Raw genomic sequence first — 56,583 nt, 5'->3', positions numbered from 1 at the left:
TACCGCAACTTTGCAAGAACTGCCATGTGGACCTGGAGCCCAAGCCCGGCGCCACCCAGCACCAGCCCTTCCAGGCGGGTGAATGCACCGCCTGTCATCGCCCCCACGCCTCCCGCAACGAGGCCCTGCTCGACAAGCCCCAGAGCCAGATCTGCCTCACCTGCCACGGGGAGCCTGAACAACCGAAAGATGGCTGGGGCCACAAGCCGTACTTGGACAGCAACTGTCGCGAATGCCACGCGCCGCACTACACCCAGGAGAAACGCCTGTTGCGGCAGAAGCCCCTCGACCTCTGCCTCACCTGCCACACCACCATCGCCACGGCCGTCAAGTCCAAGCACGCCCACCCACCTGCCGCCTCCGGCGAGTGCCTCAGCTGCCATGCGGCCCATACCGGCAAGCTCCCCAAGGGCCTCCTCCAGCCGGTGGAAGAGCTTTGCGTCACCTGCCACGACGCCGGCGACCTGAAGAAGGCCCACAAGGGCTACCCCGTGACGGCCAAGGACTGCGCCACCTGCCACGATCCCCACGGCTCGAACCAGGCCGGCATGCTGCGTACCACCGCACACCCACCTGTCGCCGAGGGCGATTGTTCGACCTGCCACGCAGATGCCGCTTCGTCCAAGCCGTTCGCGACCAACGAGGCGATGCCTGGCCTCTGCTTCAACTGTCACGATGGCGTGGCCGCGGCTGCCAAGAAGGCCTTCCCCCATCCCCCTGTGGCCAACGGCGAGTGCACCGCCTGCCATACGCCCCACGCCTCCAGCCGGCCTTCACTCCTGGCGGGCAACCCCAAAGACCTCTGCCTCCAGTGCCATGACGGCCTCCGGGATGAAGCCAACAAGGCGGTCTCCAAGCACAAGCCCGTGATGGACGGCCTCTGCGCCACCTGCCACACAGCCCACGGCGGCGATGCCAAGGGCTTCCCCCGCGGCGAGGTCCAGACCCTCTGCCTGAGCTGCCACAAGGACAAGAAGGCCGGCCACCCCGTGGCCAACCATCCGACCTCAGGCCGCACCGTCAAGGCCACCGGCAAACCCCTCACTTGCCTCTCCTGCCACCAGCCCCACTTCTCAACGAACCCAAAGCTGCTCGCCATCACCGGCTGCGACGCCTGCCACAAGTAGGCCAGCGCCACCGGTCCGCCCAAGGAAAGCGCTCCTCCAACTCGGCCCCATCTGGTGGGGGCCGATCAGGATCGGATGAAGAAGGATCCCGACCTGCTGGGAGGCCTGATGGAGACCTTCGTCGCGGGGGAAGTGCGTAAGCTGCTTGGGTTGTCCCAGGATAGGGCCAGGCTCTCCCACTACCGGACTCTTCCGGGTCAGGAGGTGGACTTCTTGCTGGAGCGGACCGATAGGCGCGTGGTGGGCCTGGAAGTGAAGCCAGGTTTGCCAGCCGAAAGACTTCAAGGGCCTCCAGGGCCTCTCCGGGACGCTGGGGGATGCCTTGCATCGCGGGGTCGTGCTCTCCACGGGCGCAGAGATCCTAGCCTTTGGCCCCAGGATGTGGGCGGTGCCGATTCCGGGGCTGTGGAACCTGGTCGATAGCTAGGATCCGTCAGGTGGTGGAACCTTGACCGTTGAAAGCGAGTCGGGATCAGTCCTCCAGGCTCTGGTCCACCAGGACCTGGCCGCGCGCCTTGAGGTAATCCGTCCGCACCGCGTCCCGGCACTCAGCCAGAGGCAACACAGGACCGGGGCGCCGTTCCAGGACGTTGAAGATCATGTAGCCGTCGGGTCCCAGCATGGGGCCCACAGGCTGTCCCAGGGGGCCCGCCAGGAGGGGCTGCATCAGCGTGGGCGGCACCAGGGTCTTGAGCGAAGCCACCTCCACCCAGCCGGGCTCGGGGTTGCCTGTGGCCTCGGCGCTGCCGAACTGCGCCACCGCGGCCCCCCATGGCAGTCCCATGCGTACCTGGTTCAGGGCCGCATTCACACGATCTTCGGAATCGGCCACCAGCACCTGCAGGCGCAGTGAGCCGATTTGCCTGAACCGGTCTGGGAAAGCCTGGTGATGACGCTCCAGCTCGGCTTCGGGCACTTTCGCTTCCGCGAGGAAGGCTTCTGCATACCTGGCGTAGGCCCGTTCCCGCTCGTCCAGCCAGAGGGCGGCCCGCACTTCGGGACGCCGGTCCAGCCCTTGTCGCCGGGCGGCAGCGGCCAGGCGGATCTGGTCCGCCAGCCCCTCCATGAAACTGGCCTTCGTGGCGGCCCCGAGTGAGTGGCTCTGGCCCATGGTCTTGAGAATGTCGACCAGATGTCGTTTCAGGGTCCGGAGGCTGATGGCCGTGCCGGCCACCCGGCCTGCCACCTTCTTGTCATCACCGGGCAGAGTCTCAGTGGTCCGGTCTGCCCCCAGCACGTCCATATCCGGGACGAGGGGATAGCGAAGCCGAAGTGTTTCCAGGGCCGCATCCCGCTTCACCTTCAGCTGGGTGACAGCGGCAGCCTTCATGAGTCCGTCACGCTCTGCGGCGAAGTCCGCGGCCGTCTTGTGCCGGGCTTCCCAGATCTTGGCCAGGTGCCACCCGAACTCGCTCTTCACCGGGCCCACTAGCGCGCCGACCGGCACGGCAAACACTGGATCCCCGAAGGCAGCCACCAGCTGCTTCTGGCGGATCCAGCCCAGGTCGCCGTGGTTCCTGGCTGCGCTGGGATCGGTGGAGACCTCAGTCGCCACCTTCTCGAAGGCCTCCCCACCCTGGATCCGCTTCAAGGCTGCCTCGGCGTCCTCCTGCGTCTTGCACAGCACATGCGACACCCGGCGCTCCTCGCCCTGAGCCAGGAATGCGGCGCGCACCTGGTCCTCCGTCATGGCCGAATGCCCCGGCCGGGAGCCCAGGTAGGCCTTCCCCAGCACGGCCTGGCGACCCTCCTGGCGGCTCTCCTGCCATTCGGGGGCCTTCAGGAGTCCCTTCGCCCCGGCCCGGGTCCAGGCCCTCTCCAAGCGGACGATCCGGGCCTTGGCGGCTTCCGGGGAAAGCCCTGACTCCACCGCCATAATCACTTTCAGGCGCTCCGCCGCAGGTTCTGCAGCGCGGATCGGACGCTTGGCGGGCGCGGCCTGGATCGGGAAACCCAGAGCCAGAGCCCCGAGTAGGGTCACCATTCCAATCCGTGGGAAGCCGTTCCGCGAAAGGGAAGCGTCATGCATGGAAGGCTCCTGGGACAGGCGTCGGGGCAGACAGGTCAATAGCGCGTTTGCACGTGGTCGTAGCCATGGCAGCTGAGGGTGCAGGTGCCGTGGCCGAGGCCGGATCGCTGGAAAGACGGCCCGCCCACGGAGGAGGGGCTCACGACGGACCGGTCGAACTCGATCAGGGAGGATTGTCGCAAGGATCCATGGGAGTTGTGGCAGGTGGCACAGGTGGTGGGCTCGCCGTAGCCAGGCTGGAAGGCCCCACTTCGTCCTGGCCGGAAGTCCCGGGGGGAACGGATCCCCAGCGCCGCCGCCGCTTCGGAAACGGGCTGGGTGGAACCAGCGGCGGAGGGGCTTCCGCCCGTGAAACCCGCCATGTGCTGACTGTGGAAGGCAAAGGACTGATTGCCGAGGATGGACTGCTTGTCGTGGCAGAGGAAGCAGAGCTCGTTAACCCGGTCGCCCAGGCGGCCCATATCCTTCTCATGGCCGAAAGACGCTTTCAGGAGGGCTGCGTTGGTCGAGACGTGCGGCCCCCGGGCGCCGGCCGGGTCGGGGTTGTCATGGCAGGATGTGCAGTCTAGCCGCCCTTGGAATGCCGAAGTGCGCAGACTGGGGAGCTCTGGGCGACCTGCCGCGGTGGCTCCGATACGATGGGCCGAGGACACACCCTTGCCGAACAGTTGGCCCATATCCGGATTGCCGGAGGTGAGGGGAGCCGCCTCCGAACCCGCGTGGCACCCGAAGCAGACCTCGGCCACTGATTGGGGTCGGCGATCCAGAAGTTGGCCCCGGGTATCAAAGGCGGTCATGCGGAGTTTGCCGCGTTCTTTGCCGTGGGGGTCGTGGCAGCCGGAGCAATCCTGGATCAGGCGGATCACCCTGGATTGGCCGGCCGGAATCGTTCGGGCGTAAGTCTCGGCTCGGCGGGAGCTGAAGCGCCCCGCCATGTGACCCGAGCCCTGGCCACTCCATGCGGGGAGTTTGGGTGCGAAATCGGCGCTGGGCGCGCCATTCATGCCCTCGTGACAGGACAGACAGAGCCGATCCGCCGCCGCACGGGAGAGTTTCAGAATGGCGCTTGAGCTCGCGTGGTGATTCTTATGACAGATGACGCAAGTTCCGTGGGTCATCGGAATCCCGCTCTTGGTGGGCACCTTGGCCAGCACCGGGGTCGCAGGCCGGGTCTGGGCCCGTGTCGAATTCATCACCAGACCCATCGCCAGGCCCACGGCGAGGCTCTGGATCCGTTTGAACAGGAGATCCTGCCTCATCGCCAGTTCCTCACGCAGATGGTATCGAACCAACGCAGCAGATCCACGTTGATGCTGTCGTTGCGGAAGCCGCCGTCGGTGCGGGATGTCTGGTACCGGACCCGGAGAGAAACCTGGCGGAAGCTCAGGTCCGCCCAGGCGGAAAGAGTGGTGGTGGAAGGATTCATGGACGCATCGTACCGCAGGAGCAGTGCGCCGACCGGCACCCTCCAGAGCCGGGTCGTTGCACCCGCCGAGTAGTGTCGGCTCAGGCCGACTTGGTTCCCCACGAAGGGCGCGGGATTCGTGGCCGAGACTGCGGTCTGGCTTTGGTAGCCATCGCTGTAACCCAGGGAGGCAGTCAACGTGGTAGGCCCCATCCGGTAGGAACCATTCACCTGCAGGTCAGTGCTGCGCAGATCCAGACCGGGCTGGGTCAGGCCCTTGTCGTGTTTGAAATCGCCCATCAGGTAGAAAGCCAGATCACTTCGGGTCTGGACCTGGCCAGTGACGCGGGCCCAGTCCAAAGTCCCTTCGGTACTGCTGTCACTCATACGCCATAGGTCTGCGGTGAACCCGAAGCTGCCGGTCTGGCGCATGCGGCGCCGCAGCAGTTCCTGGGCCAGCTCGGTGGGCACGAAGTCTGGGGGATACTCCTCGCGCATCTTCCGGTCGAAGTTCCAATCGCTGAGGAAGAAAAGGCTATGACGGATCAACTCGGGCACATCGCCTCCCCGGGCGATGCCCAGGTTCAGAGAGCTGATGCTTTTGGAGTCGTCCTGGGTAACGAGGGACCTCTGGAAATACGACAGACCCGCGTCTCCATGGAGTCGCCATTCCGGATTCAGGGTGTAGGAGCCCCCCATCAGAAGAGAACTGGTGCGCTCGCTCCGCTCCTGGGCCGGCGTATCAGCTCCGCCGTAGCTCCCTGTGGCATGGGAGTACCATCGACCGCTTTCGTACACCAGGGATTCCGAGGTGAAGCTGGTGGCCGTGCGAACGGATCCTGTCGCGGTGGCGTCAGTGGAAACATTGGTCAGGGAGTGCCAGGCGCCGCTGATCGGCCCGTAGAGCGAAGCACTGAAATTAGACCAGCGGCTGGCCCCGGATTCCTGCGCCTGGGCTCGCGTGCGGAGTTTCCAGTCGCGGGCGAGGAAGGTGCTCGTGTCCAAGTTCAGGGTGGTGTACCGCCAGGCGGGCGTACCTAGGGGTGCGTAATCCTGACGGAGGGCCTCGAAATCAACCTGGGTCTGAGCGAAGCGATGGTGAGTCTCCAGCTTCCACTGGGCCCATTCATCCCGATAGGCATTCGGCGTGGCGCCCCCTTCCAGCCGGGCCTCCCCATGGCGGTAGGTGAGGAAGACATCCCCGAGAATTCGGTTGGCATAGCGGAGGCCGGCTCCCCATGTCTCACCCTTTAGTGAGCCGGAGCCCAGCAGATCCGGAGATTGGGTGTGCTGATAGTCCAGGTAGAGGTGGACCGGGCGGTAGGGGAACAGGCTGATGCGGGCGCCATAGCGGTTCAGGCCGATCTCAGCACCCGATTCGTTGCTGTAGGCCAGGCGGTTGTACTCCACCGCCCCATTCAGAGCCAGGGCACCGAGACGGTACGTGAAGATGGGGATGCCCGCCTCCACCTCATAGATGGCCTGGGTGGTGGAAGTGGTGGCCATCTGGCTGGATTGCCATTGGTTGTAGCGGAGCTGGAACCGTTGATTCAGTACCAACGGGCAGTCCTCAGCCTGCACGGCGGTAGCCGCGCTCACGAGGAGCAATGTGAATGTTCCAAACCTCACGGCAGACCTTCGGGAAAGGAGGCCCAAAAAAAGGCAGGGGGCGGGTGGAACCACCCCCCGCTTGTCATGCGTGTCGTGGTGCCTGGCTTACTTGATGTGGCAGGTGGTGCAGAGTGCGGAATTGGTCATGGACGCGCGCAGGAAGGGCGTGGCGATCGCGTTGCTGTGCACGTCGTGGCAGCTGGCGCACTCAACCTTGTTGGTGAAGAGGGGGAGCCCGCCGACGTTGGACGTCGTGCCACTTACGGTCGGAACCACAAGGCCTGTCTTGGTGGGGTAAGTCATGGACACGGGGTGGTCATTGGACAGATCCGTGCCAAGAGCGGGAGCCCCGCTGAGTACACCGAGGTTGCTTACATTACCGCCGGCCGTGTAGGTGAAGGTCGCCGTGTCGGAGGGCATGTTGATGAGGTTGCCCACGGAGGTCGTGCCGTCATGGCAGGTGAAGCAGGCCAAGCTGGCCCCGGTGGGCTGCGTGGGGGTGGAGGTCAGGGTCGCGCTGCTGTAGAGGGTGAAGGTCGGGGTGGTGCCCGCGAACTTCCGGTTCCACAGGGGCGCGAGCTGGGTGGCAGCCGCGTTGTGGGGGGTGTGGCAGAACACGCAGACCTGAGTCGTATTGGTGTGACCCTGGCCGGCGAGAGCGTTAGTGCTCAGGTCGTGCTTGGTGCCGATGATGCCCGCCGACAGGCTCAGGGAGCCGGCGGCCAGCAGAACGACGAGAAGGGACTTCATGGTTCACCTCGTAGGTGGGTTGGGGGGGGGGAGTGGAGAGAAAAGCAGCAGGGTGCTGCTATTGCGGGGTGGGATGGGAGGCGGGTGCCTCCTTTTCCTCTCGCAAATACTGGAACTTCTGGATGCGGTGGTTGATCTGATCCGCCACGTAGATCGCTCCGCTGGCATCGATGGCGATGCCATTGGGCACCTGGAACTGGCCTTTGCGCACCCCGCCCTGACCGACGAAGGTGAGGAGGCGGCCCTCCTGGTTGAAGATCTGGAAGTTGTTGAAAGCGCCGTCCACCACGTAGAGCTGGCCGTCGGGATCCACCGCAATGCCCTTGGGCCGGGCGAACTGGCCCGCCATGTCACCTACCTGGCCGAAGGCCCGGAGGAACCGGCCATTGAAGTCGAAGAGCTGGACACGGAAGTTGCCCGAGTCCACCACCGCGAAGCCGACACCGGCCACCATGCAGACATAGGTGGGGAAGTTGAACTGGCCCTCCTCGCTCCCACGGCTGCCGATCGTCTTGAGGAGCTTGAGGCTCCGGTTGTAGAGGCGTACGGCGTGCTCGTCTCCATTCACCACCACCAGCAGGTTTCGAGCCTCATCCACGGCCAGTCCCACCGGGCGCTTGATGCCGTCCGCCTTCCCCAGTGCGCTGAGTTGACGTCCCTCTTTGTCGAAGATCACCACTTGGCTCGTATTGGCGCTTGTCGCGAACACGAACTTGGAATCCGCCGCCAGCCCCGTGGGTGTGGTCAGCACAGAGCCACTGACGGCAGAGAACGCCCAAATTTTCTTGTTCGCGGGATCCATGGCGATGACGCCCAGGTTGTAGTCGCCAACGAAAATCACGCCCTTGTCATCGACCGCGACGCTGAGGGGGCGTTGCAGCCAGATCACATCCTCGGACTTGCCGGCCAGGCGATCGAGAAAGCTCCGTTTCTTTTTGGCGCCCACATCGAAGGCGTTGCGGTACTCGGCCACCCACTTGATGCGGGCGGGAGCTGGGGGAGCGGGCCAGGCCAGCACCTCGTCCTGTGCCACGGGAGGGGTGGCGGGCTTCTGCGCGGACAGAGGCGCCATCGCACTCGCGACACACGCGAGGGCGATCGACAGCAGGGTGGAACGTTTGAACATGGCTTTTTTGCCTCGTGGATGTCTTGCATCGGACAACGTCACAGGAACCTGTCAGCCGACCCTCGAACCATAGGGCCCATAAGCGAACTACGGGTCATCTATTTTTGTGATTTTGATCATCTGGTTTTTTTTTCTTAGGGGCCTTCAAGAAACGATTGATTTGTTGCAGTCCGCAACTGTTGCGTGTTACGCAGCATAGATCATCTGCTCATCCTTAAACCTCATTCCGCCCTATGCTCCTGGGATATCCCGGCCTTTGGCCTGGACTCCCCCCCCCGAGGTCGCCCATGAGTCACCGCTCTGTCACTCCTCGACATCTGGCCTTGGTCTGCGCAGGCCTGCTGCTGGGCGGCCTTGAGCTCCAGGCCCAGACCCCCGTCCCCGTGGTGGCTCCGGTCGCCACGCCGCTGCGGGCCTATCGGAATGGCCTACATGACCCCGCCCGTATCGCTGCGGGTGCGATCGGCCGCATCTACATCACGGATGCAGCCCTGGGGAGGCTGTATGTCCGCGACGAATCCGGCCGCCTCCTCTTCATCAAGGATGGCTTGGCCCGCCCCCTTGGGGTGGCCGTAGACAAGAGCGGGCGCGTCTTCGTCGGCGAGGCCGGAACCGGCGCCGTGTCCATCCTCCTCCAGGACGGAACCCTCGCTGGGCGGTTGGGGCAGGGCCCTGGCGAGTTCCTCCTTCCCAACCACATCACCCTCGATGCGGCGGGCCAGGTCTATGTGGCCGACAGCGCCGCCAACCTCATCAAGGTCTATGGGCCCACGGGGGCCAAGGTACGCGAGTTCGGAGGCGCCGGAGCCATCGCCGGAAAGTTCGACTTCCCCACGGGCCTGTGGGTCAGTCCCGCGGGGGAAGTCTTCGTGGCCGATCAGAACAACAACCGTATCCAGGTTTTCACCCCTGAGGGCAGCCTGCTCCGTATCCTCGGTTCCACGCCCGGTCGGATGGGCATGGGCGCCAAGTCTCCCTTCGGCCGCATCCAGGGCCTGGCCGGCGATGCTCAAGGGCGTATCTACATCGCGGATGCCTTCCACGGCATGGTCCAGGTGATGGATGCCACCACGGGGAAGATCCTCTCCACCATTGGCTCCTTCGGAGAGGGCCCTGGCGAGCTGAGCGTGCCCTCCAGCCTGGCCGTGGACAGCGACAACCGCCTGCTGGTGGTGTCCGCTGGCAGCACGCGGGTGGAGATCTTCGGCCTGGATACCTACGCCGATCCTGCCATCCGCCAGGCCGCCTTCCTCCTGGACCAGGTCACCTTCACCCGCGGGCCCATGGGCCGGGGATCCGCGTTCAGGGAGGAACCCGAGGACGGGGACGAGGACAAGGACGGACAAGAGCATCCCAAGATGGTGGTCGGCCACCTGCATGTGAACGGCGTGGCGCCCGAACAGATCATCGCCTCGACGGTGCTCGTGAACGGCGTGCCAGCCCAGCCTCTGCAGCAGGATGCCATCCAGGCTGTCGGCGACGCGCCGGCGGCAGAGCTGAAACTCCGCTTCAACATCCCGGCGCTCCTGGCCACGTTGCCCGATGGCACCAGCATCGTCTTCATCACCGGCCGGACCTCCGATGGCAACGAATTCGAAGCGGCCACGAGGGTCATCGTGAATCCGCGGCCCCAGATTCCGCGGGGAGGGGGGGGCACCTCCAAAAAATCCCACAAGCACGGGGGTTCGCGATGAACCGCATGCGCTCCACCTTCCTGGCGCTCCTCGCCGTTCTGCTGACCCCGGCGGCCCTCCGCGCCTCGGATCCGCCGCACAACGGGACCAACAACATCCAGTGCCTGTCCTGTCATAAGCTGCACAATGCCCCCGGCGGAACCCTCACCACCGCGGCCGGGAATGCCAACCTGTGCATGACCTGCCATACCACGGGCTCCCTTGGCGTCGGCACCCCCCCCAGCACCGCCGTTGGAGCTCCCTACTCCTTCACCCCGAATGACCAGGCCGTCCCCGGCCGGGGCATGCCCGCCGGTGTCGCGGCGAGCGGCACCTCCCACCGCTGGAACGCCGGCCCCTCGGGTCGCATCTCCGTGCCTTCCGGCAAAACGAACAGTTCCACGGGTTCGCTCACGCCCACAGGCAGCTTCACGGGGCCCTACGCGAAGACCTACCTCATCACGATCACCGCGCCTGGCACGGCCAGCTCTGCCACCTTCCAGTACCAGACCTCCGATCCCCTCACCGGGACCCTCGGCGGCCTCGTCACCGGCCTCCGCGCCTCCCTCACGGGCACCCTCCTCGACGCTGGCATCAGCTTGAAGTTCGCGGACGGGACCACGGGCACCTCGTTCGCCACAGGCGACCAGTGGTACCTCCATGTGCGGACCGATCTGGCCGTGCCCACCAACGCCAACCTCCGCCTCGAGAACGGCGGCCTCATGTGCTCCAGCTGCCACAACCAGCACAGCCAGGCCGCCAATGCCTTCGACCCCGCCTCCCGCCTGCTGGCCGCAGGCAGCGCTGGCCGCCACTTCCAGCGCATCGACAACAACCAGAGCCAGATGTGCGTGGACTGCCACGCGCCCCGCAATGTCACCGCTAAGGGCGGTATCAGCCATCCGGTGGGATCCTATGCCAACAAGCTTTCGAAGGACCAAATAAGCGGGGACTGGAAAGGCCCCTCCACGGCCCTGCTTGACGCAGATGGATTCGTGCGGTGCCAGTCCTGCCACGACGTCCACAAGGCGACCACCACCGCCAACGGCCTCCTGCTCCGCGCCGAAGTGAGCAGTGCCACCGCCGGCGTCAGCCCCCTCTGCAACGACTGCCACACCTACGCCACGGTCACTACCAACAAGGGCGTGCACTTCGACACCGCCAAGGGCGTGCTGTGGCCCGGCGGGAAGTACGGCAGCCCCATCACCACCTATCCGGCCTTCAGCTACGCCGCGGATGCCGGCAAGCGGGCCACCTGCGTGAACTGCCACGTTCCCCATGGTTGGCCCGATTCCCGAGACACCACCAAGCACTATGCCAAGCTCCTGGTGGACGAGCCCTCAAACCTCTGCCTGACCTGCCACAGCGACGTAAACACCACGACCCCCAACCAGCTCACTCCCACCGGAGCGGTCCAGCTCCTCATTCCTGACATCCAGAAAGAGATCACCAAGGCCACCCACCATCCCATCGAGCGCACCAGCGGCCGCACTGTCATGTGCGCCGACTGTCACAACCCCCACAAGGCCGCGGCGGGTTCGCACACCTACGGCACCACGGCCGATCAGTACCGAAACCAGATCATGAACGGCACCACCGTCCAGAGCGGGCCGCTCATGGGCGTGGATGGGGTGGATGTGGCCACCTGGCCGACTTGGCTGGCCCCCGGAACCTATAGCTATTCTCCCCAGCCCACCGCTACCAAGGAGTACCAAGTCTGCTTCAAGTGCCACACCAGCTATTCCTTTGGCACCACGGCGCCGTCCAGCGGAGGGGGAACCTCCGTCGGCGCCTTCACCATGGCCGCCAGCACCACCCCTCAAACCTGGGCCACTGGCTCGGGAACCGCCTCGTTCACGCTGAACAGCAACACTGTTGCGGGGACCACGACCAGTTGGACCAACGCCAACATGAAAGGCCGAGGCATCCGGCGATCCGGGACCACCAACAATTACATTGTCGATCCGAGCACGGCCTACAACATCACCAGCACTTCCTTGCGGTTGCTCACCAATTTCCTTCAGAACAACACCTCTGGGAACTACCAGACACGGCCCTCTGCCGCCATTACGGCAACCAACGCCGTCACCGGCTACGGTACCAGTTGGGTAAGTTCCGTGGTGGGGCAGTACATCGAACTCATAGGGTCCGGCACTTCGTCCGAGATCACCGCCTGGGGCTCGGCCACAGGCCTGACCATCGCAGCCTCCACCGTGGCAGCCACCCCTGCGGACTTCTACCTGCATCCCGGCGCCAAGTTCCTGAGCGGCAGCACGACCGTCACCGGCTCCGGCACCAACTGGACGGCGGCGATGGCGGGGCAAGCCATCCGCCCCGAGGACGGGACCGGAATCTATTACATCGTGGCGGCCTCGCCGGCACCCACCGCCACCAGCCTGACCCTCACGACGCCCTACGTGGGAACCACGCGCTACTACCGCTACTCCACTGCCACCGTGACCACCACCCCGGTCCTCAGCTACACCGACCTGGCCCAGGAGTTCAACCCGGCCAACCGGTCGGCCCACCCTGTGGTCGTCCCCATGAACGCTCAGACAGGTCAGGTGACTCCCACCGGGGGATTGACCGTTACCCTCAACCCTCCCTGGAACACCAACAAGGGCAGCCAGACCATGATGTGCTCGGACTGCCACAACACGGACGGCACCGCTGCACAGGGGCCCCATGGATCGGCCGCCCAATTCATGCTTCGCAGCTTCGGCACCGGGACCCCGCCTCCGGCCAACTGGCCGGATGTAACGCTTTCCAACGCTCGTCAGACCACGACACCCACCAACCAATCCTGGTGCAACAACTGCCACCCAATCCAATCATCGACCAACAATGTCCACTCCGCCGGCGACCACTCGTCGCGGAAATGTTACGAATGCCACATCGTCATCCCCCACGGTGGCAAGGTTTCGCGCCTGATCGCCACAGATACCAGTAATCTCCCAAAGCGCTATGCCTATCTGAACGACAATACCAAGATCCAGCTGACCCAGTTCATCAAGACCAGCAGTTCCAACTACAACAAGGATGCTACTGGGAACTGTTCGGCGAAATGTAGCAGTAGCGCTCATCCATCCACCCTGACCAACTCGGGCATCAAGGAGACCTGGTGAACCTGAGCGCATGTCGCTCCCCCTGGTTTTCTCCGAATCGGTAGCCAAGCCTTGCCCTACACAGAAGAGAAAGACGGGCACGACATATAACTCGTCCTGCAAACCACCCTGATCAGGAGCCCAGGCAGGCACTGTTGGATATGGGCTCTGGGCCGCTACCAATCAGAGGATTGACCTTGCTTCGTCTCGTCAAACGGTTCCTCAGGCATCCAGCCACCATCATTGGGGAAGTCCTAGCTGTCACAGGAATCGGCGCGTTTGGCGCCATCCTGCCCCAAGCGGGCACGGCCCCAACCATGGAAGTGGAGCGACTTCGCACCCACGGAGCCCTTATCTCAACCTTGGTGGATGCGTTGGCTCTGGATCACGTCTTCACGAGTCCAGCCTTCTTGTTGGCCCTGGGCATGGCCACAGTTTCGCTGGCCATTGTGGTGGTGGAGCAGGCCCGGCGCCTCCGGGCCCAATGGCAGCTGGTTCCCACGGAGGCCCATTTTCGGACGGCGCCCTTCCGGCGCGAGTTCACGCGGCCTGCATCCACAGGTGCGCAAGCGATCACGCACATCCGGACCCGGGGGCGCCTGGCCTTGGCGGGGTCGCCCCTGTTCCACATCGGCCTCCTTTGCGTGGTTCTCGCCGGCGCCTTGCAGGCCCTGTTCGGTGTCCAGGCCATGGTAGACCTCTACGAGGGGGAGGTGCTGCCGCCCACCGTCGAGGCCTGGGGCGCCCAGTGGCCCGGCCCGCTGGGCGAACCCTTCCGCCTGGAGTCCCCCCTGCGCCTGGTGTCCGTGGAGATCACCCGCTACGGCAGCGGCGACCTGCGGACCCTCCGCCTGGGCCTGGCAGAGGTGACCGAGAACGGGGACCAGATGCGCGAGCTGGGCATCAACCAGGAACTGTCCGTGGCCCGGGGCCGCCTCTACGCGGACAACCAGCACGGCCCCGCGGCCCTGGTGGAGTGGAGCCTCCCCGCCGGGCCGCCCCAGCGAACCGCCGCCCTACTGGAAAAGAAGGAGGCCGCCGCGTTCGGCGCCTACTCCCCGGGCCCCGGACCCCTGCGCGCCCGGATCCGCGTGCCCATGCCCGCGAACGGCAGCCGCCCTGGTCTGGCGGAGGTGCGGATCCTCGACGGCTCCGCCACCCTGGCGGAGGGCCCCCTGCGGCCCGGCGAAAGCTTGCCCCTGCCCGGGGGCGGCACCTTCAAGTTGCACGGCCTTCCCTACTGGGCACGGCTCCACGGCAACCACGACCCCGCCATCGGGCTGGCCTACCTGGGCTTCGCCCTGGCCCTGACGGGAGCGGCCCTCACCTATGGCGTGACGCGGGTGGATGAGCTGGTCTCTGTCACGCCGGAAGGTGATCAGGAACGGGTGGTCGTGGCCCTGCGACCCCACCGGTTCGCCCCGCTATTCCAGGAGCGCTTCGAGCGCCTGGTACGGGACCATGGAGGCGAGGTATGACGATGCGGACCTTCTTTGCCCTGGCCTTCATGGCCTTAACCCTCGGCTGCTCGCGGGTGTCCTCCAGCGAGGCCCGGATGCTGGTGGCCCGCTACAACCAGGTGGTGAGCGAGGCCTACCGGAAGAACGATGTCCGCCTCATCGACGAGGTGGTAGGTCCGGATGCTCCCGACGGGAGACGCCTCCTCGGCCTCATCGGCGTGCGCATGGACATGGGCCTGACCCTGGATGCCCGCCTGGAGAACCTGGAGGTGACGAAGGTCGAGCAGGCCGCCGACAGTCTCCAGGTCCACACCCGGGAGCAGTGGCGCTACCGGGATGTGCAGACCGCCACCGGCCGGCAGGTGGGCGAAGCCTCCGTGGACCACTACGAGATGCTCTACCGGTTCAGCTACCACAAGGGCACCTGGCTGGTGGAGGAGACCAAGTTCACGGCCCCACCCCAGGTGGGACGCAAGGAAGTCCCCTGGAACATCGACGCCAAGGATGCCCACGGCATGATCACCGCGCCCGCCACCCAGGGAGCAAAGCCATGAGCCCCTTCTTCCAGGAGACCCTCCTCCATTGGACCGCCGTGGGCGTCTACGCCCTGGCCGCCATCCTCTTCGCCCACGCCCTGCTCTGGGACCACCCCGCGCGGGTCCGCTGGGCTCGTGGGCTCGCGGCCCTGGGCCTCCTGCCCCACGGGGCGGCTCTCGTCATCCGCTGGATCGAAACGGGCCACGGCCCCTACATGCTGAAGTACGAAGTCCTGTCCTCCAACGCCTGGATCGCCATCCTCATGCTGCTCATCGTGCTGTGGCGGCGGCCCAGTTGGGCGGGACTGGCCCTGGTGGTCCTGCCCGCCGCGATCCTCATGGTCGGCCTGGGCCTGCTTACCAGCCCCGAGGCCCGCAACCTGCCGCCGACCTTGCGCTCCATCTGGCTCGTGTTCCACATCTTCTTCACCAAGCTGGCGGTGGGGGCCTTCCTGCTCGCCTTCGCCGCCGCGGTAATCCTCCTGCGGAAGGTCAAGGGCGCCTCCAGCCGCTTCCTGGAACGTTTCCCCTCAGCCGAGGTTCTGGACGCATCGATGATCCGCTTCATTGGCTTCGGGTTCGTGTTCTGGTCTACCACCATCGTGGCCGGCGCCATCTGGGCCCACCAGTCCTGGGGCCGCTACTGGGGCTGGGATCCCATCGAGACCTGGTCGCTCGTCACTTGGCTCTGCTTCGGTACCTTGCTGCACCTGCGGCTGTTCTACCGCCTGCGCCCACGGACCACGGCCTGGCTCACCATCGGTTGTTTCGGCGTGTCCATTCTGACGGCGTTCATCTTTCCGTTCCTGATCCCCTCGCTGCACTCCGCTTACTTCCAGTGACCCTCTCGAATCCCGAAGACATTGTGACTTTTTCCATTACCTTTGACCTCAGACTGATGTTGTGAAAGGCAATACGGGTGACTTTGTGAGCAAGGTTCTTTTCGTGGTGCCGCCCTACTCCAGTTGGGGTGTGGAGGTCATCGGCACTTGGCCGCCGCTCCAGATCGCCTACCTGGCCGGCGCCGTCGAGCAGTCGGGGCATGAGGCCCGGATCTACGACGCCATGAACCGGGAGGGTGGCAGCTTCGAAACCATCCGCGCGGAAGTGGAACAGTACCGCCCGGACATCGTCGTCGCCTACGACTACCTGCCTGTCACGGGCGCCATCAGCACGGCCGTGGTGCCGGCGGCCGTGAAGGCCCTGAGTCTGGCCAAGGCTGCGAATCCAGGCATCATCACGCTGCTAGGCGGCCCCTTCCCTACCTTCAAATACCAGGAACTGCTCGACGATCCAGCCAGCCCCGTGGATATCGTGCTGCGGGGCGAGGCGGAGGCCACCCTGCCGGAGCTGTTGGCGGCCCTGCAGGATGGCGGGCTCGACACGGTGAAGGGCATCGCCTTCCGCCGGGACGGGCTCGTGCTCGTCACGGAGATTCGCCCCCACATCCTGGATCTGGACACCATCAAGCCCGCCTGGCACCTGCTGGACTGGGACGCCTACCGCTACCGCATCGACCCGCCGGGCCGCATGGCCTCCATCCTCACCTCGCGCGGCTGCATGATGGGCTGCTCGTTCTGCAGCCACCGGGCTTTCTGGCGGGGCGACTGGCGCGCCCGGACGCCGGAGGACGTGATGGAGGAGGTGCGCCTCCTCGTCGATCGCTACGGCGTGGAATCCATCACCCTCATCGACCCCTACCCCACCAGCGACCGGACCCGCTGGGAACGGCTGCTGGATCTCTTCATCGACGCCAGGCTTGGCATCCGACTGCTGATGGAGACCCGCGCGGAGGATGTGGTGCGCGACGCGGACCTGCTGCCCAAGTACCGGGCGGCGGGCGTTGTGCACCTCTATATTGGCGCCGAGGCCGGCACGGACGAGCTGCTGGCCTCCCTCAACAAGGGCAACGATGTGAACGCCATCGCCCGGGCCATCGACCTCGCCCGCGAGCACGACATCGTCACCGAGGCCTCCTTCATGATCGGCCATCCCACGGAGACTCAGGCCTCCATCGACCGCACCATCGAGGTCGCCATCCGGATGAACCCCGACATCGCGGTGTTTCCCGTCCTGACGCCGATGCCCTTCACGCCCCTCTACGACCAGATGCAGGACCGGGTGCGCGTCCACGATTATTCCAAGTACAACCTGTCCACGCCGATCATCGAGCCCTACGACATGACGCTCGAAGAGGTCGCCATCGCCCTGGGACGGTGCTACATGACCTTCTACGCCCAGAAGATCCCCATGATCCGGGCCCTGCCGGACGGCTTCAAGCGGCGCTACCTCCTGAGCGCCTGCAAGGAGATGATGGCCGCCTACGGCAAGCACTTCGGCCACCTGGGGGCGAAGATGCCGAAGATGCACCCCCATCCGGCCGCCTGATCCTGAACGCCTCCAATCCTGTTGGCATTCCCACAGCCCTCCACCTAGGAGTTCCCCCATGCCCAGCCCCCTCACCCTCATCCTCGTCGCTTCGGTGATGGCGGGTTTCAGCTCGAACACCATGGCGACCACCCCGCCCCAGGCCGCAGCCCCTGCCCCTCATCCCACGGGAGCCCAAATGCCCAAGGGTGAGGACCTGACCGGCAAGGTGCTGGAGCGCCTCGAGGCTTCGCCCTACTGCTACCTCCGCCTGAAGACCGCGAAGGGCGAAGTATGGACCGCCGTTCCCGAAGCCAAGGCCGAGAAGGGCTCCGAGGTCACCGTCGCCAATGCTGTGCTGATGACGGACTTCGAATCCAAGACCTTGAAGCGGACCTTTGCCGAGGTGTATTTCGGCACCCTCGCCACGGCGGGTGCCGCCACTCCGGCGGCCGGGGCCAACCCCCACGCCCAGGGTACTCAGCCCGCCAAGGTTGTCAAGGTCGGGAAAGTGGCGAAGGCCCCCGGCGCGGAGGCCCGCACCGTCTCTGAAATCTGGGCCCAGAAGGACAGCCTCAAGGGGAAGAGCGTCACCCTGCGCGGCAAGGTCGTGAAATACAGCAAAGGCATCCTGGGCAAGAACTGGCTGCACCTCCAGGACGGCAGCGGCGACAAGAAGAAGGGCACGAATGACATCACCGTCACCAGCCAGGACGAGGCGGCAGCGGGCGACACGGTGACTATCCGAGGCACGGTCCAAACCAGCAGGGACTTCGGCGCCGGCTACAGCTACGCCGTGATCATCGAGGATGCGAAGGTGATCAAGAAGTAGGAGGGACGTTTCCTCCATTCCATCTTGAGTGATGGCTGAAGCTGGTCATCTGGGCCGGATGGCGGCGGTCGGGAGGGGAAGGTTCCCCACTCGACCTTGCCGCGTCTCTACTTCCGCCTGGACCTTCCTGGCGGATCGGCCGCGGATGCGGATGCGTCGGTCCTCGGGCCCCAGCGCGAATTCTGCCGCCTTCCAGAAGGCCCACCAGTCTGTCCCGGCCTCCTGCATCACGCGAATCTGGTCCCAGGGAATGGAGGCCGGCCCGAGCCAGAACAGCGGCTGGAAGGGAAAGGGCTGCTTGATGTGGAGGCAGCGCCGACCAGCCTTTACAGACATGGGCGAGTGCCCCCGCCAGACCCCGAACTCGATCTGGATCCAGCCCAGGTTGGTCTCGATGGAATCGGCCTGGTCCGCCGGGAAGTCCCGGTAGAGCTGGAACACACCCAGGAGGCGCGAGGATAGTAGGGACGCTCCGAGGAACACCAGCGGGAACAATACAAACGGAATCCAGATCGGCGCCGGGCTTCCGGTCCGGGGCGCCAACAGCAGCATCGCCATCATGGCTTTGCCTTTCGCTTGGCAGCTTGCCAGGCCGCTTCCATCTGATCGAGGTTCCGTTTCTCCCAGCCGCCGGCGGTCCGGGCGTCATCCTCCACCGAAGTGAAGCGGCCCTTGAAGCGCGTCATCTGGCGGCGCAGCGCCGTGTCAGGGTCCACGCCCATTTTCCGGGCCCACTGCATGAGGCTGAACAGCACGTCGCCGAACTCCTCCTCAACCCTGACGGGGTCGGACTCGGCCTGCAGCTCCGCGACCTCCTCCTTCACCTTGTCGAGCACGCCTTCCATATCCGGCCACTCGAAGCCCACCTTGGCGCAGCGGCGACCGATCTCCAGGGCCTCCTCCATGGGCGACAGCGAGGCCGGGATGCCTTCCAGCAGGCGCGGCTCCTCGCCGTGGAGGCCCTTCTCTTCCCGCTTGATGGCGGCCCAGTTGGTAAGCACCTCATCGGCACCCTCGACACTGACCTCTGCGAAGACATGGGGGTGCCGCCGCACCAGCTTCTCCACCACGGTGCGCTCGACCTCGTGGATGTCCCAGGCGCCACGATCCGCCGCCAGTTGGGCGTGGAAGGCGATCTGCAACCACAGGTCGCCCAGTTCCTCACAGAGGTGCGCCTCGGTGGCGGGATCGTCGGCCTGATGGGCCGCCAGGGCGTCCAGCACCTCCGCCGCCTCCTCGCGCAGGTAGCGGGCCAGCGAGGCGTGGGTCTGCTTCAGGTCCCAGGGGCAGCCCGTCTCCGGCTTGCGGAGCGCGGCCATGACAGCGCGGAGGGTCGTGGGTTCCATGCTCCGAGGGTACCGCGAGATGAAGGCTTTTGTTCTTGAACCGCAGATGTCGCAGATTTCGCAGATGAGCCCATCCGGTTTTTTCTGCGCCATCTGCGCCATCTGCGGTTAACCATTCCTTTCCCCGCTCAGAGCGCTTCCAGGATGGCCCTGGTCAGGTCCGTCAACGAGGGATCCCGTGCACCCATCACCAGGATGAGGTCGCCCGCCTTCGCCTCTGCGGCCAGCCGCTCCACAAGGCATTCTCGCGAGGGTGCCCACTCGGCGGCCACTCCGCGGGTGGCGATGTCTCCGATCACATCGGCGCTGCTGATATCCATGGCGGCCGTGCCTCCAGCGTAGAAGACGTCCAGGAACCAGAGCCGGTCCAGCGGCGCCAGCTCAGCCGCGAAGGCCTCCACGAACTCGGCCCGGAGGAACTTCAGCGGTCCGAAGCCGTGGGGCTGGAAGACCGCCAGCACGCGACCTCCCGTTGCGGCGGTCCGCAGATGCGCGGCCCGGATCGAGGCCGACACCTTGGCGGGGTTGTGCCCGAAGTCGTCCACTACGGTGACGCCTCGCCGCACGCCCAGCACCTGGAAGCGCCGGGCGACGCCCTGAAAGCCGGCCAGTGGGGCCACCATGGCCGCCATTGGGACGCCCAGGGTCGCGCAGGCCGCGATGGCTGCGAGGGCGTTCTCCACGTTATGCCGACCCGGCATGGGCAGGCGGAAGCGCACCCCACGCACCGAGAAGGTTGAGCCATCGGCCGCGAGCTTCAGGTCCTCGGCGCGGGGATCCGCTCCAGCGTTGAATCCGAACAGGGTGGCGCCCGCGGCGAACTCCGCCAAGTTTCCCGCCTCGCCCACCACGACCGCCTCGCGTGCCTGGGCTCGGAAAGTGCGGAACATCTCCGCCACGAGGTCCATCTCCTTGTGATCCTTTTGGAGATTGAGCAGCACACCCACGGCCGGGTGGTAGCGCACCACGGAACCGTCGCTTTCATCGGCTTCGATGACGAGAAAATCGGAAACCCCCGCCCAGGCATTGCCCCAGTGGCCCTCCCGCTGCAGGGCCACCAGCTCGCCGCCGGTGATGACGGAGGGATCCAGCCCCGCCCCGCGCAGAATCTCGAACACCATGGCCACGGTGGTGGACTTGCCACTGGTGCCCGTCACGGCCACCGTGCGGTACCGTGACACGAAGTGCGCCAGGAGTTCAGAGCGATGCAGCACCGGCACGCCCAGGCGCCGGGCCCCCGCCACGTCCGGCACCTCATCCTCGACAGCCGTGGACACCACCAGGGCCGCACAGTCGCCTTCCAGGCCGGAACCATCTTGAGGAAGGATCACCACCCCCAGAGCCTCCAACTGGGCGCGAGCCTCGGGCCGCTGGCCCCGGTCGAAGCTGCGGTCGCTGCCGCTGGCCCGGCTGCCCTTCATGGCCGCGAACTGGGCTAGGGCGCTCATGCCGCTGCCCGCCACACCCGCGAAATGCAGGCGGCCGAGCCCCAGACCATCGCCTGGCAGAGCTTCGGCGATGAGCACCACATCGCCCTCCGCAACGCGCTCGAAAAGGTCCGCCATATCGGCGTTGGCGAGCCGCACGCAGCCGTGAGATACGGGCTGGCCCAGCTGGTGTTCCTGGTTCGTCCCATGCAGGTAGATGAAGCGCGCCAGGGAGTCCCGGCCCGGGCCGCGGTTCCAGCCGTCCTCTAGACCATCCAGCGTGAGCACACGGGTGAGGATCAAGTCCTCCTCGCGCGGTTCACTCCGCCAGACTTCGCCTGTAGCCTCCCGGGCACGAAAGACGGTGCCGGGTTCCGAGCCCGCGCCGATGCGTGCATGGATGCGGTGCCAGCCTGTGGGCGTGCAGAGTGAGTTCTCCTCGCAGCCCAGGCCATTGGCCGCCGTGGAGATGACGGCCTCGAACGCCAGGCGGCCATCCTCCAGCAGACCCAGGCGCTGCCGGGCCGTGTCCACCACCAGGACCCTGGAGTTGCGCGCCAAAGGAGGCGTGCCTCGGCGTGCCAGGTTGGCCAGGATCAAGGCCCGGTAGCGGGCGGCGTGTACGGGGTCGAGCATCTAGGCATTCCCGGAGAAAGCGTCAGGTCCAGAGATTCCACAGATTCACACAGATTCGGTGAGAAGGGGAACGGCGGGCCCGGGGAGCTACGGTGTCACAATGCTAGCTACCACCCAAGGGCCCGCATGAAGAACCAGTCGTTTCCCAAGCGCCTTTCGTACAGCCTCCAGGGGATCCGTACCGCCTGGCGCCAGGAGGCCAGTTTCCGCTTCCAGAGCCTGATGGCGCTGGGGGTGGTCGCGGTGCTGATCGGGATGCGACCGGCGGCGATCTGGTGGGCACTGCTGCTGATGAACTGCGGACTGGTGCTCGCCGCCGAGCTCTTCAACACGGCCCTGGAGCATGCCCTCGACCACCTTCACCCCGAGATCCACCCAGCCATCAAGGTATCGAAAGACTGTGCTGCGGGCGCAGTCCTCATCTTCAGCTTGAGCGCGGCGGGAACCTTCCTCGCCTTCCTCTGGTCGATGTTCGTCAGAACGTCATGGCCACGCTGATTCCGTAGGTGCCTGGCGCCACAAGGGGTGTAAAGGATACGGACAGCTTCGAGCGCGCATGGGCCCGCAAGGCCTGATTGTGGGCCACCACGGCCTTCCCGACGAAGGTACCGATCAGCCCACCCGCCACCACGTCGGACAGGAAGTGCTGGCGCTGCTCCCCGCGGGCCACGCCCACCAGGCTGGCGAGTCCGTAGGAAAGCCCGGTAACCCAAGGACGGTCCGCGTGCTCGGAGATGACCGCAGCCAAGGCGAACGCCTGGGTGGTGTGGCCGGAGGGGAAGGATTGCCCCCGGCGCAGGGGATGGAAATCGTGCGTGCCCTGGTCCTCGATCGGCCTGGACCGGCCCACGACCGCCTTGAGCGGCAGGACGATCAAGAGCTGGGCGAGCCCCATCGTCACCATGGTGTCGATGCCCGTGGCCCGGACTTCAGGATCCTTGAAGGCGATGCCGGCGAGGTAGGTCCCTCCCGCGATCAGCACACTCGGGGTACCGCCTAGATTTTGGACGGCCTTGGCTCCGCGGTCCCAGGAGCCGTTGGCATTCCTCACCACGGCCTGATCCGTGGGGCGATCCAGCAGCAGGGCCGTGCCCAGAACCGCCGCGGCGCTCACCCCGGCCGTGAGCCAGTCCGACCGGTCCCAGCGGGCCGGGGCGGTGACGACATGACCCGCATCGTCGAAGAGCAGCTTGGGCAGGTTGGAGAAACGATCAGGGTCAGTGGGCGAACCCATCGCCAGGCCCTCTCCTGGCGTCTTCACGGAGGGCGGATTCGTGGCCGGCAGGCTTGAATCCGGGATTCCCGAGAACAACCATCCGGAGGCCAGGAGCAATGGATAAAGGCGAGTGGATGGCATGAACGGAGTCTCCGTAAGCTGGGTCGGGGTTGGCTGGCGGCCCACCCAAGCCACCTTAACGGGCTCCCCGCTGAACGTGAGCCGTGTTTCTCAGATCCCCGTGATGCGCCCAGCCAGGGCGCTGGCGGCCACAGTGGCGGGACTGGCCAGCCACATCTGGCCGGGGCCGCTGCGCCCGGGGAAATTCCGGTTGATGGCGCTGATGGTCACCTGGTCAGGGCGTGTGGAGACGCCAGGGCCGGCGTTGATGCAGGCGCCGCAGGAGCTGCCCAGCACCACGGCCCCGACGGCCTCGAAGGCCGCGATCCAGCCCTGCGCCTGGGCGAACCGGCGGACATCCTCACTGCCGCACTGCACGAAGAACTGTACGCCCTCCGGAACGCGCCTCCCTTCGGTCGCGGCAACCCGCACCACCTCGTAGGCCCGCCGCAGATCCTCGCGCTTGCCGCCCGTGCAGCTGCCCAGGTAGGCGATGTGGATGGGCACGGCTGCGCCCAGGTCCGCCAGGGCCACGCCGTTCCCTGGGTCGCCGGGGCGGGCCAGCATGGGGCCCAGCGCCGCGCAGTCCACCTCCAGGGTGTGGGCGTACTCGGCGCCCACGTCGCCCTGCATCCAGGGTTCCAGGTCCAGGTCCTCGCCGCGGCGTTCCTTCACGAAGCGCAGGGTCTCGGCATCCGGCGCAATCAGGCCCGTGAAGCCGCCGATCTCGGCCGCCATGTTGGTGAGGGTGGCGCGCTCATCGGTATCGAGCTCCACCAGAGCCTCGCCCTGATATTCGATGACGTGGCCGATGGCGCCGCCCTCGCGGATGAGGGGCTGGGCCAGCAGGTGCAGCACCAGGTCCTTGGCGGACACGCCGGAGCGCAACCGCCCGTGCAGGCGCACCCGCAGCGTGGGTGGCACGGTGACGCGCACATCGCCCGTCACCCAGGCGTTGGCGATGTCCGTGGTGCCCACCCCAAAGGCCAGGCAGCCCAGGGCCCCGGCATGGGGCGTGTGCGAATCCGTGCCCACCACCACCTGACCCGGAAGGGCATAGCGCTCGGCCATGATGGCGTGGCAGATGCCCTCGCTGCCGGATCCGTCGCTCAGTTCACCGTGCAGCCGGATGCCATGCTTCGCGCAGAAGGCCTCCTGGACTGGCTTCAGGCGCTCCGCCACCGTCAACAGGCCCATGGCCCGGTGCTCGGCCTTCATGCTGTGGTGCAGGAAGGTCAGGTGATCGCGGAAGGCCAGGATGGACGCCGGATCGCGCAACACGACGTCCGGCCCCAAGGCCTTCTCCAGGAAGCTGGCGGCCATTGGGGTCACGTACTCATGGCTGAACCGCCAGTCGGCCTTCACGAAGAGGCCGTCGCCGGACTTCACGACCGGCAAGCCCAACGTGCCCGCCGTCGCGTCCACCACCGCGTGGCGCGCCAGCAGTTTCTCGGCGTAGGTCATGGGGCGCGGCGCATGGGTGGGCAGCGGTGGCACCACGTCGCCTTGGAGACGAGCGGCGTTGTAGGCGAACAGGCCACCGCGCCGCACGATCTCGGCGGTGACTGGATCCAGGCTGGCGGTGAACTCCGCCAAGGGGATGGCCTCGCCCCGCCGGAGGCGCGGCATCAGGCCGAAGTCCGTGCTGGTGAGCAGGCCCAGGTTCTGGGCGTTCTGGCGGTAGATGCGCTCGAAGCTTTCCGCGATCACCAGGCGGATGCCCCCGCACAGCTCCGCGTAGGGACTGGCCTCGCGGCTGCTTCCCTTGCCCCGGCGCTTCCCGGCCACGCTGACCGCGAAGCCGCCTGCGCGAACGGTACCCTCCTTCACCGGGAAAGCCTCCCCGCACTTCAACCCCAAGTAGGGGAAGTCGCCAAGCTTCTCGTCGAAGTGGTAGCAGATGAAGGCGGGCGTGATCTCGTCCGTGCTGATCTGGTCCCGCAGGGGAAGCGCTTCGTCCAGCTCCAGGTCCTCACCCGCGAGCTGGCGGCGGAGCCGCTCCGGATCCTCCGTGAGGAAGAGGATTCGGCCATCGAAGAAGATCGAGTCGGGCAACATCCTTCCAGAGTACGGCAAGGGCACGCACCCCGGTTTTGAGAGAAGAATGACCCTGGTTTCAGCCAGGCACTTGATCGGACGCCCGGGGCTTCTATATTGAGGCAAGCCCAAAGGCTTAAAAGGAGTTGTGTATGAACAAGGTGGGCATGTTTGCCCTAATGATTGTTTTGGCCGGGTCCACGGCTCTTTCCGCCCAGAGCAAGGAGGACAAGAGCCGGGCGAAAGCCAAGGATACGGTGGACAGGGTCCGCCAGGCCGATCCGCCACAAGCGAAGGAACGCAAGAAGGACGACACCGCGGAAAAGCGCTCCAAAGAGGCCAATGCCCAGGAACAGGCCCACCAGAAGGAAGTCGCCAAGAAATACCCCGCAAAGGGCAGGGACGTACCTTCGCCCAAGTAGCGCCCTCTTGAGGCTTTCAAATTTCTAACGCACGAAGGCCCCCAACCGGGGGCCTTCGTGTGATTGATGGGTGTTGCGCTCAGTCCTTCTCTTCCTCGGCCTTGAGCTTGGCTTCCTGCTCGTCGAGGTGCTTCATGAGGCGTTCCGCCAGCTCCTCGTCTTCCAGGGGGGTGAACATGTCGTCCTTCACCTCGAAGATCTCCAGGCTCAGTCCCTCCTCGGGATCCGCAGTGCCCTCTTCCTGGGCCTGCAGCTCAGCCAGGGGCGCCAGGATGGCGAAGTTGCGGCCCTCGAACTCTAGCTCTTCCAGGATCGCGAATTCTTCCTTCTCGCCATTCTCGTCTTCGAGCTCAACGACTTCGATTTCGAAGGAATCGTCGTGATCGTGGTTGCAGTCTGGTCCGTGTTCGTGACCCTCATGAGCCATGGGCTCCTCCTTGCGCAAGGGACCAGAATACGGTCGGAAGCCTTTCGGGCCAAGGAAATATGCTGAACGGAGCCATCCGATGACGCACGCCGGCGACGGACGGCCCCAAAAGAAGCGGCCTCCCGAAGGAGGCCGCTTCATTTTGAACGGTATGGTTTAGATCTTGGTGACGTTAGTCGCCTGGGGGCCCTTCTGGCCCTGACCTACGTTGAAGCTGACGCGCTGATTCTCATCCAGGGTTCGGAAACCCGTGGTTTCGATGGCGGAGTGATGAACGAACAGATCCGCACCACCGTCATCGGGGGTGATGAATCCGAAACCCTTTTCGGCGTTGAACCACTTCACGGTTCCCTGAGCCATTTGACTACCTGCTTTCTTCGTCCTGGATGTAGATGCATTGTTCCTTCCAGGCGAGGCAGCAACGCTTTTTTCTGCACGCACAACCGGCGGGCGATTCCCAGTGTAAAGCCATTCCGGTTCGGATTTTCAAAAAATCGACGCCCACCCACAGAATTATTTCAGCCTTGGGCTGGAGGCCCCTGTTGTTCCTGCAGAAGGAGGTCCACGGCCCCCCGAACCCCAGCCTGCTGGGCCGGGGTCGTCACGGCAAGAAAAAGCTCCTGGAAGTTGGGATGGACCATCCCGCTCTCGATGAAGCAGTGGCGTTTCGCCCTCAGCAGGTTCCGGTGGATCTCCTGCCGCTCCGGCGCCGTGAAGGCACGGCCGAGATACCGCCCGAGGTTAGTCACATCATGGGCGACCTGCTGCTGGAGCAGCCCATCCACGGCGGCCAGCAGCCAGATCAGATCCTCGATGGCCTGATCCCGGTCGGCCTCGGTCATCTCCCTGAAGACCCGCACGGTCTCCAGGTGGTCCAGCCGGGCATGCTGGGCCTCCTCCAGCCAGTGGCACCGGAAGATCTCCTTGGTGAGCGGATCGAGTTCATCGGCGTCCTTCATCGCGCTGAGGAAGTGGTGCTGCGTGAACCACTCGATGGCGGATGTCAGGAGCAGCACCGCGCCCTGGTGCTTACCCAGAACGACTTGGGCGACCTGATCCTGCCCCTCCAGCAGCTCGAGCGGGAAACCCAACGTCCGATCCACCATCTTCCGGACTTCCCGGAAGAGCCGCATGTGCTTGATCTCTTCCGAGGCGAAGTTCGTGAGGGCCTCGAAGGCCACTCGGTTGACGGTTTCGGACGCCCGGGCCAGCTCCACCATCTCGGGTGCGATGAAGGCCTCCACGAATCCGAAGAGATGAGCGTAGGCCCCCATCTCGACCTGGGTCAGCTTCCGTTTCTCCTCCGCGTTTAGACAGAAAATACCTTTGGCACCGGAAAGGGCCGCGGGAAGCCAGGGGCGACCCCGATCGAACCCCACCGTTCCCAGCACATCCTTGATTTTCCAGTTGATCCGATAGGACCGTTCGAGGCATTCCTCATAGGCATAGGCGGCCATGAATCCCCCCTTTCTGCCAAGGTGCGGCCGGCGGCTGGCGAGAAGGCAGAGGGAATATGAGTCTCGATCCAGAAAAGGTCAATCACCCGGCCCGGTTCGTTTTCTAGAGGTAGCTCCGGGCCCCCAGGAAGGTCCTACGGTAGTACCGCTCCGCCAGGTCATCCTGGCGGATGCCCTGACCCGGGCGCGGCGCATGGATGAAATGCCCCTGCCCCAGGTACAGCCCCACATGGCTCACCCGGGTCCCACCGTTCGTGGCGAAGAAGAGGAGATCACCCGCCTTGGCCGCTTCCAGATCCACCGGGCGGCCCGCCTCGAACTGGGCCTGGGAGGAGCGCGGAAGGCGCAACCCATTCAGCCGGTACACGGCTCCCGTGAGGCCGCTGCAGTCGAAGCCGCGTTCCGTGGTGCCCCCGAAGAGGTAGGGCACGCCCAGGTAGCCCTTGGCCGAGTCCACCAGACCCGCCCTCAAGCCCCGTTCATCCGAGGGGTGGAGCCGGGGCTGGCCCGAGGCCCCCGGGGACGATCCGTCCGGCGCCACCACCCAGAACGCCTCGATCACCCCGGCGGCCTTCAGGGCCTCGCCCCGGACCCGGGCCTTCTCCTTCGTGGCGAAGTCCCCGAAACGCACCCGATAGAGGCTGTCCTCCGAACCGTAATAGGCCGCCTCCAGCCCCTGCCCTTGCAGCAACTGGGCGAAGCGCGCCGCGTTCTCCGCCTTGGCGAAGGCTCCAGCCTGCAGCGTATAGCCCAACCGTGGGAGGGCGCGCGCCACCCCCGGGCTGGAGGAAGGCCGCTCCACGTACCGGCGTGGTGCCCGTGTGCAGGCCGCGAGCGCCAGCAGCGCCACCGCCGTCGCCGGACCCGTCCATTGCCTCAGACGCCGCATGGGACTCCGCGTGAAGGGATGGAGGGATCCTAGCAGGAGCCCCCTTCAGGCGAGGAACTGGAGACCGACGCGGAATCCGTGGCGGGTGGGCTGAGTCCACTTCACCTCGGAGATGACAGGGGCGTCGTGGTGCTCCAGCTCAGCGGGGATGCGGACCCGCAGGATCTCGCCCTGCTGGAGCGGGCAACTCGTCAGGAAACTCGCGCCTGCAGGGCTGATGTCGCGCCCGACGCCCTGCGTCAGCTCAGTGTCAGCCGTGCACAGCTCCGCGGCCGTGCGCTCGAACTGGACGAGTTGGTGCAGGGCCGTCCTGGGATTGGATCGCTTTTCCTTTGGGACATTCATGATGGCTGTACGATACAAAGAATTTCCTGCTCGCCCAACGCAAATAAGACAGGTTTTCCCCTTTCACCATCCGAGAACTGCGGGCCGCCGGCTACACCGGCGACTTTCTGAAAGCCGGCATCGCCTGGTGGAATGGTGCAGAGAAAGTGAAAAGCCATCAGCCGGTGACCCAAGCGCCCGTCCGAGCTACTTGAGCTTGTCCAGCTCGCCCTGGATGCGGGTACGCTGGTCCGCCTGCTTCACCTGTTCGAGGGCCTTCCGGTAGTTCGCGGCGGCCTGGGCCTTGTCGCCCTTGAGGGCGTAGGCCTCGGCCAGGCTGTCGTAGGCGTTCCAGGAATCGGGGTGATCCTTCACGTTCCGCTGGAAGAGGGCGAGGGCCTCGTCCATCTTCTTCTGGCCCAGCAGCGTGTAGCCCAGCTGGTTGACCTCCACTTCGGTGGCCTTCGTCAGGGCCTTCGCCCGCAGGGCCTCGGCGCCCTTGGCGTCGCCTTTCTTGTCCAGCAGCGCGGCCTTGGTTCGCAGAGCCATGAAGGACTCCCGCATGGTGAGCGAGCGGTCGACCCAGGTCATGGCTTCGTCCAGGTTCACGTCATTGCGGGCGCACCAGCCCGCCGCGCCGCTCCAGGCCTCCGGGTAGAACTGGTGGAGGCCCCGCAGCTGCTCCCGCAGGCTCTGCACCACCACCGCCTTGGAATCCACGGTCACCGGAATGGGCACCCGCAGCTTCTCCCACCGCAGCGACAGGGTGACGCCCTGATCGCTGGGATCGTCGAAGGTGTAGGCGAGGCGCTCGGTGGGCTCGGCGGCCACAGGCGTCACCGGCACGCGGGCCACGTCCTCCTTGGCGTCGTAGCTGTAGCTGCCCCAGCCGTGGGACCGGCTGCTGAAGATCACGGTCCAGGCCGTGGCCGTGGGCAGCATGTGGAGGCCGTAGCGCCCCGCCGGCAGCGGCGTCCCGCCCACGCGGACGGGGCTCGAGAAGGTCACCACGGTGTTCTCGTTGGCCCCGGCCCGCCAGACCTGGCCGTAGGGCACCAGCCCGCCCCAGATCTTGCGGCCATTCACCGCCGGCCGGTGGTAGCTCACATCGATGTCCGTCAGCCCCACCGTCTGGCTGACCGTGGCCCGGGGACTGGCCTCAGGCAGCTTAAGAGGCGGCGCCTGGGCGAAGAGCACCGGCGTAGCTACGAGCAGGGTAGAAGCGATACGACGCATGGGACACCTCCGCGAGCATCCTGCCCCGAACCCCTCAGAATCGGAAGCAGGCCGGGGCGAGCGGTGCGATTCCAGGGGTGGGCAGCGATGCGAAGGATGGTTTGAGCCACGGACGGGTGCGGATCAAAAAGCAAAACAACCACGGCGTGTGTTCATATTCGCAATCGCCACCCAGCGAACGAGGTGTCACGAACAGCGAGGCTTAGCCGGCGCTGCAGCACCAATTCGAAGGCCGGCGCGGCGAAGCGCACTCACGGGCCCGGGTTCGGGTTGTTGGGCAGCGAGGGGATCGCGCTCAGGTACTCGTAGATGGCCGTCAGTTCGCGGTCAGTCTTCTTGCCGAAGACCGGCCATGGCATCACCTGAAGAATTTGGGGACGACCCGATGCCGGGGTCCAATCCGGATCGACGCCGGTGCGCATCAGGTTTATGAATTCGCTCAAGCTCAAGCCGGCCGGGCGGCCCGTGCTATCCGGCGTCAAGTTGCGCGAGGTGAACGGCCCGAACTGCCGACCTCCCGTCAAGTACTGTGCGCTGTTCACGAGCTCCGGCTGCCCGGCAAAGGGGTCGTTGCCGGGCAGGTACGAGGGATGCGTATGGCAGTCATTGCAGCCGGTCGTGTTCACGATGTAGCTGCCCAAACCGACCAGCGCGCGGTTGCGGCCCTGCAGGTTGAGCATCACGCCCTGCGGCACGATGGCGAAGCCGTGCGCAACCTCGCTCTCGTTTTGTTCGCCGCCGGCCTGGCCCGAGGCCGGCACGCAAATCCCAACGCCAACCGCCAAGGCGATGGCCAGCGCGAAGCGCCCGAGCGTGCGGCCGGTGCGCGAGGCGAAGGTGAGGCTTGGAGCCTGGTTCATGACTTTCTCCCATGAATTGGTTCACCAACTGAAAATAAGTCTCACACGCTATATGCATGCGGATTTTTTCAATATAGGCGCCAACGGTTTCAATGCAACAGGCCGACTGACTGACGAACCATGGGTCGTCAGTGCCCGGGGCCGTGACCTTCTCGGCAAGGCTTCGGGTGTTCGCCGCCCGGGTCAGCGCTCTCAATCACAAGGCACCCCGAGAATGCCAGCCTGCACGCTCAGCGAGAGCCGACCAAAGCCGAGCGGCCGGCAGAGTGACATGGGAAAGAGCCAGGCACACCGAGGCCATTCGACGCTGGAAGCCCCGGGAGCGAAGCAGCGGGCCGAAGATGGACCGTTTGGGCCACGGATCAACCCGGGTGAACGTGGATTGAAAAGCAAAAGCATTCAGCCACCGATGAACGGTGATTCCCAGTGATTGGGCCCTGGCAGCACGCAGCCTGGGCTCCACCCAGGGGCGACCCGCGAGACGATGGGCCGTTTGGGCCGCGGATGGACACGGATCCAAAAGCAAAAGCATTCAGCCACTGATGGACGGTGATTCACAGTGATTGGGCCCTGGCAGCACGTAGCCTGGGCTCCACCCAGGGGCGACCCGCGAGACGATGGGCCGTTTGGGCCGCGGATGGACACGAATCGAAAAGCAATAGCATTCAGCCACCGATGAACGGTGATTCCCAGTGATTGGGCCCTGGCAGCACGCAGCCTGGGTTCCACCCAGGGGCGACCCGCGAGACGATGGGCCGTTTGGGCCGCGGATGGACACGAATCGAAAAGCAAAAGCATTCAGCCACTGATGAACGGTGATTCACAGTGATTGGGCCCTGGCAGCACCTAGCCTGGGCTCCACCCAGGGGTACCGTCGTCGCGCCCTTTGAAAGCGCGGCGGCGGTGCCCCTGGGTGACTTCCGGCCCCGCCGGAAGCCGCCGAAGGCGGGCCCATGCGGGGGCCTGCCCTGCTTTATCACCGTCATCACTGAAATCGGTGGCGAAAAAGCATTTTCAATTACCCCACGACCACCGTTCAGGGGTCGATTCAGGCCCGTTCGCCCGGTTATGACGAGCGTCCGACCGACCTGGTGAGAGCATGAGCACGGAACTCCCAGCACCCAGCATTTTATCATCACAACCCAACCAAAGGCACTGCTTACCGCCTGGCCGCACGGTCCGCCTAATTACTGATTTGGCTTCATATTTATCCAAATCCGTCAAGGAGCTTATATGGCAGTAAAAGTTTTTTTAAGTTGGTCTGGTGATCAAAGCAAAGATCTTGGCGAAGTCGTCAGGAAGTGGCTTCCAGGTGTACTTCAGTTTGTGAAGCCCTATTCCACACCTAATGACATCGAAAAAGGAGCACGTTGGGATACAGATATCTCAAAGGAGCTTGAATCATCCAATATTGGAATGATTTTCTTAACCAAAGAAAATCTGCACCGGCCGTGGATACTTTTTGAAGCAGGTGCGTTATCTAAAAAACTCGATAAATCAAAAGTGTGCACTGCATTATTTGGTGTTGAACCTACAGATATCGAAGGCCCACTCGTCGGATTCCAACATACAAGATTTGATAAATCGGATTTTAAAAAATTACTATCTTCAATTAACAAAGAAGCAGGCGAAAGTAAACTTGAACAGGTGGTTCTTGATGAAGTATTCGAAATGTGGTGGCCAAGGCTCGAAAAGGAAATCAACGATGTTCTCACAGCCCATAAATCAAAAATTGCCCCAACATCCAGACCTGAAAGAGAAATCCTTGAAGAGATTCTCGAACTTACCAGATTGACTGCTCGGCATGGAAATGGTGAAACTTCGCATCTAAGCTCGATGGCAATTGATGATCTTTATGAACAATATAGCCTTTTAATAACGGCTATGGAGAAGCAAGATTACAACCTTAGTCATGAAATCACGAAGAAGCTAGGTAATCCAATTAACTACATATGCCGTCGAGTCCGCAGAGAAAGACCTCAGGAAAGGAATTCAAGTAGCATTGTAATGAACAGACCTTCCGGAGATGAATCGGAAAGGTACCACCAAACCCTCTGCTCAACTTGAACCCAAACTGAATGATCTGCACCCATTTTCGTACTCCATCCATCTTAACTCCGTTAAGCACTCACTCACGGGTTGGGCCGGTTATTTATATCCATTAATTACTCCGTTCTCTGTTACCAAGGTCCCCCATAAAACGCCTCCTTCTCCCCTCCGCCCTCCTGCTCTCGCTGCTCGCCTGCACGCCGAAGCCGCCGATCTATGTGGTGACGAGGGCTTCGGCGGACAGCCTTCGGCCCTTGCGGGATGCCGCCTTCCAGTCCAAACCGGTCGCCAAGATCGATCTGCATGACTTCAAGCGGGCGTTCGTCAAGAAATACGGCAGCGAGTCCGCCTTCATCGAGGGGTTCCAGAAGGATCTGGCCCAGTCACTGTCGACAGGCGTGGCGACCGGGGTGGGGTCCACCTATGTCCTGGAGCTGCCCCGGCTGGATGTGGACAGCGTGAGCCTCGGCTACTGGACCTCCGTGGGCGGCGGGCCCCACATGCCGCCGCAGCAGGTCTACCACAGCACTGAATACTGCGTGATCACCCTCGACTACCGAGTCAAGGACGCCTCGGGCCGGGAGTTCCTCGGCGGCACCGTTCGGGAGCAGACCGCCAAGGGCGAGTTCCTGCACCCCAACCAGAGCAAGCTGGCCAACGCCGTCGAGGGCGTCCGAGCCCACCTGGTGGACTATCTGCGGGGCCGCCTCGCCCCCGAAAACGTCGGCGCCCCCGAAGCCCCCAAGGCCGCCCCGGCAACGGCCGCCAAGTAGGCATCAGGCCTTCCGGCTCCTGCTGCTCAGCCGCTTCACACCCTCTACCGCACGGTCAAAATCGGAACTGGGCTCGACGGCCTCGCGGAGGCGCTGCTGGGCTTGGTACCGCTCGAACTCTCCGTCGGCCAATTGTTGGGCAAGCTCCGCCGTCACGCGGCCCGCATCCTTGAGCACTTCGCGCTCGTTGAACTGAAGGAAGGCATCCAGCTTGTCGGCCCAATCCCGCATGGTCATCGCCTGCCGTCTGGAGGCCTGCTCTTCTGCGTAATCGAGATACATGGTGACGATGCGATTGAGGGCCTTCAGTTCGTCCTCGGTGAGGTAGTTCTTGGCCACACCCGCATCGTGTTTTCGGATGCGTCCGGCGGGGGCGTTTTGCCAGGTGGTGAGGCCCATATTCGGCTTGCTGGCATCGGCCCGCGCCTGGATGAGTTCAGCTGCCGTGTGGTGATGGATCGCCCAGTGGAGCTTGTTTTGGACCGTGGCGTAGAACGTGTGCGTCAGGTCCGCATGGGAGTCGTAATCCACGCTGCACCGGGCATAGATGTCAGTGATCTTCTGGTAGAAGCGGCGCTCCGAGGCCCGGATGTCCCGGATGCGTTCCAGCAATTCATCGAAGTAATCCTGGCCCAGATCACGGCCATCCTTGAGCCGCTGATCATCCAGGGTGAAGCCCTTCACCAGGAATTCAGAAAGACGTCCCGTGGCCCACTGGCGGAACTGGGTGCCCCGCGAAGAACGCACCCGGTATCCCACCGCCAGGATCATGTCGAGGTGGTAGTGGGCCAGATCTCGCCGAACCTGACGCTGGCCCTCCGGTTGAACTGTTAAGTAATGCTTAACAGTTGCCTCGGGAGTCAACTCGCCCTCTTCGTAAATGTTGGCGATGTGCTGGATGACGTTGGAAGGAGTGGTCTGGTAGAGGTCGGCCAACCCTTTGAGGGTCATCCAGACCGTCTGTCCATCCAGCCGCACTTGGATGCGCCGGTGGCCATCCTCGGTGATGTAGAGCAGGAATTCCCCTCCCGGCAAGGCGGGCGTTTCCTGGGAGGGCGTCGTGGACTTCCGGGCGGGCATGGCATCCTTCATGGCTGAATTTGTTGATTGTAGAGCCTCATCCGACTTCGAACACCGCCAGCCCGTCCTGCAGGGTCGTCTGCCCGCTGATGGGCACGACGTCGCCCACGCGGAAGGGGCGCTGGCGGCGGCGGATGGTGTCGGGGAAGGCCACGGCTTCGCAAAGGCCGGTGTCGTCCTCGAAGGTGACGAACTGCATGCGCTCGCCTTTCTCGGTGGCCACTTCCTTGTCGGCCACCACCAAAGCCCAAAACCGCAGGCGGCGGCCCGGTTTCTCCCCGGCCAGGACCTTGGCCAGGTCGGCGGCGCGGTCGGGCCCCCCGCCCTTCCGCACGCGGGCGAGGGCGGCGGGGTGGATCTCCAGGGTGAGGCCCATGATCTGCATCTCCAGGTCCGCGCGGTCGAAGGCGTCCGTGGGGCGCGGGCGCACGCCCGGGGGCACGCCGCCCAGCCGCGCCCACATGAGGCGCGTGCGGTCGCCGTCCGGCGCCCAGCGGTCGAAGGCCCCGGCGGCGCAGAGGGCCTCGGCGGTGGTGACCGACAGCTTCACGCGGCCCAGCAGATCGTCGAGATCCGCGAAGGGGCCCTGTTTGTCCCGGTTCTCCAGCAGGGCCTCCACCTCCTTCGCCAGGGCACCCTGCACCTGCATGAGGCCCACGCGCAGGGCCTGCTCGCCCTCGGCGCTGAAGGGCCAGGCGGAGGCGTTGGCGTCGGGCCCCCGCACCACCAGGCGGTGGCGGCGGGCGTCGCCCAGGTAGGCGATGGCGGGGTAGTAGCCGCCCTGGTTGGTGATGACCGACGCGAAGAACACCGCCGGGTGGTGCGCCTTGATCCAGGCGCTCTCGAAGCTCACCTGGGCGTAGCTGGCCGAGTGCGGCTTGCAGAAGGAGTAGCCCTGGAAGGTGCGGATCATGTCCCAGGCCTCGTCCACCGTGGCTTGGCGCACGGCGCGGGACCCGCAACCGCTGCGGAACCGCGCCTCGAAGTAGGGCAGCTTGCCTTCGCAGTCGGGCTTGCCCAGCAGCTTGCGGAGCTGGTCGGCCTCGAAGTGGCTCCAGCCCGCCAGCTCCACGCACACCTTGATGACATCCTCCTGGTAGACCAGCACGCCGTAACTCTCGGACAGCAGCTGGTTGAACACGGGATCGCTGGGCTCCCAGGCCTCTTCGCCACGGCTGCGCTTCACGTAGCGGTCCACCCAGCGGTAGGCGGCGGGGCGGATGAGGCTGCTGTGGATCACCAGCGTCTCGAAGTCGCCCTTCTGCACCCGCTGCTGGAGCTGGCGCGTGGCGGGGCTTTCCACGTAGAAGACGCCGATGCTGTCGCCCCGGGCCAGCAGGGCCTGGGTGTCGGGATCCTTCCGGGAATGGGTGCCGGGATCGGCGGGCACGGCGTCGCCCAGCACCGCGTAGGCATCGCGGATGACGGCGAGGCTGCGGTTCCCCAGCAGGTCGATCTTCACCAGGCCGTAGTTCTCCACGCCGTCCTTGTCCCAGGTGGTGGTGGAGACGCCCTCCTTGGCCGGCGCGGGCTGGAAGGCGGCGTGCTCCCAGAAGGGGCCGGGCGTGATGACCGTGCCGCCGGGGTGGACGGAGAACTGGTGGAAGTGCCCCCGCAGCGCCGAGGCTTGACGCAGGACGATGTCCCAGGCGGGGTTCTCGGCGGCGCGGTCCAGGCCCCCTTCCCAGCCGCGGACGTAGCGGGCCAACTGCTTTAGCTCGCTGTCGGGCCGCCCGTGGGCCTGGGCCACGGCCCGCAGGGCGCCCTTGGCCTTGAAGAAGGTGTGGTTCGCCACCATGGCCACCCGGTGGCGACCGTAGCGCTCGAACACCGACTGGATGACGTCCTCCCGCTCGTCCCAAGCGAAGTCGATGTCCATGTCCGGCGGATCCTTGCGCTCCTTCGTGAGAAAGCGCTCGAACATCAGGTTCGTGGCCACGGGATCCACGTTGCTGAGGCCCAGGGCATAGCTCACCAGGGAGGCCGCGCCGCTGCCCCGGCCGCAGATGCGGGGCATGGCGCCCTGCGCGGCCTGCACGATGTCCTCCACCAGCAGGAAGTAGCGGGCGAACGTCAGCTCGGAGATGAGGTCCAGCTCCCGCTCCATGCGGGCGAGGATGTCTCCGCGGACCACGGGGAAGCGCCGGGCCACGCCCGCGCGCACCTTCTCGCGCAGGAGGGCGTCCAGGTCCGCGCCCTTGCAGCCCAGGGGATTGGCCAGCACCCACTCGCCCCAGTGGATGTTCCAGCCCGAGATGCGCTCCAGGACGGCCGCCGTGGCCCGTTCCACGGCGGGCTCGCAGAAAGGGAAACGCGCCTCCCAGTCGGCGCGGGGGACGGCGGCCTCGGCGGGATCCCACAGGGCCTTCGTGCGGATGAGCGTGGCCTGCGCCTCGATGGCCCGCTTGAGGCGGTGCATCTCCAGACCCTCGGCCGTGCGGAAGCGCAGCACCTGGGGCGCCACCACCTCCAGGCCCGCCGCCAGGGCCTTCCGTGCCTCCTGCGCCCGGCGGGGATGGGCCAGCAGGGCGCCGTAGAGTCCCTCCCGCAGCAGCGCGTCGAGGCCCGCGAGATCCTCGGCCAGCAGCACGCAGTCTTGGGGCGGCTCGGGCGCGCCCAGACCGGGGATGGGCGGATCGTGGTCCAGGTGGGCCTGGGCTGAGAGCAGGCGGTTCAGGGCGGCGTAGCCCGCATCCGTGAAGGGCAGCGCGCCGTAGCCGTGGCCCCGCCAGGTGAAGCGGCTGCCCAGGTGCAGGCGGAAGCCTGTCCAGCGCGGGTCCGGCGGCAGGCCCTCCAGACGCCGGGCCTCGTGGATCCACGCCAGCTCCGCCCGCAGCTTCGGATAGCCCGCCACCCCCCGGTCCCAGCAGACCAGGTCGCGGTAGCCCAGCTGCCGCGCCAGCGACAGCAGCTGCTTCGCCGGGTAGACGCCTTCACCTACAGAGAAATCGGAAATGCCGAGGGCGAACATGGGGGGAGGGACCTCAGGCCCCCCGGTGGTGGATGAGATACTCCACAGCGGCCATTTGAAGGAGCGCATTCAGGGAGAGGCCTTCGGCCTTGGCCCTGGTCTGGAGCTGCTCCAGGAGGGCTTCGGGCAACCGGATGGCCTTCACCACCGTCGGAGCGGCGGCTTCCCCGGCCTTCGGCCGTCCCCGACGCAGGCGAATGGGCGTTCCCAACACCTCCCTGCCCTGGAATGCCCGTTCCGCCCAAGCGGCATCGGCCTCCTGACGGGCCCGCAGGGTTTCCAGGGGTTCGCCTGGTCCGGAGACCTTTTCGAACTCGGCCATGGACATGCGCTTGGCTTTCTTGGAAGTCATGGCGTCCTCCTGCGTTTGGGGCTCATCCAATGCGCGGTGATGACCCGGAATCCCTCGGGGAAAACTCTGGCGAAAGCCACCTTGAGCGTCCGATCTTCCACGGTGGCCTCCAGCACCCATCGGTTCAGCCGGGCGGCATCCGGAAAGACCGTGGCGTCTTCGGCCTGGAAAGCCGCCTCCGCCTGGAATTCGGAGATGCCGTGCCGGGCGATGTGGGCCTGGTTTTCGTCCTCCCAATGAAAGATCACTCCGGCTCCAATAAATGTAGAACAATTAATCCACCTGTCAACACGGAACCTCCCGCCCCATCCACCCCGGCAGGACGGCGCGCTCGGGGAAGCGGCGGCGGAGGCGGGCGAGGGCGGGTTCGAGACGTTCGAGTTTGGCGTTCCGGGGGTCTTCGAAGAGGCCGCGCTCGCGGCCCAGGCCCCAGGCCAAGCGCAACTCCACCTCGCGCACGAGCAGGCGGCGGGTGGCGCCCGCCAGGAAGGCCTGCTGGAGGCGGCGGGCCAGGACCAGGGGCGGGGCCGTGAGGTCCTCGGGGGTGGCCCGCCAGGTGTGGGGTTCGCCGTCCACATCCCACCAGCGCAAGATCAGCGTCCGGGGATGGCGGGGATCGGACCAGAGCCAGTCCAGGCAACGGACGGCCAGCGCCACCTCCTCGGGCAGGCGGGGGGGCTGCAGGCGCCAGCCATGGCGGGCGTGGCCGGGGCGCTCGGTGAGCAGAGGCAGCTTCGGGCGGTCCTCGCCGCGCACCCGGGCCCGCAGGTCCGGCGCGGCCTTGGGGTTGGTCAGCTCCGCCAGCACGGGCAGGGGCACGGGCTGGAGGTCGCCGAAGACCCGCAGGCCCAGGCGGTGGAAGCGGTCGTGGAGGCGCGGGGGCAGGTCCGGCAGGCGGCGCAGAGGCTGGGGGGCCAGGAAGGCGGCCTCGGCCCCCTCCCCCACCCGCTCCAGCTCATGCTCGGCCCGGGCGGCGAGCTGGGCAGCGGTGGCGCTGAGGGACAGGCCCCCGTGGCTGGCCCAACCGCGGCGCTCGGCCAGCTCGTGGCGGATGCGCTCGGCGGTGTCCGCCAGGGGCCCGAAGAGCCGCTGGGTGCCCTGAAGCTCCACCAGGGCCTCGCCCAGGCGGCCCAGCTGGCCCTGGGGCGTCCAGTGCTGGAGGAAGTCGCTCAGGTCGGCCTGGGCCTCCCACCAGACCTGGGGCGAAGGATCCAGCACCCGCAGGCCCGGTGCCCGCCGCAGGGCCTGATCCATGGGCAGGCCCGGGGCCAGCCCCTCGGCCCGGCCCAGGCGGTTCACGAACCAGAGCACCGGCGAACGGGGGCTCTCGGGGCTCAGGAAGGCCAGGGGCCGGCCCCGCAGGCCGCCATCCCGCCCGCAGGCCAGCTGGAACGGCAGTTCGGGAACCCACATCGCCAGCACCGGATCCTCCTGGGGGATCCAAGTATGGCGAAAATTTGGCGAAAATCAAGAAATGAACCCCTGACCTGAGGGGTGGACGGGGCGGCTTCACTTTGCATCGCTTTGATCCTCTTTTCCGCGCTTTGAGGTTTGAATCCGGAAGGCGCTCGGCCCATATTGCCTTCCATTAAGAAATCAACATGCAACATGTCTCTTTACGTGTTTTTTCTAAAAAGGAGGCCCGTCATGCTCAGATCAATCCTCGCCTTGGTCCTCGCGGCTGGCTGCCAGCTCGCCATCGGTCAGGACTGCATCGGCGTCCGGGGCCTGGCCCAGGCCATGCTCCCCACAGACAAACCGCTTCACGACATCGATGGCTGGGGCGGCCCCGTCTACCTCACCCTGGACACCGGGGAGGTGCTGGTGGGCATCTTCTCCGGCCAGGACGGCGACGCCACGTGGCATTCCCACGTGGGCGTGGGCAAGGGCGGCAGCTACACCTTCGCCTTCAATGGGCAGGGTGGTGGCCTCTACCTGGACACCTTCACCACCTCGGTGACCAACGCCACCTACCCCATCCCCAAGGGCCACAACGAAGTCGGGGTCTACCAGGGCTCCCACAAGATCGTCTCCGGCACCGGACGGTTCATCAACGCCTCCGGCACCATCCTCGTCCGGGGCACCTGGATGGTCGCGGGCCCCCTGGCAGACCTTGGGATCACGCCCTTCGGCTTCTGGAACCCCGACATCACCGGCACGATCTGCAACGTCCTGCCGGCGGCCCACTAGGGAGGTGGACATGCTCAAGCATCTGCTCGTTCTCACCATGGCCCTGGGCGCTCAGGGCCTCTTCGCGCAGGCTCCCATCGGCGTGCGGGGAGTCATGCAAGAAACGTGGCCCACCGCCGCCTCCGGGACCCTCCAGGATGGCTGGGGTGGAACCGCCTACCTGGTCCTGGATAACGGCGAGTGTCTCGTGGGCGTCGTGTGGGGCACCGACGGCACCACGGCCTGGCACGGCGCCGTGGGGATCGGCAAGGGTGGACGCTACATACTTGCCTTCAATCCCAAGCCCGGCGTCGGCTTCCAGGACACCTTCACCATCGAGTCCACCAACTCCGCCTTCCCCATGCCCCCGGGCCGCATCGGCCTGAATGGCAATCAGGGGTCCGCGAAAATCGTCGCTGGCACCGGCCGGTTCCAGAACGCGGAAGGCACCTTCCTGGTCACTGGCTCCTGGATGGATGTCCCGGTCGGCCTGCCCAACGGCCTCCTCGCCGTCTGCAATTGCGATATCTCGGGCACGATCAGCAAGGTGCTACCGGCGCCCTGAGCGGTCACCCAAGCCCTTCGCTGCCCATCCCATCCCTTCCCCGGAGGGGATGGTTTTTTTCAATTCGACGATCCTTTTCTCGAAGCGACCGAGAAGGGGGCCGAACCCTACATCTGGAAGCGGTGCGTGCACTCCACCCAGCTCTCGGAGCCATCCTTGTAGCGCTCGCGCTTCCAGATGGGCACACGCTGCTTGATCTCGTCCATGATCCAGGCGGCGGCCTGAAAGCTCTCGGCACGGTGGGCGCTGCTGGTAGCGACGATGACGGCGGCTTCGGTGAGGGGCACGACCCCGATGCGGTGGTGGATGGCGCAGCGGGTGAGACCGTAACGCTCGATGGCCTTCTCCCTCAGCAGGCCCAGCTCCTTTTCGGCCATGGGGACATAGGCTTCATAGGCCAGTTCCAGAACAGGGCGGCCTTCGTGGTGGTCCCGGGCCCGACCTTCGAAGAGAACGAGGGCCCCGGCATGGGGGTCCTCCATGACACTTCGTAAAGCCATCGCCTCCAGAGGCGCGTCCTGAACCGATATCCAGGGAATCATGCGTGTCTCCGCTTCGATCCCAACCATACACTGAACCGTTTCCAGGGGTTCGCCATGTCCAGTCTGCACGTTGATCCGAATGCTGTTTTCGACACCCTCGGCCGCCACATGCTGGTGGACGGCTTCCACCTGGTCATGGACCTGGAGAAATCCCACGGCTCCTGGATCGTGGATGCCCGGGATGGCCGCAAGTACCTGGATTTCTACACTTTCTTCGCCACCACACCCCTGGGCCACAACCACCCGCGCCTACGGGAACCGGAATTTGTCCAGCACCTGGGCGAGATCGCCGTCAACAAGCCCGCCAACTCGGACATCTACACCACGGCCTTCGCGGAGTGGGTGGAGGCCTTCGGCACCCACGCGGCGCCGGACTACCTGCCCCACCTCTTCTGGATCGACGGTGGCGCCCTGGCGGTGGAGAACGCCCTCAAGGCCGCCTTCGACTGGAAGGTCCGCAAGAACCTGGCGGCGGGCAAGGGCGAGAAGGGGTCGCAGGTCATCCACTTCCGCGAGGCCTTCCACGGCCGCAGCGGCTACACCCTGAGCCTCACGAACACGGCCGACCCCCGCAAACACCAGTATTTCCCCAAGTTCCCCTGGCCCCGGGTGCCGAACCCCAAGCTGACGTTCCCCATGGACCTGGCCAAGGTCGAAGCGGCGGAAGCGGAGTCCATCGCCGCCATCGAGGCCGTCGTGGCCAAGGATCCGGATGACATCGCCTGCCTCATCATCGAGCCCATCCAGGGCGAGGGTGGTGACAACCACTTCCGGGGCGAATTCCTGAAGAAGCTTCGCACCCTGGCGGATCGTCACGATTTCCTGCTGATCTTCGACGAAGTGCAAACGGGCTTTGGCGCCACGGGCAAGTGGTGGGCCCACCAGTGGTTCGACGTGCAGCCTGACATCATCGCCTTCGGCAAGAAGGCCCAGACCTGCGGCATCGCCGCGGGCCGACGACTCGATGAAGTGGAAGGCGTCTTCAAGGTGCCCAGCCGCATCAACAGCACCTGGGGCGGCAACCTGGTGGACATGGTGCGCGGCACCCGCATCATCGACGTCATCCGCGAGGAGAACCTGCTGGACCACGGCGTGAAGCAGGGCGAGCGCCTGCTCAAGGGCCTCCAGGAGATCCACCGCGACTTCCCCGAGCTCACCTCGAACCCCCGCGGCCGCGGCCTCTTCTGCGCGCTGGACATTGCCACGCCGGAGCTGCGCAGTGCCGTGGTGGCCAAGGGCCACGAGCTGGGCATGATGGTCCTCTCCACCGGTGAGAAGGGCCTGCGCTTCCGCCCCGCCATGAACCTCACGACCCCGGATCTGGACCTGGGCGTGGAGCTGCTCCGCAAGGCCGTGGCAGAAGTCGCGGCCACATCGCCTACCCTGGTGGGATGAAGATCGAGCTCTACTGCGATGGCGCGTGTCTAGGCAACCCCGGTCCGGGTGGCTGGGGGTACCTGCTGCGTGTCCACTTGGCCGGCGGCATCCAGGAGAAGGAAGGCTCGGGCCCCGAGGCCGACACCACCAACAACCGCATGGAGCTGACGGCCGCCATCCGCGGCCTGGAGGCCCTCACCAAGCCCTGTCAGGTGCTGCTCCAGAGCGACAGCCAGTACGTGGTGAAGGGCATCACCACCTGGCTGAAGGACTGGAAGCGGCGCGGCTGGAAGAAGGCGGACGGCAAGCCCGTGCTCAACGCGGACCTGTGGCAGGCACTGGATGCGCAGCTGGCGCGGCACCACGTGGAAGCCCGCTGGGTGAAGGGCCACGCCGGCCACGCCGAGAATGAGCGGGTGGACCGCTTGGCCAACACGGCGGCGCAATCCTTGACGTAGAAGGGCCGCTTGTCGGCGGCCCTTCGGCGGTGAGGTGGCGGCTTCCCGAGGCGGGTCTCCCGATCCGGGAAGCGGGGGTCCGGGGGGACATCGCGAGCAACGCGAGCAGGCGGTCCCCCCGGAGTGATCAGCGACGCTTGGGGAACTTGTAGATGATCTCGGGCGTCCAGCCGCGAACGGGCCTGCCATCGCGGATGGCGGGGCTGAAGGAGGACTTGTTGGCCGCCTCGATGGCCGCCTCGTCGAAGCCGAAGGCACCAGACACACCTTCGACCACAGACACCTTCAAGGGCTGGCCCTGCTCGCTCACGAACACCTTCAGTCGCACATAATGATCCAGATTCGTCTCCCACCGCATCTGGACGGCCCGGAGGGGGAAGACCGGGACGACCTGGTTCGCGACCCGGGCGGGCTGGTCATTGGCCGTTGAAGCCGCTTGCTGGGACCCGGTGGTCTGGGGCGTGGGCACGGCCGAGGGCGTGGGCACGGCGGCAGCTTGGCGCAGAGCCTCCTGCATGGGCTGAGGCTTGGGTGCCTCCTGCACCGGCGGGGCCGCGGCGACTTTGGTCTGGGAGGCCTTCTTCTGTTCGGCCAGCTTCTGTTCGGCCAGCTTCTGTTCAGCCAGCCGTTGCTCTGCGGCCTTCTGCTGCCGCTCGAGATCCAGCTTGCGCTGCTGGTTCTCTTCGAGCTGCTTCTGGATCTTCACCTTCTCCTCGACGGACTTGGTTTCGCTGAGCTGCTTCTGGAGCTGAGCGGTCTTCTCGGCCTCGGCCCGGGCTTTGGCGTCAAGGTCGGCCTTCTGCTGCTCCATTTCCGCCTTGATCCGCTGGAACTCCACCAGCTGCGCCTGGATGGCCGGATCCACCTTGGGCCGGCCGAAGAACATGTAGCCCAGGCCCAGGATCACCACCGCGGCGAGGCCGCCGCCGATGAGGAGGGTGGTGTTCTTCTGGCTGGCCTGCTCCTCCGCATGGCCATCGATATGCTCGGCACGGGTGGCGCCGCTGCGCAGGCTCTCACCGGCGGCCGTGTAGGCGAGGAAGTTGTCGCCCTGCTCAGCCTTCATCGCCGTGGCATCCCGGTCGTTCTCTTCCCGGAAGAGCGTGTGCATGAAGAAGGCCATGTTGAACGTGGTGGGGCTGTACTCGCCATCATAGAGGACACGCTCAAGCTCAGTGCTGAAGGCCTCCACCGTGGGGAACGGCTGCCGGCCCAGCAGCAGGCGGCCAAGGAAGGCGCGGATCTCTGCAGGCAGGGCTGCTTCTTCCTGGGCGGCCTTGAGGGTGGCCCGATCCAGGACGGCCTCGAGGCCGCCGCTGGTGGGCAACTGTTCGAAGGTGAGCAACTCGTAAAGCACGGCGCCCAGGGCGAAAAGATCCTGCTGGAGGGCGTCATTATCGGGGCCCTGGAGGTAGGGGGTGAGCTTGCGCTTTGCCATGGGGGCCTTGGCCAGCATGCTCTTGGCGATGGCGGCGAAGGGCGCATCCACGATCTGGGTGGCCCCCTCGAAGCTCACCCACACGCTGTAGGGGCTGAGAACGCCGTGGCTGACGCCCTTGGCCTGCATCTGCACGATCCCCTGGGCGACGCCCTGAATGACCGTCAACGCGTGGTCCACACCGAAGGGGATCTGCTCCTGCTTGGCCTTCTCGATGAGCTGGGCGAGGTTGCGGCCGGGGACGTAATCCCAGGCCACGTGCGGTGCCTTGGCGGTCTCCAGGCGATAGCCCATGCCAAAGATGCGGGCGCCGCCGAGCAGGGGCACCACTCGGCCAGCCTCAGTCAGGCGCGTGTTCATGCCCGCCTGGAGCATCTCCTCCGAAAAGGTCCGCACCAGCATGTGGCGATCGAAGTTGCTCCCGGAGATGACCACCGCCCGGTGCACGGAACCGAAAGGATCAGTGGCCAGTTCGGAGGCCAGGAGGTAGGACCCGAGGCGGGTATAAGTGCCCATGACTTCTCCAGAGGGATGGTTGGAACGATAGCCCGAAAGTCGCGATTCGCCTAGCCCATGCGGGGAACGGGAACTTTCGTGGGATCCCTCACCGCTCCTCCGGCTGGGAAGGGATTTCCCACTGATCACCAGCCGCTCGCCAGGCAAGGATCCAGACATTCGCCGTGGCGTAGACGCCATTGGAAAAAGCCAGCTGCAGTTGAGCAAAGGGGACGGACAGGTCATCCCAGGGGCCGATCCGACGACCCGTTTCTTCATCGAAGTACTCCCGGAGCCGGCGGTTCCGTTCCTGCTTGGTGGCCAGAAGGCGGCGAAGGGCAGCTCCCGGATCAAGGCCGCCTGTGGCGGCCCAATAGGTTTCCTGCGTCACCAGCAGGTGGGCCAGGTTTCCATCCGCGTAAGCCTCGAAGCTTTCCCGGAGCGGGCTCAAGCCTTCCATGGCGGAGGGATCCGTCAGCAGCTGGACCTGGTGGGCCAGCACGCCGAGGTCGCGGACGATGTCCTCGGGACGGCGGTGCTCCTCACTGAGGCGGAGGACCGTGCGGAACTGGGCCTCCACCTGCTCCACCGTGGGCGGCTGGTCGTTGGCCACGCCCCGGGCACCCTCCATTAGCGCCCGGGGGTGGGCCCGCAAGATGGCGGCCATGCTCCGGGGCAGAAGGCGGACGGCTTTGGCCGTCTGGGCCTCGTGGACCTTGGGCGACCATGCCCCCAGGGGAAGGCTGGCCAGCAGGAGGCCCAGGACGATGCCTCTCGGATCACGCATCGGGGATCTCCACAGCTGGGGTAGGCACGGCGGTTTCGGCCAGGGGATCCAATGGGATGCCCAGGGCCCGGAGGCGGTGCAACAGGGTGGTGCGACGCAGGCCGAGGCGCCGGGCTGTTTCGCTCTTGTTCCAACCCGTGGCCTGGAGGGCTTCGAGGACCAGGTGGCGCTCCAGGTCCTCCATAAAATGGCCCAGATCCTGGTTCTGGGGCAGCCGCGGGAAGGCCGGGGAAGGCAGCAGTCCGGCCACCGAGGCCGGAAGATCCTGGTGCAGCAGGCGGTCGGGATCGGAGCCCAGGGCCATGGCCCGCTCCACGGCGTTCTCCAGCTCGCGCACATTTCCCGGCCAGGCATAAGCCTCCATGGCCTGTAGGGCGGCGGGTTCCACCTGCTTGAGGGGAAGATTCAACTCCCGGGCGAACTTGCGCAGGAAGTGGGCCACCAGCACGGGGATATCCTGGGGATGCTCGCGCAGGGGATGGATCTGCACGGGGATCACGTTCAGCCGATAGAACAGATCCTCCCGGAACCGCTTCTGCTCCACGAGACTGCCGAGGTCCTCGTTGGTGGCGGCCACCAGGCGGAAGTCGGCCTTCAGGGTGCGTGCCGAACCCAGTGGGGTGAACTCACGCTCCTGGATCACCCGCAGCAGCTTCACTTGCAGACTCATGGGCATGGTGCCGATTTCGTCCAGGAACAGGGTTCCCCCCTCCACCTGCTGCATGCGGCCAGGACGATCCGTGCGGGCATCTGTGTAGGCGCCGCGCACGTGACCAAAGAGCTCATCCTCCAGCAGCGTCTCCGGGATGGCGCCGCAATGGATGGGAATGAAGGGCCCCTGGGACCGCGGGCTCCACTGGTGGATGGCGCGTGCCGCCAATTCCTTGCCGGTGCCGGAAGGCCCCGTGATCAGCACCGTGGAGGGTGAAGGAGCTACCCGCCGGAGCAGGGCCTGGAGCTTCTGCCAGGTGTCCGAGCAGCCCACCATCTGGGGCCCTGTTTCCTGGCCCTGGATCTGCTCGCGGAGCCGCTTGTTCTCCTGGTTCAGCTGCGATTTCTCGATGGCCCGCAGCAGCGTATGTTCCAGTTCCTCGGTGCGGAAGGGCTTGGGCACATAGTCGTAGATGCCCATGCGCATGGCCTGGAGCGCCGTTTCCACCGAGGTGGATCCCGACAGGACCACCACCACCGTGTCGGGCTTGGCCACCGCCTCCCGGGCCAGATCCAGGCCATTCAGATCCGGCAGCATGAGGTCCACCACGGCCAGATCGAAGAATTCGTTTCTCAGGAATTGGGCGCCCCGGCGCCCCGAGCCCGTGCCCACCACTTCGTGCCCATGCCGAGACAGCAGGGTGCCCACCACCTCGAGGATGGTGGGGTCGTCGTCCACCAACAGGGCCCGGGCCGGGTTCATATCTGTCAGAGTCCCGGCCCTGGACCGCCCTGTCAAGGTTTGGACAGTCCAGGTAGACTTCCCCCCATGCTCTCCAGATCCAGTCTATGGCAGCGCCTGTCCGGGGCCTCGCTCTGGCCTTTGGCCTGGGCCATGGTCGCCGCCTGCGCCGTGCCCTGGCTGGTGCCGGAGCGTTGGGACGGCCACTTGGCAGGCAGGTGGGTGGCACTCGGCGCTTTGGTCTGGCTGCTCACCCTGCCCTTGTTCCGGACCCACCGCTGGACCGTGGTCCCGCTCGCCCTGGGGCTGGCAGGCATGACCTGCCTGGGGCTCGCCCGCAAGGCCCGGTGGGAGACGGCCCTGCCCTTCGGGTTCCAAATGCTGGAAGGTCGGATCGATGCGCCCTGGACCTTACAGGGCGAACGCTTGCGCAGCCGGATCGAGCTGTCCGCCCCCGAGTCCATGCGGGGTCTCGCGCTGCCCCTGACGGTCCCCGCCGATGGCGAGCAGGCGCCGCCTCCGCCCGGCACGCCCGTGCGCCTGCGTGCCGAGCTGCGACCCGTCCAGCCTGCGCCGGTCTTTCTCGCGGAACGTCCCCTGTGGCGGGCCCGCAGCGACGAGGCGCCCCGCCGTATCCACTTGGCCTCGGCGCAACTGATGGAACCTCTGGGAGCGCCGCGCCCGTCTTGGCTGCTGCGTCTCCAGACCTTCGCCCGGCGACGGTTCGAAGCCCTTCCCCTCGATCCCACGGCAAGGGATCTCTGGGGCGCACTGGCCCTGGGCATTCCGCCTGCAGACGAAGCCCACTTCAGCGTCTTCGCCGAGAGCGGCACGATCCACATCCTGGTGGTTTCCGGCCTCCAGGTGACCCTCGTGATGGTCGCGATCGAAGCCCTTCTGCGCCGTCTGCGGGCGCGCGGACCGGCCGTTGGCGCCATCGCTGCGGGCCTGCTCTATTCCGCTCTGGTGGGCTTCTCGGCACCCGTGTGGCGCGGCCTCTTCATGGGGGTCGCCTGGGCCGTGGGGCGGTCCAGCGGGTGGAAGCTGCCCCCAGTGGCGGGCCTGCACGTGGCGTTGCTCCTCTGGCTGCTGGGCCATCCGGCGGCAGGCGTGGAGCCCGGCTTCCTGCTGGCCTGGTGGGCCCTGCTGGGCCTGCTCTGGGGGGCGGAACCCCTGGCTGGCCTGCTATCGCCCCTGCTGGGCCGCCTCGCCCTGCCCTTCGCCCGGCTGGCTGCGCCCTGGCTGTCCACCCTCCCGCTGCTGGCCCTGTTGCACGGTGGCGCCCCCTGGTGGGGGATCCTGGCCAACCTGCTGGTGCTGCCACTGGTGGCCTTTCTGACCCCGCTCTGTCTCCTGCTGATCCTCGTGCCTCTGCCGGGGATCACTCAGGGCGCCGCGGTCATTCTCACCTGGATGGGCGATCGTCTGGTGCCCGCCCTCACAGGCATCGCGCCACTGGCCACGGGCCTGCTCTGGCCCTGGCTCCTGCTGGCGTTGGGCTGGCTGGCCTTGGCCCACCTCCAGGCGCAGCTGCGCCGCACCCGTGCCCTGGCCGTGGGGCTCGTCCTCGCCTCCCTGGGCCTGCTCGCCTTCCGTGGCGTGGGCCGGGTACCGGACAGCCTGTCGTTGGAGGCGGTGGATGTCGGCCAGGGCGACGGCCTGCTGCTGCGGGTGCCCGGCGGCGATGCCACCCTCATCGATACCGGACCCAGCCCCTGGACGGGCCGTCGCCTCGCGCGCGTGCTAAGCCGGCGGGGCGTACGGGAGCCCGTGCACCTCGTGCTCACCCATGCCCACGGCGATCACGCGGGCGGCTGGGCCACCCTCGCTCGCATCTGGCCCCTGGCTTCCACGTCGGTCCCGGTCACCGCCGACGATGAGGATCCCTGGGACCCCTTCCGGCCGGTTGGCAGAACGGATCCAGTCGGCCTGCTGCGCGGTGATGCCTGGACCCGTGGTGAAGCGGCCTTCAGCGTGCGCTGGCCGACCCGCCCATTCGCGCTGCCGGACGCCAACATGGTGTCCGTGGTGCTCCGTGTCACTTGGCGCGACCGTGACCTTTGGCTGATGGGCGATGCCCTGGCCATCCAGGAGCGGGACCTGCTGGATCTCGGGGACCCGGGAGCCTCGCCGCATCGCCTGCTGAAGGTTGGGCACCACGGTAGCCGCAACGCCACTGATCCAGCCTGGGTGGCGAGGCTGAGGCCGGAGGTGGCCCTCATCCCCGCGGGCCTGCGCAACCGCTTTGAGCATCCCCATCCTGAAACGCTGGAAACCTTGCGTCAGGCCGGGAGCGCCTGGTGGATCACGGGACCCAGCGCGGGTGTGCGGGTGTCCGCGGTTGCTGCAGGTTGGCGTGTGGAAACCGGGGACGGTGCCGAGGTGGTCACTCCCCTTCGAAATAGCCCGAGGCCCTGAGCGCTTCCACCAGCCTCCGGCTGCCCTCGGCATGGTTGGCCTTCCACTGGGCCGGGGCTTCGGGGCCCACGTCGTTCACCACCACCAAGGCCCCTCCGCAGGGCACCCCGGCCGCACGGCAGGCCGCGAAGACACCCGTGAGTTCCAGGTGTTCTGCCGGCGCCACGGAGGCCAGCAGGCTCGCGCCTTCGGAGGTCTTCGTGATGGCGGGCGGCACGGCCACGGCCTGGCTCGGCAACGGCCCTGGAAGCGTTGAAACCCAGCGGATGCGCTCGAGACCCGGCCGGTAGGCGCCGCCCCGCCGCTCTTCAAGGGAGGTGGCGATGGCTTCGGAAGCCCACAGACACTCGAACAGCGCCAGCCGCTCGTCGTAGCGCCCGCACGTACCCAGAAAGAGCACCGCCTCGGGCTGCCGCTCCACCAGCAACCGGGCCGTGGCCACCGCCGCGGTCACAGCGCCGATGCCAACGGTAGCCGTCTCCCAGCCCGCAGGCGGATCTTCCGCGAGGAGACCCAACTCCGGGGTGAAGGCGGAAAGCAGGAGACGCATGGCTAGAGTTTACAGGTGATCGAGCGCCCAGGCGGCGACAGGGATGGACAGGCCGTTGCCCAGCAGCCGGTAGCGGGCTTCGAGGGGCAATCCTTCCGGAAAGCGGAAACCTTCCGGGAGCCCAAGCAGGCGCGCAACCTCCGAGGGTGAGAAGCGACGCACGCCGCGCTCGGTTCTCAGGAAGGAACCACTGCCCACGTAGCGCTGACCATAACCGCCGATGAAGCAGGTGCTGCGGCGGTCTTCGGGCGTGACGAAGTCCATGCCGTAGTGGTGGCGGGCGAGGGTCTCGGGCCGAAGGTACAATTCCGGGTCCTCCTCCGCGTCCAGGAAATCGGACAGGGGACGGGGTGGAAGGTCTGGCAGGGGACGAACTTCCAGGGGTTGCCGCGAGGCCACGATGAACGCTCTGTTCCGCTGGTTGGGGAGGCCGAAGTGGCTGGGGCAGGCCTGGAGATCCAGTTGATGCATCCCGTGGGCGCGGATCCGCTCCGCCAGCAGGGCATGGGCGTCCGAGCCCAGAAACCCGGGGACGTTCTCCAGCACCAGCTTCTCCGGCGGAAATTCACGGAAAAGGTCCATGAGATGGCGGAAGGCCCGGGAACGGCGATCCTCCAAGCCCTGATGGTTCCCCATGCGGCAGAACGGCTGGCAAGGCGGGCTCATGACCCAGGTATCCGCGCCATGCGCCGCTAGGTCCCTCAAGGGCACGGTGGCCAGTTCCCGCGCCTTGGGCTTCTCCCCGTGATTCAGCGCGTAGGTGCCGTTGGCGATTTCGCTCACGTCATAGGCGGCGACAACTTTGCCCCGATCTCCGAGAGCGCAGCGCCAGCCCCCGAGGCCCGAGAACAGTTCAAGAACGCGCACGAGGGACCCTAGCCGCAGCCGCAGCTTCCGCAACCGCCACAGGAAGCGGCCTGGAGGGTGGTGACTTTGGCCAAAGTGCGGCCTTCAACGAACAGGCGCAGAGCCAAGGCGATTCCGGTGACAGCGTCAGCACAGGGGAACCAGCGGCCCAGGAGCCAGCCCACGAGGACCAGGACCGTGAGCTCCAGCAGGGTGCGGGTACGTGCGGCATCGAGTTCCAGGCTTGGCTGGACCCCAGCCCAATCCCGCTTCGCGAGCCAGAGGGGGGTTATAAGCCCGGCGGCCAGGATCGCCAGGCCCAGGGCGGAGAAGCCGGCCTGCGGCGAACGGTCGCCCATGAGCGCAGCCACGGAAGTCAGGACGACACCCAGAGCCAGAAGACGCAGGAGGTGGCTGACGGTTCGCAGAGTGAGGCGTTCACGGTTCAGACCCCGGTTCCCAAACCCCTCCCGAATGCGCTGCCAGACACCCAGCGAAGGGATTACCTGCAGAAGACAGGCGGCACCGAAGCCCCAGAGGGCGATGACACTTTCCGCGAGCCCCAGCCACAGCGCGGCTCCGCCCACAAGGAGGAGGGCTCCGGCCGCCAGGAGGGCCAGGCGGGAGGCTCGGGAGTCATCCGCCGTCATCGCGTCAGCTTCCGGTACTTGATGCGGTGGGGATCGAAGGGCTTCAGGCCCAGCACGTCCTTGCGGTACTCCTCGTACTGGCTGTAGTTCCCGTCGAAGAATTGCACCTGGGAATCACCCTCGAAGGCCAGGATGTGCGTGGCCAGGCGGTCCAGGAACCAGCGGTCGTGGCTCACCAGGACGGCGCTGCCGGCGAAGGATTCGATGGCCTCCTCCAGCGCGCGCATGGTGTTCACGTCCAGGTCGTTGGTGGGTTCGTCGAAGAACAGCAGGTTGGATTCGCTCTTCAGGGTGAGCGCCAGGTTGAGGCGGTTCTGCTGGCCGCCACTGAGCTCGGAGATCTTTTTCTGCTGCGAGTCGCCGGAGAATCCGAACCGGCTCAGCCAGGCGCGGGCGTTGATGAGCTTGCCGCCCAGCTCGATCTGCTCATAGCCGCCGGACACGGCCTCGAATACGCTCTTGTCGAGGTTGAGCCCCGAGCGGAGCTGATCCACATAGGCCATGCGAACGGTTTCGCCGATGCGGATGGTGCCTGCATCCGGCTGCTCCTGGCCCGTGAGCAGCCGCAGCAAGGTGGACTTGCCGGCGCCGTTGGGGCCGATGATGCCCAGGATGCCGGCGCGGGGAATGGCGAAGGTCAGGTTCTCGAAGAGCACGCGGTCGCCATAGGCCTTGGAGACCCCATCCAGCTCCGCCACCAGGTCGCCCAGGCGCGGGCCGCTGGGGATGTAGATCTCCAGCTCCTGCTCTTTCTGCCGCCCTTCCTCACCCGCCAGCCGCTCGTAGTTGGCGATGCGATCCTTGCTTTTGGCATGCTGACCCTTGGGCGACATGCGGATCCACTCCAGTTCGCGCTCCAGGGTCTTCTGGCGCTTCTGGTCGGACTTCTCCTCCCGGGCCAGGCGCCCCTGCTTCTGCTCCAGCCAGCTGGAGTAGTTGCCCTTCCAGGGGATGCCTTCACCGCGGTCGAGTTCCAGGATCCACTCGGCCACATGATCCAGGAAGTAGCGGTCGTGGGTGACGGCGATGACGGTGCCTTTGTAGTCCTGGAGATGCTTCTCCAGCCAGGCCACGGTCTCGGCGTCCAGGTGGTTGGTGGGTTCGTCCAGCAGGAGGATGTCCGGCTCCTGGAGCAGCAGACGGCAGAGCGCCACGCGGCGACGCTCGCCGCCGGACAGCACGCCGATCTTCGTGTCGGGGTCCGGGCAGCGCAGGGCGTCCATGGCTTGTTCCAGGCGCGAATCCAGGTCCCAGCAATCATGGGCGTCGATCTTCTCCTGCAAGGCCCCCTGCATGGCCAGCAGCCCATCCATGTCGGCATCGGGATCGGCGAACTGGTCGCTGATGGCGTTGTAGTCCTTCAGCCAGCCCACCTTCTCGGCGGCGCCTTCCTCGACGATCTCCCGGACGGTCTTGGTTTCGTCCAGCTTGGGTTCCTGGTCCAGGATGCCCGTGGTGTAGCCCTTGCTCAGCACGGCCTCGCCGTTGAAGTCGTGATCCACGCCCGCCATGATGCGCAGCACGGTGCTCTTGCCGGAGCCGTTGAGCCCCAGGACGCCGATCTTGGCGCCATAAAAATAACTGAGCGATATATCCTTGATAACAGGCTTGTTATTATAAATTTTACTGACCCGCATCATGGAATAGATGATCTCGGGCTGATCCGATGAAGCCTTGGTCGCGGTCTTGGCCATGATTCGCTCGAAAAAGGCAATTCTATCGCGCTTATCGCCTTAGCCTCGGCCCAGGTTTCTCTTCCAGAGACGTCCTGGCCGAGGGATTCCATCATTCTTTGAGGGATGGGTCTTGCACTGGGAACCAATGGCTTGTAATTTAAATGCATCAATTTCCATATTCGGGCAAATTTGATGTCCGTTGGCATTAGTGGCCTGGAGACTTCCATGAACCAAGTGGTGGCGCGATTCCTGGACGGAACGACCCTGAAGGGTCAGACCAACGACTTCCTTCCGGCAAAGGACCGCTTCCACATCTCAACCAATGGCAGCCTCGATGCGAAGCCCCAGGAGGTGAAGGTCCCTGACCTCAAAGCCCTGTACTTCGTCCGGAGCCTGAGCGGCGACCCTGAGCACCATAAGACCAACGAGTTCCCCCCCCAGGCCCCGGTGCCGGGCCGGAAAGTCCGGGTGACCTTCAAGGATGGTGAGGTGCTAGTGGGGACCACGCAGGGCTACCAGCCGGGCCGGCCGGGTTTCTTCCTGCTCCCGGCCGATCCGCGCTCCAACAATGAACGGTGCTACATCGTGACGTCCGCCACCCAGACTGTGACCTTCGTGTAGGGCGTCAGTCCAGGGCCGCCTGAGCCGCCGCCAGGGTGGCGATGGGCACGCGATAGGGGCTGCAGCTCACGTAGTCGAGTCCCACGTGGTGGAAGAAGTTCACGCTGCGGGGGTCGCCGCCGTGCTCGCCGCAAACGCCGAGCTTGATCCCCGGGCGCGCCGCACGGCCTTTTTCGCAGGAGATGCGCACCAATTCGCCGATGCCTTCCTGATCCAGGCTCTGGAAGGGATCGTCATCCAGGATCTTCTTTCCGACATATTCGGGGAGGAACGTGCCGGCATCGTCGCGGCTGAAGCCGAAACCCATCTGGGTGAGGTCATTGGTGCCGAAGCTGAAGAACTCGGCCTCCGCAGCGATCTTGTCGGAGGTGAGAGCCGCCCGTGGAATCTCGATCATGGTGCCGATGGGGCAGGCGAACTGAGTACCGCGCTCCTGGTTCACCTGGGCGATCTCGTCCAGCATCTCGGTCTTGGTGTAGGTCAGCTCACGCACGGTGCCGATGAGGGGGACCATGATCTCGGGGTAGGCCTTGATGCCCTTGGCGGCCACGTTCAGCGCAGCCTCAACGATGGCGCGGACCTGCATGCGGATGATCTCGGGGAAGGTGATGCCCAGGCGGCAACCGCGGTGGCCCATCATGGGATTGAACTCGTGGAGCTGCGTCACGCGACGCTCGACGGTACCGAGATCGACGCCCAGCACCTCGGCCATCTCCCGCTGGCCAGGCTCATCCTGGGGCAGGAACTCGTGCAGGGGCGGATCCAGCAGGCGGATGTTCACCGGCAGACCATCCATCGCCGTGAAAATGCCCTCGAAGTCCTCGCGCTGCATGGGCAGGAGCTTGGCCAGGGCCTTCTTGCGGCCTTCGGTGTCCGTGGCGAGGATCATTTCGCGGACGGCGAGGATGCGTTCGCCCTCAAAGAACATGTGCTCGGTACGACAGAGGCCGATGCCCTGGGCCCCGAAGGCCCGGGCCACCGCCGCATCGTGGGGGGTGTCGGCGTTGGTGCGGACCTTCATCCGCTTGGCCTCGTGGCTCCAGGTCATGATCTTGGCGAACCGCTGGTAGAGCTCGCTGTCCTCGGCCTTCAGGCGGCCGTCCACCAGCACCTGGTTCACCTCGGAAGGATGGGCGCTCAGCTTCCCGGCGAACACCTCGCCCGTGGAACCATCCATGGAAATCCAGTCCAGGCCTGCTTTCAGTTCATGCGCGCCCACCTTGACCACGCCGCGCGCCACGTCGATCTGCACCGCCGAGGCGCCGCAGACGCAGGGCTTGCCCATGCCGCGGGCCACCACGGCCGCATGGCTGGTCATGCCGCCGCGGGCCGTGAGGATGCCCTGGGAGGCCACCATGCCCGAGATGTCCTCCGGGCTCGTTTCCACGCGCACCAGCACGACCGGGCCTTCCTGGGCCATCTCCTCAGCCTGTTCGGCCGTAAGCGCGATGCGGCCTGTGGCTGCGCCGGGACCGGCATTCAGGCCCTTCGTCAGCAGGTGGCCCTCCTTCCGCAGCCGGTCCTTTTCCTTGGGATCGAAGACGGGCGCCAGCAGCTGGGAGAGGCTGTCCGCGTCGATGCGCTTCAGGGCGGTGCGGCTGTCGATGAGGCCTTCGTCCACCATGTCGATGGCGATGCGGATGCCGGCCATGGCCGTGCGCTTGCCGTTGCGGGTCTGCAGCAGGTAGAGCTTCCCGCGCTCGATGGTGAACTCGATGTCCTGCATGTCCTTGAAGTGGGTCTCCAGGCGCTTGCAGGTGGCATCCAGCTCGGCGAAGGAGGCCGGCATGGCCTCCTCCAGGCTCTTCAAGCCGGTGCCATCCGCCTGGGCGCGCGTGATGGGCTGGGGCGTGCGGGTGCCCGCCACCACATCCTCGCCCTGGGCGTTGATGAGGTACTCCCCGTAGAACAGCTTCTCGCCCGTGGCGGGATCGCGTGTGAAGGCCACACCGGTACCGCAGTCGTCGCCCATGTTGCCGAAGACCATGCTCTGGACGTTGACACCCGTGCCCCAGTCGTCGGGGATGCGGTGCAGGCGACGGTACGTGATGGCGCGAGCCGTGTTCCAGCTTTCGAAGACAGCCCGGATGGCGCCCCAGAGCTGCGCCATGGGCTCCTGCGGGAAGGCCTGCCCGGTCTCCTCCTGCACGATCTCCTTGAAGGCCGCGACGAGGGTCTTCCAATCCTCGGCGGCGAGTTCGGTGTCCTGGTGCCTGCCAAGCCGCTCCTTGGTCCGCTCCAGCTCAGCTTCGAAGAGGGCGTGCTCCACACCGAGCACCACGTTGCTGTACATCGTGATGAAGCGGCGGTAGGAATCCCAGGCGAACCGCGGGTTACCGCTGGCCTTCTCCAGGGCCACAACCGTGTGGTCATTAAGGCCGAGGTTGAGAACCGTATCCATCATGCCGGGCATGGAGACCCGGGCACCCGAGCGCACGGAAAGCAGCAGGGGATTCTCGTGGGAGCCGAAGCTGCAGCCGCGCACACCCTCCAGCCACTTCAGGGCATCGAGCACTTCGGTCTTGAGTTCTTCGGCGAGCTGGCGGCCGTTGATGTAGTAGGCGACGCACTGTTCGGTGGTGAGCGTGAACCCTGGGGGTACGGGAATGCCCAACCCGGCCATCTCAGCCAGGTTGCATCCTTTGCCTCCAAGAAGGTTGCGCATGGCGGCGCCGCCTTCGTTACGGTTTCCCCCGAAGGTGTAAACACCTTTGCTCATCAGATCCTCCACACGGAACTCCCAGTGTATCCGGCGAAGCCCGCAAAAACCCGCTTGGATCCGGAGCAGGGGTACGCAAAAACGGGCCACCCTTTGGGGGTGACCCGTTCGATATAACGTCGCAGCGACCTACTTTTCCACTCCTGTGAGGAGCAGTATCATCGGCCCTCCAAGTCTTAACTGCCGTGTTCGGGATGGGAACGGGTGTGACACTTGGGGAAAAGCCACGACGAAGGG

The 56,583-nt window shown here is 65.7% G+C and carries 50 protein-coding genes and 1 rRNA gene (1 of these 51 only partly in view); 19 read left to right on the top strand and 32 right to left on the bottom strand.

What is annotated here, in order from left to right:
* Both NOV74_RS00250 and NOV74_RS15400 read left to right on the top strand, forming a co-directional pair.
* On the top strand, window positions 1-1,127 hold the 3' portion of the coding sequence (locus NOV74_RS00250) for a cytochrome c3 family protein (RefSeq protein ID WP_257308249.1). Its footprint begins 1,918 nt before the window's first position; 1,127 of the gene's 3,045 nt are visible here — the last part of the coding sequence; its start codon lies beyond the left edge, outside the window; it ends in the stop codon at window positions 1,125-1,127.
* Window positions 1,128-1,202: 75 nt separating this feature from the next.
* Entirely contained in the window at window positions 1,203-1,550 is a 348-nt protein-coding gene (locus NOV74_RS15400; protein ID WP_503473173.1) for a DUF4143 domain-containing protein, read from the top strand.
* 49 nt (window positions 1,551-1,599) lie between these two features.
* Here the strand turns inward: NOV74_RS15400 and NOV74_RS00245 are convergent, their stop codons facing one another.
* The 5 genes from NOV74_RS00245 to NOV74_RS00225 all read right to left on the bottom strand — a co-directional run bounded on the left by NOV74_RS00245 (window position 1,600) and on the right by NOV74_RS00225 (window position 8,048).
* Window positions 1,600-3,156, bottom strand: coding sequence for a peptidylprolyl isomerase (locus NOV74_RS00245; protein ID WP_257308248.1), 1,557 nt, complete (start codon window positions 3,154-3,156; stop codon window positions 1,600-1,602).
* A 35-nt stretch (window positions 3,157-3,191) separates the two neighbouring features.
* Window positions 3,192-4,415, bottom strand: coding sequence for a cytochrome c3 family protein (locus tag NOV74_RS00240; RefSeq protein WP_257308246.1), 1,224 nt, complete (start codon window positions 4,413-4,415; stop codon window positions 3,192-3,194).
* Window positions 4,412-6,190, bottom strand: coding sequence for a hypothetical protein (locus NOV74_RS00235; protein WP_257308244.1), 1,779 nt, complete (start codon window positions 6,188-6,190; stop codon window positions 4,412-4,414). Before NOV74_RS00235 ends, NOV74_RS00240 begins: the two co-directional genes overlap by 4 nt.
* Window positions 6,191-6,277: 87 nt before the next feature.
* Complete coding sequence (locus NOV74_RS00230; protein WP_257308242.1) at window positions 6,278-6,922, bottom strand: cytochrome c3 family protein; 645 nt, start codon at window positions 6,920-6,922, stop codon at window positions 6,278-6,280.
* 58 nt (window positions 6,923-6,980) lie between these two features.
* Window positions 6,981-8,048, bottom strand: coding sequence for an NHL repeat-containing protein (locus tag NOV74_RS00225; RefSeq protein WP_257308241.1), 1,068 nt, complete (start codon window positions 8,046-8,048; stop codon window positions 6,981-6,983).
* Window positions 8,049-8,335: 287 nt separating this feature from the next.
* Between NOV74_RS00225 and NOV74_RS00220 the strand changes: the two genes are divergently transcribed.
* From NOV74_RS00220 to NOV74_RS00190, 7 genes are all read left to right on the top strand, one after another.
* Window positions 8,336-9,742, top strand: a complete 1,407-nt coding sequence (locus NOV74_RS00220; RefSeq protein ID WP_257308239.1) for an NHL repeat-containing protein — start codon at window positions 8,336-8,338, stop codon at window positions 9,740-9,742.
* Window positions 9,739-12,846, top strand: coding sequence for a cytochrome c3 family protein (locus tag NOV74_RS00215; RefSeq protein ID WP_257308236.1), 3,108 nt, complete (start codon window positions 9,739-9,741; stop codon window positions 12,844-12,846). The genes NOV74_RS00220 and NOV74_RS00215 overlap by 4 nt, the downstream gene beginning before the upstream one ends.
* 176 nt (window positions 12,847-13,022) lie before the next feature.
* The gene (locus NOV74_RS00210; RefSeq protein ID WP_257308234.1) at window positions 13,023-14,303 is read left to right on the top strand and encodes a cytochrome c biogenesis ResB family protein; all 1,281 of its coding nucleotides are present in this window, start codon (window positions 13,023-13,025) and stop codon (window positions 14,301-14,303) included.
* Window positions 14,300-14,839 carry a hypothetical protein gene (locus NOV74_RS00205; RefSeq protein ID WP_257308232.1) on the top strand — a complete coding sequence of 180 codons (540 nt, stop codon included), beginning with the start codon at window positions 14,300-14,302 and terminating at the stop codon, window positions 14,837-14,839. The genes NOV74_RS00210 and NOV74_RS00205 overlap by 4 nt, the downstream gene beginning before the upstream one ends.
* Window positions 14,836-15,663 (top strand): cytochrome c biogenesis protein CcsA, encoded by an 828-nt coding sequence (ccsA, locus tag NOV74_RS00200; RefSeq protein ID WP_257308230.1) that lies wholly within the window; start codon window positions 14,836-14,838, stop codon window positions 15,661-15,663. The genes NOV74_RS00205 and ccsA overlap by 4 nt, the downstream gene beginning before the upstream one ends.
* An 85-nt stretch (window positions 15,664-15,748) precedes the next feature.
* Window positions 15,749-17,209, top strand: coding sequence for a B12-binding domain-containing radical SAM protein (locus tag NOV74_RS15395; RefSeq protein ID WP_257308229.1), 1,461 nt, complete (start codon window positions 15,749-15,751; stop codon window positions 17,207-17,209).
* 58 nt (window positions 17,210-17,267) lie between these two features.
* Entirely contained in the window at window positions 17,268-18,020 is a 753-nt protein-coding gene (locus tag NOV74_RS00190; protein ID WP_257308228.1) for a hypothetical protein, read from the top strand.
* A gap of 45 nt (window positions 18,021-18,065) precedes the next feature.
* Here NOV74_RS00190 and NOV74_RS00185 read toward each other — a convergent pair whose 3' ends face one another.
* The 3 genes from NOV74_RS00185 to NOV74_RS00175 form a co-directional block, all read right to left on the bottom strand.
* Window positions 18,066-18,578: a hypothetical protein gene (locus NOV74_RS00185; RefSeq protein WP_257308226.1), complete on the bottom strand. Its 513-nt coding sequence runs from the start codon at window positions 18,576-18,578 to the stop codon at window positions 18,066-18,068.
* Complete coding sequence (mazG, locus tag NOV74_RS00180; RefSeq protein WP_257308224.1) at window positions 18,578-19,366, bottom strand: nucleoside triphosphate pyrophosphohydrolase; 789 nt, start codon at window positions 19,364-19,366, stop codon at window positions 18,578-18,580. The genes NOV74_RS00185 and mazG overlap by 1 nt, the downstream gene beginning before the upstream one ends.
* Window positions 19,367-19,494: 128 nt before the next feature.
* Entirely contained in the window at window positions 19,495-21,429 is a 1,935-nt protein-coding gene (locus NOV74_RS00175) for a L,D-transpeptidase family protein (RefSeq protein WP_257308223.1), read from the bottom strand.
* 126 nt (window positions 21,430-21,555) lie between these two features.
* On the opposite strand from NOV74_RS00175, the gene NOV74_RS00170 reads away from it, so the two are divergent.
* On the top strand, window positions 21,556-21,927 hold the full coding sequence (locus tag NOV74_RS00170) for a diacylglycerol kinase (RefSeq protein WP_257308221.1): 372 nt from the start codon (window positions 21,556-21,558) through the stop codon (window positions 21,925-21,927).
* Here the strand turns inward: NOV74_RS00170 and NOV74_RS00165 are convergent.
* Both NOV74_RS00165 and NOV74_RS00160 read right to left on the bottom strand, forming a co-directional pair.
* On the bottom strand, window positions 21,905-22,663 hold the full coding sequence (locus NOV74_RS00165; RefSeq protein WP_257308219.1) for a phosphatase PAP2 family protein: 759 nt from the start codon (window positions 22,661-22,663) through the stop codon (window positions 21,905-21,907). The genes NOV74_RS00170 and NOV74_RS00165 overlap by 23 nt on opposite strands.
* A 213-nt stretch (window positions 22,664-22,876) precedes the next feature.
* Window positions 22,877-24,823, bottom strand: a complete 1,947-nt coding sequence (locus NOV74_RS00160) for an aconitase family protein (RefSeq protein WP_257308216.1) — start codon at window positions 24,821-24,823, stop codon at window positions 22,877-22,879.
* A gap of 131 nt (window positions 24,824-24,954) precedes the next feature.
* On the opposite strand from NOV74_RS00160, the gene NOV74_RS00155 reads away from it, so the two are divergent.
* On the top strand, window positions 24,955-25,224 hold the full coding sequence (locus NOV74_RS00155) for a hypothetical protein (RefSeq protein ID WP_257308214.1): 270 nt from the start codon (window positions 24,955-24,957) through the stop codon (window positions 25,222-25,224).
* Between the two features lie 79 nt (window positions 25,225-25,303).
* Here NOV74_RS00155 and NOV74_RS00150 read toward each other — a convergent pair whose 3' ends face one another.
* From NOV74_RS00150 to NOV74_RS00120, 7 genes are all read right to left on the bottom strand, one after another.
* Window positions 25,304-25,651: a DUF1292 domain-containing protein gene (locus tag NOV74_RS00150; protein ID WP_257308213.1), complete on the bottom strand. Its 348-nt coding sequence runs from the start codon at window positions 25,649-25,651 to the stop codon at window positions 25,304-25,306.
* 156 nt (window positions 25,652-25,807) lie between these two features.
* A complete protein-coding gene (locus tag NOV74_RS00145; protein ID WP_243285857.1) occupies window positions 25,808-26,011 on the bottom strand; it encodes a cold-shock protein in 204 nt (67 codons plus the stop codon).
* Between the two features lie 158 nt (window positions 26,012-26,169).
* On the bottom strand, window positions 26,170-27,108 hold the full coding sequence (locus NOV74_RS00140; protein WP_257308210.1) for a diiron oxygenase: 939 nt from the start codon (window positions 27,106-27,108) through the stop codon (window positions 26,170-26,172).
* 103 nt (window positions 27,109-27,211) lie between these two features.
* Window positions 27,212-27,997, bottom strand: coding sequence for a C40 family peptidase (locus tag NOV74_RS00135; protein ID WP_257308208.1), 786 nt, complete (start codon window positions 27,995-27,997; stop codon window positions 27,212-27,214).
* Window positions 27,998-28,042: 45 nt separating this feature from the next.
* Entirely contained in the window at window positions 28,043-28,342 is a 300-nt protein-coding gene (locus NOV74_RS00130) for a PilZ domain-containing protein (RefSeq protein WP_257308206.1), read from the bottom strand.
* 186 nt (window positions 28,343-28,528) lie between these two features.
* Window positions 28,529-29,557 (bottom strand): DUF2911 domain-containing protein, encoded by a 1,029-nt coding sequence (locus NOV74_RS00125; RefSeq protein ID WP_257308204.1) that lies wholly within the window; start codon window positions 29,555-29,557, stop codon window positions 28,529-28,531.
* Window positions 29,558-29,808: 251 nt separating this feature from the next.
* Window positions 29,809-30,417: a hypothetical protein gene (locus NOV74_RS00120; protein WP_257308203.1), complete on the bottom strand. Its 609-nt coding sequence runs from the start codon at window positions 30,415-30,417 to the stop codon at window positions 29,809-29,811.
* A 1,233-nt stretch (window positions 30,418-31,650) separates the two neighbouring features.
* On the opposite strand from NOV74_RS00120, the gene NOV74_RS00115 reads away from it, so the two are divergent.
* The gene (locus tag NOV74_RS00115) at window positions 31,651-32,484 is read left to right on the top strand and encodes a hypothetical protein (protein ID WP_257308202.1); all 834 of its coding nucleotides are present in this window, start codon (window positions 31,651-31,653) and stop codon (window positions 32,482-32,484) included.
* Between the two features lie 203 nt (window positions 32,485-32,687).
* The gene (locus tag NOV74_RS00110) at window positions 32,688-33,239 is read left to right on the top strand and encodes a hypothetical protein (protein WP_257308201.1); all 552 of its coding nucleotides are present in this window, start codon (window positions 32,688-32,690) and stop codon (window positions 33,237-33,239) included.
* Window positions 33,240-33,242: 3 nt separating this feature from the next.
* Here NOV74_RS00110 and NOV74_RS00105 read toward each other — a convergent pair whose 3' ends face one another.
* From NOV74_RS00105 to NOV74_RS00085, 5 genes are read right to left on the bottom strand one after another with little or no spacing between them, the layout of a single operon-like run.
* Window positions 33,243-34,319 (bottom strand): virulence RhuM family protein, encoded by a 1,077-nt coding sequence (locus NOV74_RS00105; protein ID WP_257308200.1) that lies wholly within the window; start codon window positions 34,317-34,319, stop codon window positions 33,243-33,245.
* Window positions 34,320-34,356: 37 nt separating this feature from the next.
* Window positions 34,357-37,290, bottom strand: a complete 2,934-nt coding sequence (locus tag NOV74_RS00100) for a helix-hairpin-helix domain-containing protein (RefSeq protein ID WP_257308198.1) — start codon at window positions 37,288-37,290, stop codon at window positions 34,357-34,359.
* A 13-nt stretch (window positions 37,291-37,303) separates the two neighbouring features.
* A complete protein-coding gene (locus NOV74_RS00095; RefSeq protein WP_257308195.1) occupies window positions 37,304-37,642 on the bottom strand; it encodes a hypothetical protein in 339 nt (112 codons plus the stop codon).
* A complete protein-coding gene (locus NOV74_RS00090) occupies window positions 37,639-37,890 on the bottom strand; it encodes a BrnT family toxin (protein ID WP_257308194.1) in 252 nt (83 codons plus the stop codon). The genes NOV74_RS00095 and NOV74_RS00090 overlap by 4 nt, the downstream gene beginning before the upstream one ends.
* 37 nt (window positions 37,891-37,927) lie before the next feature.
* Window positions 37,928-39,055, bottom strand: coding sequence for a Y-family DNA polymerase (locus NOV74_RS00085; protein ID WP_257310537.1), 1,128 nt, complete (start codon window positions 39,053-39,055; stop codon window positions 37,928-37,930).
* A gap of 234 nt (window positions 39,056-39,289) precedes the next feature.
* Between NOV74_RS00085 and NOV74_RS00080 the strand changes: the two genes are divergently transcribed.
* Together NOV74_RS00080 and NOV74_RS00075 are read left to right on the top strand one after the other, a co-directional pair.
* Window positions 39,290-39,832, top strand: coding sequence for a hypothetical protein (locus NOV74_RS00080; RefSeq protein ID WP_257308192.1), 543 nt, complete (start codon window positions 39,290-39,292; stop codon window positions 39,830-39,832).
* A gap of 10 nt (window positions 39,833-39,842) precedes the next feature.
* Window positions 39,843-40,376, top strand: coding sequence for a hypothetical protein (locus NOV74_RS00075; protein WP_257308191.1), 534 nt, complete (start codon window positions 39,843-39,845; stop codon window positions 40,374-40,376).
* A gap of 107 nt (window positions 40,377-40,483) precedes the next feature.
* Here the strand turns inward: NOV74_RS00075 and NOV74_RS00070 are convergent, their stop codons facing one another.
* Window positions 40,484-40,918: a molybdenum cofactor biosynthesis protein MoaE gene (locus NOV74_RS00070; protein WP_257308189.1), complete on the bottom strand. Its 435-nt coding sequence runs from the start codon at window positions 40,916-40,918 to the stop codon at window positions 40,484-40,486.
* A gap of 54 nt (window positions 40,919-40,972) precedes the next feature.
* Here NOV74_RS00070 and lat point away from each other — a divergent pair, with 54 nt between their 5' ends.
* Window positions 40,973-42,313 carry an L-lysine 6-transaminase gene (gene lat / locus NOV74_RS00065; RefSeq protein ID WP_257308187.1) on the top strand — a complete coding sequence of 447 codons (1,341 nt, stop codon included), beginning with the start codon at window positions 40,973-40,975 and terminating at the stop codon, window positions 42,311-42,313.
* The gene (rnhA, locus tag NOV74_RS00060) at window positions 42,310-42,753 is read left to right on the top strand and encodes a ribonuclease HI (protein ID WP_257308185.1); all 444 of its coding nucleotides are present in this window, start codon (window positions 42,310-42,312) and stop codon (window positions 42,751-42,753) included. Before lat ends, rnhA begins: the two co-directional genes overlap by 4 nt.
* Window positions 42,754-42,880: 127 nt before the next feature.
* Here the strand turns inward: rnhA and NOV74_RS00055 are convergent, their stop codons facing one another.
* From NOV74_RS00055 to NOV74_RS00045, 3 genes are all read right to left on the bottom strand, one after another.
* Window positions 42,881-44,707: a TonB family protein gene (locus NOV74_RS00055; RefSeq protein ID WP_257308184.1), complete on the bottom strand. Its 1,827-nt coding sequence runs from the start codon at window positions 44,705-44,707 to the stop codon at window positions 42,881-42,883.
* Window positions 44,708-44,795: 88 nt separating this feature from the next.
* Complete coding sequence (locus NOV74_RS00050) at window positions 44,796-45,473, bottom strand: hypothetical protein (RefSeq protein WP_257308182.1); 678 nt, start codon at window positions 45,471-45,473, stop codon at window positions 44,796-44,798.
* Window positions 45,466-46,887, bottom strand: a complete 1,422-nt coding sequence (locus tag NOV74_RS00045; RefSeq protein WP_257308179.1) for a sigma-54-dependent transcriptional regulator — start codon at window positions 46,885-46,887, stop codon at window positions 45,466-45,468. Before NOV74_RS00045 ends, NOV74_RS00050 begins: the two co-directional genes overlap by 8 nt.
* A 66-nt stretch (window positions 46,888-46,953) precedes the next feature.
* On the opposite strand from NOV74_RS00045, the gene NOV74_RS00040 reads away from it, so the two are divergent.
* On the top strand, window positions 46,954-49,284 hold the full coding sequence (locus NOV74_RS00040; protein ID WP_257308177.1) for a ComEC/Rec2 family competence protein: 2,331 nt from the start codon (window positions 46,954-46,956) through the stop codon (window positions 49,282-49,284).
* On the opposite strand, the gene NOV74_RS00035 is transcribed toward NOV74_RS00040, so the two are convergent.
* The 4 genes from NOV74_RS00035 to ettA are packed head-to-tail and all read right to left on the bottom strand — an operon-like array spanning window position 49,253 to window position 53,024.
* Window positions 49,253-49,834: a phosphorylase family protein gene (locus tag NOV74_RS00035; RefSeq protein WP_257308175.1), complete on the bottom strand. Its 582-nt coding sequence runs from the start codon at window positions 49,832-49,834 to the stop codon at window positions 49,253-49,255. The genes NOV74_RS00040 and NOV74_RS00035 overlap by 32 nt on opposite strands.
* A gap of 9 nt (window positions 49,835-49,843) precedes the next feature.
* Window positions 49,844-50,701 carry a DNA cytosine methyltransferase gene (locus tag NOV74_RS00030; RefSeq protein WP_257308173.1) on the bottom strand — a complete coding sequence of 286 codons (858 nt, stop codon included), beginning with the start codon at window positions 50,699-50,701 and terminating at the stop codon, window positions 49,844-49,846.
* Window positions 50,702-50,709: 8 nt separating this feature from the next.
* Window positions 50,710-51,330, bottom strand: coding sequence for a hypothetical protein (locus tag NOV74_RS00025; protein ID WP_257308172.1), 621 nt, complete (start codon window positions 51,328-51,330; stop codon window positions 50,710-50,712).
* Entirely contained in the window at window positions 51,327-53,024 is a 1,698-nt protein-coding gene (ettA, locus tag NOV74_RS00020) for an energy-dependent translational throttle protein EttA (protein ID WP_257308170.1), read from the bottom strand. The genes NOV74_RS00025 and ettA overlap by 4 nt, the downstream gene beginning before the upstream one ends.
* Window positions 53,025-53,231: 207 nt before the next feature.
* On the opposite strand from ettA, the gene NOV74_RS00015 reads away from it, so the two are divergent.
* Complete coding sequence (locus NOV74_RS00015) at window positions 53,232-53,627, top strand: DUF6982 domain-containing protein (RefSeq protein ID WP_257308169.1); 396 nt, start codon at window positions 53,232-53,234, stop codon at window positions 53,625-53,627.
* A gap of 4 nt (window positions 53,628-53,631) precedes the next feature.
* Here NOV74_RS00015 and ppdK read toward each other — a convergent pair whose 3' ends face one another.
* On the bottom strand, window positions 53,632-56,346 hold the full coding sequence (gene ppdK, locus NOV74_RS00010) for a pyruvate, phosphate dikinase (protein ID WP_257308167.1): 2,715 nt from the start codon (window positions 56,344-56,346) through the stop codon (window positions 53,632-53,634).
* A 116-nt stretch (window positions 56,347-56,462) separates the two neighbouring features.
* Window positions 56,463-56,578 (bottom strand): 5S ribosomal RNA (rrf, locus tag NOV74_RS00005).
* Window positions 56,579-56,583: the final 5 nt, after the last annotated feature.

This window comes from Geothrix fuzhouensis, from assembly GCF_024609325.1.
GTDB classification, from domain to species: Bacteria; Acidobacteriota; Holophagae; order Holophagales; family Holophagaceae; genus Geothrix; species Geothrix fuzhouensis.
Note: the sequence above shows the minus strand (reverse complement) of the source record. Positions and strands in the feature narration are given on the sequence as shown.

Coding starts and splice junctions, on each gene's coding strand:
- NOV74_RS00240 (WP_257308246.1), bottom strand. CDS start 4,415: ATGAGGCAGGATCTCCTGTTCAAACGGATCCAGAGCCTCGCCGTGGGC.
- NOV74_RS00100 (WP_257308198.1), bottom strand. CDS start 37,290: ATGTTCGCCCTCGGCATTTCCGATTTCTCTGTAGGTGAAGGCGTCTAC.
- NOV74_RS00040 (WP_257308177.1), top strand. CDS start 46,954: ATGCTCTCCAGATCCAGTCTATGGCAGCGCCTGTCCGGGGCCTCGCTC.
- NOV74_RS00170 (WP_257308221.1), top strand. CDS start 21,556: ATGAAGAACCAGTCGTTTCCCAAGCGCCTTTCGTACAGCCTCCAGGGG.
- NOV74_RS00045 (WP_257308179.1), bottom strand. CDS start 46,887: ATGAACCCGGCCCGGGCCCTGTTGGTGGACGACGACCCCACCATCCTC.
- NOV74_RS00230 (WP_257308242.1), bottom strand. CDS start 6,922: ATGAAGTCCCTTCTCGTCGTTCTGCTGGCCGCCGGCTCCCTGAGCCTG.
- NOV74_RS00205 (WP_257308232.1), top strand. CDS start 14,300: ATGACGATGCGGACCTTCTTTGCCCTGGCCTTCATGGCCTTAACCCTC.
- NOV74_RS00145 (WP_243285857.1), bottom strand. CDS start 26,011: ATGGCTCAGGGAACCGTGAAGTGGTTCAACGCCGAAAAGGGTTTCGGA.
- NOV74_RS00245 (WP_257308248.1), bottom strand. CDS start 3,156: ATGCATGACGCTTCCCTTTCGCGGAACGGCTTCCCACGGATTGGAATG.
- NOV74_RS00215 (WP_257308236.1), top strand. CDS start 9,739: ATGAACCGCATGCGCTCCACCTTCCTGGCGCTCCTCGCCGTTCTGCTG.
- NOV74_RS00080 (WP_257308192.1), top strand. CDS start 39,290: ATGCTCAGATCAATCCTCGCCTTGGTCCTCGCGGCTGGCTGCCAGCTC.
- lat (WP_257308187.1), top strand. CDS start 40,973: ATGTCCAGTCTGCACGTTGATCCGAATGCTGTTTTCGACACCCTCGGC.
- NOV74_RS00190 (WP_257308228.1), top strand. CDS start 17,268: ATGCCCAGCCCCCTCACCCTCATCCTCGTCGCTTCGGTGATGGCGGGT.
- NOV74_RS00185 (WP_257308226.1), bottom strand. CDS start 18,578: ATGGCGATGCTGCTGTTGGCGCCCCGGACCGGAAGCCCGGCGCCGATC.
- NOV74_RS00155 (WP_257308214.1), top strand. CDS start 24,955: ATGAACAAGGTGGGCATGTTTGCCCTAATGATTGTTTTGGCCGGGTCC.
- NOV74_RS00130 (WP_257308206.1), bottom strand. CDS start 28,342: ATGAATGTCCCAAAGGAAAAGCGATCCAATCCCAGGACGGCCCTGCAC.
- ettA (WP_257308170.1), bottom strand. CDS start 53,024: ATGGCCAAGACCGCGACCAAGGCTTCATCGGATCAGCCCGAGATCATC.
- rnhA (WP_257308185.1), top strand. CDS start 42,310: ATGAAGATCGAGCTCTACTGCGATGGCGCGTGTCTAGGCAACCCCGGT.
- NOV74_RS00165 (WP_257308219.1), bottom strand. CDS start 22,663: ATGGGTTCGCCCACTGACCCTGATCGTTTCTCCAACCTGCCCAAGCTG.
- NOV74_RS00125 (WP_257308204.1), bottom strand. CDS start 29,557: ATGCGTCGTATCGCTTCTACCCTGCTCGTAGCTACGCCGGTGCTCTTC.
- NOV74_RS00055 (WP_257308184.1), bottom strand. CDS start 44,707: ATGGGCACTTATACCCGCCTCGGGTCCTACCTCCTGGCCTCCGAACTG.
- NOV74_RS00015 (WP_257308169.1), top strand. CDS start 53,232: ATGAACCAAGTGGTGGCGCGATTCCTGGACGGAACGACCCTGAAGGGT.
- NOV74_RS00115 (WP_257308202.1), top strand. CDS start 31,651: ATGGCAGTAAAAGTTTTTTTAAGTTGGTCTGGTGATCAAAGCAAAGAT.
- NOV74_RS00095 (WP_257308195.1), bottom strand. CDS start 37,642: ATGACTTCCAAGAAAGCCAAGCGCATGTCCATGGCCGAGTTCGAAAAG.
- ppdK (WP_257308167.1), bottom strand. CDS start 56,346: ATGAGCAAAGGTGTTTACACCTTCGGGGGAAACCGTAACGAAGGCGGC.
- ccsA (WP_257308230.1), top strand. CDS start 14,836: ATGAGCCCCTTCTTCCAGGAGACCCTCCTCCATTGGACCGCCGTGGGC.
- NOV74_RS00085 (WP_257310537.1), bottom strand. CDS start 39,055: ATGTGGGTTCCCGAACTGCCGTTCCAGCTGGCCTGCGGGCGGGATGGC.
- NOV74_RS00070 (WP_257308189.1), bottom strand. CDS start 40,918: ATGATTCCCTGGATATCGGTTCAGGACGCGCCTCTGGAGGCGATGGCT.
- NOV74_RS00120 (WP_257308203.1), bottom strand. CDS start 30,417: ATGAACCAGGCTCCAAGCCTCACCTTCGCCTCGCGCACCGGCCGCACG.
- NOV74_RS00175 (WP_257308223.1), bottom strand. CDS start 21,429: ATGCTCGACCCCGTACACGCCGCCCGCTACCGGGCCTTGATCCTGGCC.
- mazG (WP_257308224.1), bottom strand. CDS start 19,366: ATGGAACCCACGACCCTCCGCGCTGTCATGGCCGCGCTCCGCAAGCCG.
- NOV74_RS00150 (WP_257308213.1), bottom strand. CDS start 25,651: ATGGCTCATGAGGGTCACGAACACGGACCAGACTGCAACCACGATCAC.
- NOV74_RS00225 (WP_257308241.1), bottom strand. CDS start 8,048: ATGTTCAAACGTTCCACCCTGCTGTCGATCGCCCTCGCGTGTGTCGCG.
- NOV74_RS00160 (WP_257308216.1), bottom strand. CDS start 24,823: ATGTTGCCCGACTCGATCTTCTTCGATGGCCGAATCCTCTTCCTCACG.
- NOV74_RS15400 (WP_503473173.1), top strand. CDS start 1,203: ATGAAGAAGGATCCCGACCTGCTGGGAGGCCTGATGGAGACCTTCGTC.
- NOV74_RS00105 (WP_257308200.1), bottom strand. CDS start 34,319: ATGCCCGCCCGGAAGTCCACGACGCCCTCCCAGGAAACGCCCGCCTTG.
- NOV74_RS00035 (WP_257308175.1), bottom strand. CDS start 49,834: ATGCGTCTCCTGCTTTCCGCCTTCACCCCGGAGTTGGGTCTCCTCGCG.
- NOV74_RS00050 (WP_257308182.1), bottom strand. CDS start 45,473: ATGCGTGATCCGAGAGGCATCGTCCTGGGCCTCCTGCTGGCCAGCCTT.
- NOV74_RS00140 (WP_257308210.1), bottom strand. CDS start 27,108: ATGGCCGCCTATGCCTATGAGGAATGCCTCGAACGGTCCTATCGGATC.
- NOV74_RS00025 (WP_257308172.1), bottom strand. CDS start 51,330: ATGACGGCGGATGACTCCCGAGCCTCCCGCCTGGCCCTCCTGGCGGCC.
- NOV74_RS00075 (WP_257308191.1), top strand. CDS start 39,843: ATGCTCAAGCATCTGCTCGTTCTCACCATGGCCCTGGGCGCTCAGGGC.
- NOV74_RS00220 (WP_257308239.1), top strand. CDS start 8,336: ATGAGTCACCGCTCTGTCACTCCTCGACATCTGGCCTTGGTCTGCGCA.
- NOV74_RS00135 (WP_257308208.1), bottom strand. CDS start 27,997: ATGCGGCGTCTGAGGCAATGGACGGGTCCGGCGACGGCGGTGGCGCTG.